A 57,671-nucleotide genomic window follows, 5' to 3' on the forward strand; every position below is an offset into this window, starting at 1 on the left:
CCTCGTTCAACGAGCTGTCGAAGCGAAACCGTATGATCGACCGCTCGACATCGTCGTCGTCTCGAGTGTCTGGGGCGAGGTCGGGGCGGCTGGGGAAGTCTTTTACTCGACCGTGAAGGCGGCACAGCTCGGTTTCGTCAAGTCGTTCGCCCGTGAAGCCGGTCCGTTCCGGGTGCGCATCAATGCCGTCACCCCGGGCTGGATAGATACGCCGATGAATGATACGGTAGAAGAGACGAAAGAAGAGGCCGTTCAAGAGATCCCGCTCGGTCGGCTCGGCCACGTCGATGAAGTGGCGAGGACGATCCGGTTTCTTTGTTCATCGGAGGCCTCTTATATGACCGGTGCCATCCTTCGCATCGACGGCGGTTGGCAGTGACGACTTCGTGAAACAGAAAACGAGTTCTTTTCAATTCTTCTAAAATAATTTAGAATGGACAAGGTAGCGAACGTGCATCGGAAAGGGTGGATGGGATGGATCATAAGTTCGAAGAATGGTATCTCGAGTATGAACTTTGCCAAAATCGGCCCGGTATCCTCGGTGATATCGCTTCGCTGATGGGGATGCTCCAAATTTCGATCGTGACGATCAACGGTGTCGACTTGCAACGCCGCGGGATGCTCTTGAAAGCTCCAGCCGCCGACCACGTCCATCGGCTCGAACACATTCTTCGTAAAATGGAGGCGATCGCCGTCATCAAGCTACGGCGACCGAAACTTCGAGACCGCATCGCGATTCGGCACGGGCGTTATATCGAACACGATAACGACGATAAAAAGACGTTTCGGTTCGTACGTGAGGATTTAGGTGTGCTCGTCGACTTCGTCGCTGAACTGATGAAAGAAGAACGGCACTTGTTGATCGGCGTCCGTGGCAATCCCCGTGTCGGCAAGACCGAATCGATCGTGGCCGCGAGCGTATGTGCGAATAAACGATGGTTGTTCTTATCGTCGACGCTCATGAAGCAGACGGTACGCACGTCTTTATTCGAAGAAGAACGAGAAGGCGATCACGTCTACATAATCGACGGGGCCGTCTCGACACGGACGATGGATGAGCGGCACCGCCAACTGATTCGAGAAGTTATGCGTCTGCCGGCCGTCAAAGTGATTGAACATCCTGACCTTTACGTCCGGAACACCGATTGCGTGTTTGAGGACTTTGACTATATTATCGAGCTGCGCAACAATCAAGATGAAGTGATCATCATCCCGCAAGAGACGCATCGTGAAGCAGAATGGTTTGAATAATTATTTGAATGGAAGGTGTGGACCCCTGTGACAGAACTAGGGACTTTTTTGAAACAAAGGCGTGAGGCGAGCGGTCTGACGCTCGACCAAATCCAGCAAACGACGAAGATTCAAAAGCGCTATATCATCGCGATCGAGGAAGGTGATTATAAAAATCTCCCTGGTTCGTTCTACGCACGGGCGTTCATCAAGACGTACGCCGAGTCGCTCGGTCTAGACGTCGACGAGTTGTATGAGACGTATGCGAAAGATTTGCCGAAGATTGAGCCGCAACCGACCGTGCAACTGTCACGGAAACAGACGTACTCGAAAGCATCTGAGACGTCGAGCCGTGTGTCGCGGTGGGTACCGAAAGTCATGCTCGTCCTCGTCGCCTTCTTGCTCATGACGGCCGTCTGGTATGTCGTGAAGAACTTGAACTTCGGGGAACAAGACGCATCGCCTGCCGAACCGCCAAGTTCTGGTGTGACGATCAATCAAAACGAGGATGTACCGGAGGAAGAGCCGGTCGAAGAAGAACCGGTTGAAGAAGAACCGGTCGAGGAAGAGCCGCAAGAAGAGACCGGACCGATCGCGGTCACGGAAACAAACGGTGCCGATCTCACGTATGAGATCGCGACGGCCGACAAGCTCACGACCGAGATTCATGTGAAGGATTCCCCGGCGACGTACGTCGGTGTCCGGGATACATCGCTCGAAGGACCGTTCCTCGCGCCGGAGTATCCGAACCAGTCGAAACAAAACCCGATCGTCATCGAAGATGCAGAGACTGATACGCTCCGCATTCGCATCGGTTTGATCGGCGGCGTCGAGAAAATCGTCGTCAACGGGCGTGAGCTCGAACTTGCCGATTCACCGGTCACACAAAATATTTTTGTAAAGAGAGTCGACGCTGAATAAGGCGACTCTCCTCAAGAGGAGGAGTTCTCGATGAACCTACCTAACCGCTTGACGATGCTCCGGGTCATTCTCATTCCCGTGTTCGTCGTCTTGCTCGCTGTAGACTTTGAGTGGGGAGACATCGCTTTCCTCGGAGCGGAAGTCCCGCTCCATCAATTTTTAGCCGCGGTCGTCTTCACGATTGCCGCGATCACAGATTGGCTCGACGGTCATTTGGCCAGAAAGCACAACTTGGTGACGAACTTTGGGAAGTTCATGGATCCGCTCGCGGATAAGCTGCTCGTCACGGCAGCGCTCGTCTTGCTCGTTGAGATGAACCTTGTCGCGGCTTGGGTCGTCGTCGTCATCTTGTCACGTGAGTTCGCCGTAACCGGGCTCCGACTCGTCGCTGCCGATGAAGGAATCGTCGTCGCGGCCGGGAAATCCGGCAAGGCGAAGACGTGGGTGCAATTGTTTGCCATCATCTTCTTGCTGTTCGGCAATCCGATTTTCAGTTACGTCGGGATTCCGTTCGGAGAGTGGGCGATGTGGCTCGCACTCGTCTTGACCATCTATTCGGGCGCCGAATATTTCGCGCAAAACTATAAGATCATTGTAAAATCGATGTGAGTCGATGAGACGAGTTGTGACGCAACTCGTCTTTTTTTGAATCGTGAGGAGGAAATCAAGTGCAACGGACCGAAATCATTGCGGTAGGTTCTGAACTTCTGCTAGGGGAAATCACGAACACGAACGCCCGTTACTTGTCACTTCAACTGTCGAAATACGGGCTGCCGGTCATGTATCATATAGTCGTCGGAGATAATCCGTCGCGGCTCGAGGAGACGTTCGCTACGGCGAGGCGTCGGAGCGACCTCGTCATCGTCACCGGAGGACTCGGTCCGACGAACGATGACATCACGAAGACGGTGCTCGCCGAACTTCTCGGCCGTCCGCTCGTCCGTGACCGCGACTCGTTACATACGATCGAACGGTTCGTCGCTTCAAGAGGGAGAGCGATGAATGAAGGCGACGAGCGTCAAGCGGACGTCGTCGAAGGGGCGGAAGTGCTCTTGAACCCGGTCGGCCTCGCCCCGGGCATGTGGCTCGAGGAGGAAGGGACGACGTGGCTCCTTCTTCCGGGTGTGCCGCGCGAGATGGAGGCGATCGTCGCCGCGACTTTCCCAATCAAATTCTCAGGGGCAACGCTCGTCTCCGAGTCGCTACGCTTTTATGAGATTGGGGAGTCAGCGCTCGATGCGGCCGTTTCAGATTTGACGAACGGTTCCAATCCGACCGTCGCACCGTACGCTGAGGCCGGGGAGGCAAGGCTTAGGGTCAGTGCGCGCGCCGAGACGGAAACCGAGGCGAGACGTATGATCGACGAGGTCAAACGAGAGCTGTTAAACCGTGTCGGGACTTACTATTTCGGGTCAGACGAGGATACGGTGGCGACCGCGTTGCTTCGTGAACTTGACCGCCGTCAGGCCACACTATCCGTCGCCGAGTCGCTGACGGGCGGACGCGTCCAAGCGATGCTCACGGCCGTCCCGGGCGCCTCGAACGTGTTTCGTGGTGGCGTCGTCACGTACTCCGACGAGCTAAAAAATAGGTGTTTAGGGGTGTCTCTTGCTACAATTGAGTCACACACGGTTGTCTCAAAAGAAGTGGCTTCTGAAATGATCCAAGGCCTCATCCGTCTGACGGACACCGACTACGGACTGGCCTTCACCGGTGAGGCAGGCCCTGTCTCGAGTTCAGGACAAGCGGTCGGGACGGTATTCATCGGTGTGAAATCGAAGAACGGGATCGAAGTGATCGAACGTGTTTACCCGCATCAAGACCGGCACGTCATTCAGGACCGGGCCGCAAAAGACGGAATGTGGGCACTTCTGCAACGAGTGAAAAAAGGCGAATAAACGTTCGCAAAAAACTTGTGTATCGTCTCCCGTTCGCTTATAATGATAGTATCAATCAAAGGAGGCTCATTTATCTATGAGTGATCGTAAACAAGCGTTAGACATGGCATTGCGCCAGATCGAGAAACAATTCGGTAAAGGCTCAATCATGCGCCTTGGTGAAAATACAGATCAGCAAGTATCCGTTACTCCGTCAGGGTCGATCGCCCTTGACATCGCCCTCGGCGCCGGTGGCTACCCGCGCGGACGTGTCATCGAAGTATACGGACCAGAATCTTCAGGTAAGACGACGGTGGCACTTCATGCCATCGCCGAAGTGCAAAAACGCGGTGGTCAGGCAGCGTTCGTCGACGCCGAGCACGCGCTCGACCCGAAATACGCGAAGAACCTTGGCGTCAACATCGACGAGCTCCTCTTGTCTCAACCGGACACGGGTGAGCAGGCGCTCGAAATCGCGGAAGCGCTCGTTCGTTCTGGCGCGGTTGACATCCTCGTCGTCGACTCGGTTGCGGCACTCGTTCCGAAAGCCGAGATTGAAGGGGAAATGGGCGACTCACACGTCGGTCTTCAAGCCCGCCTCATGAGCCAAGCGCTCCGTAAATTGTCAGGAGCGACGAACAAGTCGAAGACGATCGTCATCTTCATCAACCAGATCCGTGAGAAGATCGGGATCATGTTCGGAAACCCGGAAACGACTCCAGGTGGACGTGCCCTCAAGTTCTATTCGTCGGTCCGTCTTGAAGTCCGTCGTGCCGAAACACTCAAGCAAGGACAAGATATGGTCGGGAACCGGACGAAGATCAAAGTCGTCAAAAACAAGATCGCGCCACCGTTCAAGACGGCGGAAGTCGATATCATGTACGGTGAAGGGATCTCTCGCGAAGGGGAACTCATCGACATCGGGGCTGACCTTGACATCGTTCAAAAGAGCGGTGCCTGGTACTCGTATAACGAGGAGCGCCTCGGGCAAGGTCGCGAGAACGCGAAACAGTTCATGAAAGAGAATCCGCAAGTCGCCGCGGCTGTCGAAGAACAGATTCGCGACCACTACGGTTTGAACGGCGAGAAGACAGTCACCGTCGCTGCAGAAGACGACGATGTGTTGTCATTGCTCGATGACGAATAAGTACGTTTGCTCACTCGGTTTTTCCGAGTGAGATTTTTTTAGTATAATTTTTTTATGAATTGGTAGTTCTATCCTGTCCGTGCATTGCATTCTCCTATGTAAATAAGTACAATAAAGCTATACGCGGGCTCGCTCGCGTATTCATTCATGAAAAAATAAAATAACCTTGCGAAAGGGAGGTGAACATGATGGAATGGCTATTAGAGCTTATTCTGATCCTCCTTTTGCCGATAGCTTTTGTTGCAGGTTTTTTTGTGCGTAAATCGATCGCCGAAGCGAAGATTCAAGGTGCTGAGACGGAAGCGACCAAGATTGTGGAGCAAGCGAGACAACAATCGGAAGCGATGCAAAAAGAAGCACGGCTTGAAGTAAAAGAAGAGATGATTCAACTTCGCAATGAGACGGAACAAGAACTGCGCGAACGTCGCGAAGAGCAAAAGGTGAAAGAGAATCGCCTCGTTCAAAAAGAAGAACTGCTCGACCGGAAAGCAGACATGCTCGAACGGAAAGAGGACTCACTCGACGAACGAGAAGCGACACTAGCGAAACGGAAGCGTGAAGCTGAGACGCTCGAGAGCAAAGTGGAGGAACTGTACGAGGAAGCGCGCCAAGAACTAGTACGCGTCGCGGCCTTGTCAAAAGAAGAAGCACGGACCATCATCATGGACGAAGCGAAGCAGGAAGCGCTTCACGATGCTGCTCTCCTTCAAAAAGAAATCGAGCAAAAAGCAAAATTAGAAGCTGATAAAAAAGCGAAACACTTATTGTCGCTCACGATGCAACGTTACGCCGCCGAACACGTCGCTGAGACGACGGTATCGGTCGTCAACTTACCGAGCGACGAGATGAAAGGACGCATCATCGGGCGTGAAGGACGTAACATCCGGACGCTCGAGACGCTCACGGGCATCGACCTCATTATCGATGACACGCCGGAAGCGGTCATCCTGTCAGGGTTTGACCCGGTCCGTCGTGAAATCGCCAAGATGACGCTTGAAAAACTCGTTCAAGACGGACGGATTCATCCGGCCCGCATCGAAGAGATGGTCGAGAAGTCACGCCGTGAAGTCGACGAACGCATCCGTGAATACGGGGAAGAAGCGACGTTTGAAGCCGGCATCCACGGGGTTCATCCAGACCTCGTCAAGACGCTCGGTCGCATGCGTTACCGGACGAGTTACGGGCAGAACGTGCTCGCCCATTCGGTCGAAGTCGCTCACCTCGCCGGCATGATGGCCGCCGAGCTCGGGGAAGACGTGACGCTCGCGAAACGGGCCGGTCTTCTACACGATATCGGGAAAGCGATCGACCACGAAGTGGAAGGCAGTCACGTCGAAATCGGCGTCGAACTTGCCACGAAATACAAAGAACATCCGGTCGTCATCAACTCGATCGCTTCCCACCACGGGGACGTCGAAGCGACATCGACGATCGCGGTGCTCGTCGCAGCGGCTGACGCCTTGTCAGCGGCGCGCCCTGGCGCCCGTCAAGAGACGCTCGAAAGCTACATTCGTCGCCTAGAGCGCCTCGAATCGATTTGCGAATCGTTCGACGGTGTCGAGAAATCGTATGCAATCCAAGCAGGACGCGAAGTCCGCATCATCGTTCGCCCGGACGTCGTCGACGACGTCGTAGCGAGCAAGATGGCGCGTGACATCTGTAAACGGATTGAAGATGAGCTCGATTACCCAGGTCAAATTAAAGTGACGGTCATTCGTGAAACGCGTGCCGTCGATTATGCGAAGTAAAAAGCGGAGACATTCTCCGCTTTTTCTATTTACAAGGAGGAAACTCAAATGAAAGTTTTATTCATCGGTGACGTCGTCGGACAGCCGGGTCGTGAAATTTTGGCCGCCCAAATCGGTCGCTTGAAAGACAAATATAATCCGACGTTCCTACTCGTCAATGGCGAGAACGCGGCGAACGGGCGAGGGATCACGAAAAAGATTTACCAACAGTTCCTCGAGCTCGGTTTTCACGGTGTGACGATGGGCAACCATACGTGGGACAACCGCGACATCTTCGACTGGATCGATGACGCCGACCGCATCGTCCGTCCGGCCAACTATCCGGACGGGACACCTGGCGTCGGGATGATGGTATTGAAGCAACGCGGTAAAAAACTCGCCGTCATTAACGTGATGGGCACGGTTTTCCTTCCGTCGCTCAGCTGTCCGTTCCGGAAAGCCGACGAACTGATAGACGAGATTAAAGATGACGTCGATGCTATTTTCGTCGACATGCATGCTGAGGCGACGAGCGAGAAAATCGCGATGGGTTACCACTTAGATGGCCGCGCGCAAGCAGTCGTCGGTACACATACCCACGTCCAGACGGCTGATGAGCGTGTGCTCGCGAACGGGACAGCGTATATTACCGATGTCGGGATGACGGGGCCGCTTGACGGCGTGCTCGGCATGGACGCGGACGTCGTCTTGAAAAAATTCCTGACTCAGCTGCCGGTCCGGTTTGAAGTTGCCGAGGGACGGGAACAACTTAATGGAGTTTTAATCACAATCGATGACCAATCGAAACGAGCCACAAAAATTGAACGCATACACCTAGATGATCAGACCGTTTGGTTTGATTGAACAACCTACCCGAGGGGGAAACAAGAATGGACGTACTCAAAGTTTCGGCAAAATCGAATCCCAACTCCGTTGCGGGTGCTCTCGCTGGCGTACTTCGTGAAAAAGGCACGTGTGAGATTCAGGCAATCGGCGCCGGTGCGCTCAACCAGTCGATTAAGGCGGTCGCCATCGCGCGCGGTTTCGTTGCACCGAGCGGACTCGACTTGATCTGCATCCCGGCGTTCACAGATATTTTAATCGACGGAGAAGAACGAACTGCGATCAAGCTCATCATCGAACCGAGATGAGCTTGCAGTCGGGACATAGGTCCTATTCTTGTAAAGAGAAGCCATCGGCGCGGATGGCTTCTCTTTTTTTGTTTGAAATCCGACGTTCTGTCTTCTCAGTTTCGTCATTTTATGACAAGATGAAAGAGAACGTGAAGTTCGATTAAGAGACAAGAGGGGGACGTTTTCGATGGAACAGCTCGTGTCAACGACAGAGAAGGAAGCAACGACACCTGTTATGAAAGCGATTCAAAAGCATACGGCCGGGTTCGGGGCACAATTGGTCGAGGTACCAATCCCGACACCAGGACCGGGTGAAGTATTGATCAAAGTGACGGCGACATCGATTTGTGGGACTGATGTCCACATTTACGAATGGGACGACTGGGCGAAGAGCCGGGTCAAGCCGCCTTACGTGTTCGGTCACGAATTCTCGGGGGAGGTCGTGGCGCTAGGGGAAGGAATAAAGCGCATCAAGGTCGGTCAAGCCGTTTCGGCCGAGACGCATATCGTCTGTCACCAGTGCAAGCAATGTTTGAGAGGGCAGTATCACATCTGTAAAAACACGAAAATCATCGGCGTCGACACGCAAGGCTGTTTCGCCGAGTACGTCGTCATGCCGGAAGAAAACTTGTGGGTCAACCCTGAGTCGATGCCGACGAAGCTCGCCTCGATTCAAGAACCACTCGGTAACGCCGTCCATACCGTGCTCGCGAGTGACGTCTCGGCCAAATCGGTCGCCATCGTCGGCTGCGGTCCGATCGGTCTCATGGCCGTCGGTGTCGCCAAGGCGGCCGGTGCTAGCCGCGTCTATGCGATTGACGTCAATCCGTATCGGTTGAAGCTCGCCGAAGATATGGGGGCGGACGTCGTCATCAACAGCATGGAGCAGAATCCGCTCGAGTTGATCATGAACGAGACGGACATGGACGGAGTTGACGTCGTCTGCGAGATGAGCGGGCATCCGGTCGCAATCGACCAAGCGTTCAAGATGGTGACGGCAGGGGGCGATGTGAACGTGTTGTCGCTTCCAGCAAAACCGGTCGCGCTCGATTTGACGCGTGACGTCGTCTTCAAAGGCGTCCGGGTTCAAGGGATCACGGGCCGTAAAATGTACGAGACGTGGAGCCAAGTGTCGACGATGCTCGCGACCGGCCAACTGAACGTCGAACCGATCATCACCCACGTCTTCAAGCTCGAGGAGTTCGAGCAAGGTTTCGAGCTCATGCGGGCCGGGAAATGTGGAAAGGTCGTCTTACTACCATAAACAGGGGGAATCGATATGGCATTTGAACATATTACAGAAGCAGTCAATGAAATGAAGCAAGCGGGCACGTTCCGCTCGCTCGTGCCGCTCGAGTCGGCACAAGGGAACGAAGTGACGATCAACGGCAAGTCGCTCGTACAATTGTCGTCGAACAACTACCTCGGTCTCGCCAACCATCCGCGCTTGAAACGAGCGGCGATTGAAGCGGTCGAAGCGTTCGGTGCCGGCACCGGCTCAGTCCGGACGATCGCCGGCACGTTCGAGATGCACGAGGCGTTCGAACGCGAACTCGCCGAGTTTAAACATACGGAAGCGGCGCTCGTGTTCCAGTCGGGATTCGCGACGAACCTTGGCGTGTTGTCGGCCCTTCTCGGTCCAGAAGACGTCGTCATCAGTGACGCGCTCAACCACGCCTCAATTATCGATGGGATTCGTTTGACGAAAGCGGCCCGTCGCATCTACAAACACGTCGACCTCGAAGATTTAGAGGCGGCGTTGAAAGAGACGCAAGACTACCGGACGCGCCTCATCGTCACGGACGGCGTCTTCTCGATGGACGGGAACATCGCCCCGCTACCAGAAATCGTCGAGCTCGCCGAGAAGTATGACGCGGCGGTCATGGTCGACGACGCGCACGCGTCAGGTGTGCTCGGTCAGAACGGCCGCGGAACGGTCAACCACTTCGGGCTCGACGGACGGGTGGCGCTCCAAGTCGGGACGCTCTCGAAAGCGATCGGTGTCCTCGGCGGCTATGTCGCCTGCTCGAACGACGTCCGTGACTTCTTGATCCAAAAAGGACGTCCGTTCTTGTTCTCGACGTCGCATCCGCCAGCGGTCGTCGCGGCGAACCGTGAAGCGATCCGTGTCATGAAAGAAGAAGAAGAGCTGTTCGACAAGCTGTGGGCGAACACGGAGTTCTTCAAGACGGGTCTCCGTGACCTCGGCTTCGACATCGGGCACGCGACGACACCGATCACGCCCGTCATGCTCGGCGAAGAGACGCTCGCGCACACGTTCTCGGACAAGCTGAAAGACCACGGCGTGTTCGCGCAAAGCATCGCCTTCCCGACGGTCGAGAAAGGCAAGGCACGGATCCGGACGATCGTGACGGCAGAACATACGCGTGATGACCTCGAACGCGCGCTCGCGGCCTTCAAGGCGGTCGCCGAAGAATTGAACGTCACGCTCCACGCATAAGCTTGAAACTGCAGACGAATCGTCTGCAGTTTTTTCATGCAACGAAAGAGGCGGCTGTTGACTCTAATCTATGACAAACAAAAGGAGGTCGACCGGATGGAACAACGAAGACGTCTCGTCAAGCGGGCGCAAAACGGGGATGAGGAAGCGTTCATCGCCCTGATGCGTCAATATGAATCGGTGCTTTATGCCGGTGCGAGTCGAATGTTACGACATGAAGCCGACGTTGCGGATGTGATGCAAGAGACGGTGCTGATTGCTTATACGAAACTTCATACGCTACGCGATGCGACGTTCATCCATACATGGTTATATAAAATCATGTTGAATGAATGTCACCGACTCATCAGAAGGCGGGAACGAGAAGGAACTGGGAACGCACCAAAGCAGGACGTCGGGACGAACGATACATACACTGTCGAACTTGAAGAAGCCATCCTCGCACTCTCGACAACATATCGTGAGGTCGTCACGTTACGTTATGTGATGGAGTTGACAACACGAGAGATTGCAGACGTGCTCGAGATACCGGAAGGAACCATTAAAGCAAGACTTTCACGGGCGAGACAACAGTTGAAAGAATCTTATTACCGAGAGGAGCGTGAATCAGGATGAAAGAAGAGCTAGATAAACGATTGAGCCAATTGAACAACGAACCGGATGTGTCGAATCTTGCACGCCAAGCGTTTGATTCCAGTTATGCGCACGTAAGAAATGAAGCAAGGGCAAGTCGTAAAAAACGAAAGAAGCCAATTTATATGCTACTCACAATGGCCGCGGCGTTGACGCTCTTCACCATGCTCTCTCTCGATGGGACAGTACTCGCCACTTTCAACCGTCTGTTTTCGTTCCAAGACCGTGGCATTAATCAAGTCGCTATGACGTCAGAAAAGAACGGACGGACAGAGTCTGCGACCGATCAGCATGTCACCATCACACTAGAACAGATAATCGCAGGACAGCATAAACTGGCGCTTCGTTTCGCGATTGCTGGTGACGACATTCAACTTGGGGACGTTACAGAGTTCAATCTCGAATACCGGATTCAAGCAAAAGATGGAACGTACCTGGATGAGTTTATCTCTGATACGAAACCTTTGAATGGAGATGGTGGATTGATTGGTCATCGCTTTGACACATACATCGATCAAAAAAAAGGCGTAACAATCCACGAAATATTGGCTGAATCAAAAGATCGTGACATCCCATCTCTTGACGGGGCGAAGATTCACATCGAGACGTTACAGTGGATGCAAGGCGATCGGAGTCAAACCGTGAACGGGAATTGGATGCTGCCGCTCCATACAACTTTACCAAATGAAATCATGCGTTATGAGGTGTCTGGTAAAGTAGGAAAAATCGAGGTCGTCCATGCGGTCACGGATATGACGTCCACGCATGTCGTTATGCGTGTGGACGGGGAGAGATATGATGAAAATTTCTTTTTCGATAACGTCTATTTGAAGGATGGGAATGGGATGATTTATCGAATCGAGACAAATTATCAGATGGAAGTGATGAATGGGAAAACGACACTGACGTTCCATCTGCCATATACAATCAAGGATGCGACTCAAAAAATTGATTTAGGAATCAAAGGGATAGACATGGTGACCATGACGGATTCAGATAAATAAATGGCGTGACGCGTACCGTATAGAGGTACGTGTTTTAATTTTGAAAAAAATGGTAGACTTATTTTAGTTTATCCACTAAAATTTTAAAAGATGTATAGAAATATGCTGTTTTCTATAAGTGGACAGTAAATGAAAAGGTAGACAACGATGAATCGAAAATGGAAGTTATTACTTTGTATTTTAGGATTATGTGCCCTCTGTTGGATTGCTTTCGATTATTTTGATCAAAACGCAGACGCCGAGTCGCTCCCGATCCGATCGACGGACGTGACGAATATGACCTTCTCGCCTCATAAAGGCAGTCTGTTCTTACTTTATCCAGACCGTTACGTCAAAGCGGGAACAGAGGCAAACAATACGTATTTTGTAGAAATAGGGCGGGACGGTAAGGTTTTGGATGAACAGGTCATCCGAGACCCGGACTTCGGATCGATCGCCTTAGACCAAAAAATGGAGAAACCCAACCTCCTCTATGCGACATTGGATCAGGCTCAATACGCAAATCATTTTTACACGTTCGACATGCATGCCAAACGATTCACGAAAGAAGTGGTCACTTACTTCGACTATGATGTGATGATCGAGTCGGTGAGCCATCAAGGAACCGACACTTGGTTCAAGACGCTCACGTCGCATAAGACGGGGAAACAAACCTACATCGAAGGCAAAGGTTTTCCGGCCACGATTTCAAATTACGAGCGGCAGGCGAAGTATGAGACAGCCCCCGAACTCGATCCGAACTCGCAAAAGATTTTAGAAACGGACCGTCACATCGCCTATGTGACCTCGCTCGCGGTGTCTGACGAGCGGGACCCGGGTGGGATGGTCTTTCTGGACAAGGTGACCGGTAAAGCGACCGTCTTTCAAGGGGAGGAGGAGCCGTATGAATACACCACGCTCTACTCGGATGGCACGAACGCCTATTTTGCCGACAGTCTCGGGCACATGTATCGGATCGATGACGACGGGGAGATGACGACGAAAGCGATCCCGCTCCTGGTGAACGCCTACTACAATGCGGATCCGATTCGGATGACGAGTGAAGACTCAGGGTATCAAATCGTCTCAAAATATGATCCGTTCACAGAAAACGAGGAACTGATCGTCGTGAAGTGGACGTTCGGTAATGCGTTCACGGTCGAGGAGGTAGAGCGTCCTTACTGGAACAACAATAACCTTTATCGCTACCTGTATTACAACCCGCTGTTGAAGCGGTCGTATATCGTGGAACGTGATTTTGAGTCGGGACAGGACGACGAGGTCGAGACAGGGAGACTTTTGATTGTGGACGAGCAGATGAACCTGATTGAAGCGATTCCAGTAAATCATCCATGGGGACTCGATTTCGTGATTGAGTGATTTATAGCTGGTTTTTTATTTCAAATACCGGATTAAATTATTAAAATTGGAGAAATATCATAATGACTGATTTTATTTTACTTGCATGCATGAGTATACTTTTTTCGACATTGGGCATTTATCTACTGATTAAACCGGGGAAAGCAATCGCGGATCATTCGGGGAACGTGGATAGCATCATCGCTACGATTGTGATTCATGTTGTACTTGTATTCATGACGACGAAACATCTAGGCGCAATCTTGCTACTCGTCGGCATCGGGCTAGGCATTATCCTGTACGTGGGATTATATGACGCATTGCTCCCACACGTACGAGCGATGAGGGTGCGATGATGGGCCAACTTTCAAATGTAGTAGTCGGATCATTCATGACAGCGGAAGAATTCTCGATTCTGACGATTTCCCCGCTGTTTATTATTAACGTTGTGATTGGGATTGGCATTTTAATCGTCATCTGTATCATCGACGTGGAGTCGTGGAAAGAATTTTTCTTATTTTTAGGAATGACGATTTGGGCCTCACTGTTCGTATCAGTGTATGGGATGGCATGGTACGTACGCATCAAATATGATACATCGCCGGATTTCACGGCATCGTTTGGGATCGATTCATTCCCTGGATGGGGAGCTTACTTCAGTCAAATGATGCATGGTTCAAACGTCGCACAGAATGCGCTGCTTCATGCTATCTTTCTGTTTTGGATGCGTAAAGACAATGCCTGGTATATGTGGTTGCTAAAAGGACCCTCGCTCTTTTTCATAAGCCTCTTCTTTATCAAATACATTCCGGTCGTCTTCCAGTGGCTCTTCACGTAAAAAAGCAAGGCGCTAAGCCTTGCTCAAATCTTGAACATCCCGCGGAATCCACGGGCCGCGTAATACGAATCGGCCCCGTTGTGATAGACGAAGATATGGTCATAGCGGCGGTCGCAGAACAAGGCGCCGCCTTTTTGACGAATCGTCTCTGGCGTTACAATCCAACTCGACGTTTTCAAATCGAACGTACCGAGCGTCTGCAAATGGCGATACGTCGCTTCGTCGAGTAGCTCGAGTCCCATCTGTTCAGCCAACACGACGGCACTCCCATCCGGCTTGTTCTTCTTCCGCGCGGCTAACGCCTGCTCATCGTAGCAAAGGCTCCGGCGCCCGCTCGGACTTTCCGGTGAGCAGTCGCAAAAGGCGAGGTCACCGTTCGGAAGTCGAATCACATCAGGTTCACCGCCGGTCCGTTCCATTTCAGAGAGTATAAGGATCTGGTCCGGATTCGTCTCAAGCTTCGTCAACACGTCTGACCAGACGACGTCGGGATGCCGCTCCATGTGGGTTTGAAAGCGCGATTTGAGCGTGTTTAACAAGTCGATTGTTTCTTCGTTTGAGAGGTTGGCCATGATTCTTCACTCCGTTTCAGCAGTTTTTATCAGTATAAGATATTTTTCGTCATCTATTTATAATTCATTTAGCGAAAGGGGGATGTACGGTGAACTTTGATGAGGTGAATGTTCAGGAGCTACACGCGCAGACGTTCCAGACGATTGATTTTTTTCAACTCAAAATGATTTGGTCTGATTGTCTGCCGCATGCGTCTTACCGCGTGACAGACTTTTCAGAGCTGAACTTACATGTGACGAAGCAAGAATTACTTCAGCTTCGATGGATCGATTTGACGTTACCGATTGGCATTTATTCGAATGAAAAACTAGTCTTTTTGTATAATTCGTATCATCGTAAATTATATACAGAACAAGTTGTGTCCATCGAGCTAGCCGGACACGATGTTTCCTTCCTCGATTTTTTATTAGCACACAGTCAAACGTTTCATGATCCAGATTCATTCTCTGCAAAAATGGGGTCACTCTATGATTTTTCGTGGGACCATTTGCGGGACAGCCAATGGAGAGAGTTTTATTTACCGAAGTTGAAAGAACCTACATCATTCATTGTTTATTTATTGGTTACGCTTGGCGCTCAATCATTTCACATCGTTTCATCAAAGAATGAATTTTTGTCCGGTTTTGAAATCTGGGCGAAAGGGGCGGGATGCGACCATTCGATAGAATGCATCGGGAAATGGGTGTGGTCGAAGACGTATAAGGTGAGCTGTGACGTCTCACAACTTTCAGAACACGCCTTGCATCAGCTTGTGTCAATAATAAACCAATATGAGGAGTGGGAAGGCGTTCGATTCCTCATCCCGACCGAGACAGAAACCGTCTCACTGTTCATCGGAGACGATTTCACGCAAGGTGAGGGGTACGGTGTGTTTCAGTATAAACATCCTGGAGAAGTGATTTCCAATGAGATTTGAAGATTTGTCCTGTATGACGGGATGATGCACGTGTTTGCTTTCAACTAGGACATCGGTCCGAAACGTCTGACGTTCCAGCTTCAGCTTCTCGACCACCGCAAGATGTTCGAAAAGGTGACGCATCAGTTGAGGTATCTCCTAAAATTTCCTCAGTGCGGTAACTTCATTCTACACGAGGCCTCGCAAAGGCTTTTTATTCTTCTTGAAATATTTCACTTGTTTTTATAATTGATCTGACTAAAGGAAATTTAAATAACCTAACATGTTAAAATATCCTTTATATTTACATTATGTATTTCATTTGGAATAATGATGATAACGCATTCATCTTTGATAATTTGTCTAATCAACTTTTACATAGTAGTTATCTTATCTAGTTTTATTTAATAAATCTTATACAGTCCAAATTATTCGTTGTTAATCACTTCTTGTTCAAATCATTCTTTAGAATGAGAAGCGTAGTGAGTCTGCTAAATTCAGCATCGGAGATTCTTTTAACCCGATGTCATTTCACATTTAAGTGAGGCGACCATGAAACATAACATTTTGAAAGAACTAATCCTGTTTTATTTCAAACAGATGCTTCGAAACGCGATGTATTGGATTGCGCTTCTTTTCATCCCAATCGTCCTCATCTCTCAAATCCTCACCAGTGTGCGCGCTCCTTTTGAGTACATGGTGTATCCTAGCGTGATGAGGGGCGTTGTGATTCCGATTCAGGCCGTCATGTTGATTGTGAGCGTCTTCATGTATCGTCTCACCTCGGATGAGGCACAATATCGGAGTCAGGTGACACTTCCGAACATCATGTGGATTCAATTCCAACGGGTCGGCGCCATCCTGTTCACCCATCTGTTTTTTTCGGTTTGTGCACTCATTCTCGGCCTACTTCCGGTCGTCGCTTACTTTTTGGCCAACCAGATCGAGACGTGGTCCATTTACCGTCAATTGTTCACACATTCGCTGATTTTCTATTTGCTTCCGCTATTGATCGCGGCCGTCTGGGGGATCAATACCGGCCTCTTGTTCGGGAAAAAACGAGTGGGTATCCTCGTTCTCTTTTTGATATGGGTGCTTTTCGGGCCATTGAATACCGAGCTATTTTCCACGTTCTTCCGACAAGGGTATAACGGTCCGAACGCCTTCTTCTTTATCGGTCCCTTGCAACCGGAGGTCGTCTATTATGAGCTGACTGGTTATTTGAGCAGTCCCGCATTGCTCATCAAAAACGTTCTGATTTTGGGCTTCCATCTCGCGATCACCCTGTTCATCATCAGCCGCTGGGCCATCAGGCGGAATCACCGGGCCCAGATGACAGCCCTGACAATCCTTTTGCTCTCATTGGTCGCGTTCAATGCTTCTGACGCGATGGAGCATGACCAATTGGTATTCGACCGCTCGCTCGACATGGAGACGAAACAACACTACGAGCCGTCATATCCCTATGATTTCTCCCAGATCGATCCATTGCTTGACTATGAAATCGACGACGTTCAGTTGACGCTAGAGAAACAACGACAGGATGAGATCGAGGTCAAGGCGGACTACACTTTAACCTCGGGCACAGAGACCATCGCCTTTTCGCTCTATCATCCGTTTCAGGTGAAGCGGATCGACGTGAACGAAGAGAACGTCTCGTTCCGTCAAGTCGGTGACTTCATCGAGGTCGAGGACGTCATGGTCGATGTACCCGCCACCTTGACGATCCACTATACGATCCATAACACCAATCGATTCCCAATCACGAGAGACGTCACCTATTTGCCTGCTTGGTTGAACTGGTACCCGACAAAACAAGCGCACCCGAACAGTCGATTCGGGTCTGAGAACTTCAGACCGGTGATCAATCGGACCGAACGCGTCCCTGTCACGCTGTCTTATCCGTCTGAGCAACAGCTCATGACGAACCTGACGGAGCACGCCCAAGGACGTTTTACAGGGGAGCAAGCGGGCGTGACCTTGTTGGAGGGGTTCTTTACCAACTATAAGATAGATGACACGGAACTCGTCATCGACCAGTCGTGGACCCCACCCTCATCGTATTGGCCCGTCGTTGAAGAGACCCTTCACTCCATCAATGCGATCACTGAGAGCGAGTTCGGCCTGTCACGCTCGCTCCCGGACACGGTCGTGCTCTTATCCCCTAGCCTCGAGAAGTTCAGCTATCTCGACGAGGAGCATCTCCTCCTCCATGTCGGAAGCAACTTACGATTGGACCATGACCTGTCAGAGGTCGTCCGAGCGTATATGGCGGCCGTGTTCTGGTCGCACTCACGGACGGACAGCCAAGTCCAGCCGTCCCGGATAACGTTTGACGACTCGATGGCCTATTGGCTAGCCGTCGAGTTGAACCTTCCGTCACCGCTACCCCCGGACCCATTCTTTTTAAAAGGGGTTCTGACAAGTAAAGAACTCCTGGTCTCCGAAAAAATGATCACAGAGTTTATGGGGTTATCGCATGAGGCGCAGCTGATCTTTTTGAAGGAGTGGTATCACGAGCTGAACGGCCCGCCCGAAATATAAGCAATCTGGAGGTACACCATGATCCAAGTGGAACACATCGTGAAAATATACAAGAAACATACGGTCCTTGACCACGTCTCGCTCGACATCGAGGGCATCTACGGGTTGCTCGGGTCCAACGGCGCGGGCAAGACGACGCTTATGAAAATCGTCTGTGGGTTAACGAGCGCCTCCGGCGGGGACATCCGAGTGGACGGTCGCTCGATGATGAGACGGAGATATGCGGATACGGCCGGGATAATCGGTTTTTTACCTCAAGATTTCAATCTCTATCCGTCCTTGCCCGTCGAGGAGGTCTTGAGTCATCTTGCCCTTTTACAAGGGATTGTCGATCGAAACCGACAGCGAGAGGTCGTCCAACAAGCACTGGAACGCGTGAATTTGAGTGACAAATCACATCTGAAGATGGAGGAGCTATCCGGTGGGATGCGTCGGCGGGTCGGAATCGCGCAACTGTTGCTTCGCGAGCCGAAAATCCTCGTCTTCGATGAACCGACGGCGGGGTTGGATATCGAAGAGCGGATCCGCTTCCGGAACCTCTTGCGAGAGCTGAGCCATGACCACACGATCATCATCTCGTCGCATATCGTGGAAGATATCGAGTTCTTATGTACGAAGATCGGTCTCTTGTCGAACGGTCGTCTCTTGTTTGAGGGGACACCGGACGAATTGAAAGCAAAGGCGGCGGGGGCGTTGGCAGAGTCACTGATCCACCTCGAGGAATTGAATGGATGGGTGAAGGAGCGTGACGTCGTGAATATCGAAGAGACGCCGGAAGGATTGCGCATCCGGTATTTCGATGAGGTAGGGAGTGACGACAGCATCGTCCCACGCCTCGCAGACGGTTATCTGGCCGTGATGAGGGCGCGATGATGGGCATGTATCAAGGATTGAAAATTCAACTGTTCGACTGGAGATATCAGCGGCTACTCGGATACATCCCGCTCGTCTTCTTTTGTCTGACGCTATTTATGGTGACGCAGCGTGAGTTTGGCCTGAACACAGCCATTCAAATCGTTCACGCGCTCTATCTGCCGTGGATCGCTTGGTCCGCAATTCTTTACTTTCAGCCACTTCATGACACGGGGGCCTACTATGCGCTCATCCACCATTATCGAAAGTGGTTCGGATTCAATTTCATCTTCCTGCTCACGTTGTATGTGTCGGGCTACTCTATTTTGATACTGAGTATCGACGGTGCGTTCCGGTTGATTCAGACGTATCCCATCATAGTCGTGCATCATCTACTGTTACTTACGCTCTACTGGATGATCGGGGCCGGTCTGATTCTCCTTTTAAAAAGCTTCGAATATGCAGCTGCACTTGTGCTGGCCTACACGCTCATCGAGGTCGTCACGCGAGGCGAATTCATGCCATGGCCACATATCTTCTACTTTAATGAATTTTATGGGGATCCGATGTACGTGCAAAAGATCGGTATGCTTGTGACCATTTCGTTCCTCTTCTTAGTGTTGACCCTTATACGGTTGTTTAAAAGAGTATGAATACTAACGAACTTAAACTCTGATAAGGACATAAAACAGGCGCCCTCTCACCGAGAAGGCGCCTGCTTATTATGCAGATTGGACCAGTTCGTCCATCAAATCAATTCGTCGACCAAGCCAGACGAGCGGAACGGTCAAACCTGCCCCAATCAAATAAACAGCCGAGATTGGCAGTCCGTCCGCCAGCATTCCAAACGTCAGGCTTTCGATGCTGAAGGTGAAGAAAAGGCCGCTCACGGTCATACGATTGTGACGACAATCCGGAAACTGGCCGCAGCCAGGGCGGAACCGGTCTGTTGATACAATAAGGCGATCAAGGCGACGATATAGAGCACGTCACCGATGTTGGCCGGCCATTTACTGGCCAGCAACAAGTAAAATGACTTCATCTCATACTCCTCCACAGCTATTCAATTTTGGATGGGATGGATAAAGCCAGCTTACATATTTTCACCGCTTTCAAATTATTTACAAATAGTTTACGATATAGCAACGAAGGACACAACAATTGGAAGTGGATGGAGGGAACCCCATGTTACGATACGACATCAGTGAGGATTTATCGCTACGCATGTTCACTGTGAACGACGCAGAGGCGTTATTCGAACTGACGATGGCGTCGAAGCCATACTTGCGGGAGTGGCTCGGTTGGCTCGATTACGTCGAGACGGTCGAAGACTCTAAGCGAAACATCGAAGGACGAATCAAAGGATTGATCGAGACCGGTGGCTATCCGAAGTCGTTCGCGCTCATCTATCAAGGCGAGCTCGCCGGGACAGTCGGCTATAATGAAATCGACCGTGGGATCAAATGTGGGACGATCGGCTATTGGCTAGGTCGAGATTTTCAAGGGAAAGGGATCATGAGTCAAGCGCTTGAGACGCTCATCGACTATGGATTCCGCGACCTCGGACTTAATAAAATCGAGATTCGGGTCGCGACCGGGAACATGAAGAGCCGGGCACTGCCGGAACGGCTCGGTTTTAAGGAAGAAGGTGTGCTACGTGACGCCGAGTGGTTATACGACCGCTACGTCGATCACGTCGTCTACGGCCTGTTGCGAGATGAATGGGCCCATTGATTATGACGTTTTGAAATAATGGCCGAGCAGTTGATCGGTGATGAAAAATAAGGTCGCGCTCATTAATCCGATTAAAGACGCGAAGTTGAACAGTCCGCTCTCGAAGATGGACGGGTCGAACAACAGTCCATATGGAATCACAAACAACCAGCCGCCAATTAGATGGTAGAACAAAGACGTCATCCGCTTTGAGCGGAATGGCGTCTTTTCACTGAGATACTCAGACAATAGCGAAATCGTCGTCCCGTACAGAAACACGACGGGGACGGCGAATAAGGCATAGACGAGGACGCTCTGCCAATACGACAATTCGAATGCATCTGGGAGCACGAGCGGTAGGACGAACGGAATGATAAACAAGCTAAACAATGCGGATTGAATCTTTTGGAATAACACGACCTCTCCTCCTTACATCATTTCTGAAACGAACAAGCCGTCATCGTCATCTGTTTCAAGATGACGACTGGTCGAGGATGGCTTGCTTTGGTGATCCGTAAAGCGTCTCACCGAACTCGGCATACGCCTGCTCGTATCGGCGAAGCGATGACTCTTTATGCATGCACGTGACGTTCATGCGTTCAATCGGGGTCATGTCTACCGCGTATGTCTTCAGGACGTGGGCGTTCCGGAGCATCGACGGGGTGACTGAGCGGGGGAGACCGCTCCGTTCATTCAACTGACGCATCATCTTCGTGATCATGACGATCGTCAGTTGCTTCGGCTGATTCTTGGCGTACACCCAACGGAACGTCATCCGGGCGAAGTCGAATGAGACGAAGACCGGGTCTTCCGAATACCACCGCGGGCGGACCGGCGTCGGGATGTCGGCGAGATAGTTCATGAGGAGCGACTGGTCTTCAGGCGTCAACTTCAGCGTGAAGCGGTTGCCGAGACGGTCGTACACATCGAACTCGTGGCTTGCGAGATGCAGGTCGTTCATCCGGAGTCGGATGATGTGGTGGACGCGCAGTCCGTATTTATAGAACAGCGTCACGATCAGTTCATTCCGGTTGACGAGGTACGGATGGGCTTGGAGCTGGTTCTCACTCAGACCGCGTGTCGAGCGAATCGTCCGGACAAGTTTGTCGAACTCGGTTTCGAGCGCGATTTGGTCGACCGTGAGCGTATGGGCCGGTTGCGCATAGTGGAGCATCTTTTTCCGGAGCGGGTTCAAAAACGTCGTCAAGCTGTTGATGACCGTCACAATTCGGGCGACCGTCGCTTGTTGGTATAGTTTCTCTTCGATAAGGAAGTCGTTGACGAACGTCTTCCACGATTCGAGCGGGATGGCGAGCCAGTCCTGTGGTGTATCAAGTTCCACGTTATGGTCATGGAAGTATTTATGGACATCGATCAAGTCGTAGCGATAGCGCTTCAGCGTCGACGGTTGCCGTCCGCTCGCCCCGAGGTGATACAAGTACGTCTCGATATACTCCGGGAGTGGATAGTCTTTCGTTCGTTTCGTCATCTTCGTTCCTCCTTCTCATTCTATCGTACCACAAACGGACGTTCTCCATTCCTCGATTCGTGGTAAGATGAAGGATGAGACTGAATAAGGAATGAGGAATGTATATGGAAAGAGAGAAAGTGATCATCGTTGGCTGTCAGCTACCGACTGTCGACGATTGGACATATGAACAATCGATGGGAGAGCTCGTGGAACTCGTCGATACCGCCCGAGGCGAAGTCGTCGCCCGGCTCGACCAGAAGCGGCAGCAAGTCGACCGCCGCACGTTTATCGGGAAAGGGAAAGTCGAGGAACTCGCGGCACTGATTGAACAGTTCGAACCGGACATCGTCATCTTCAACGCGGAGCTGTCACCGGCCCAGTCGAAGAACATCCGCATCTCACTGAACGATCCCGAAGAGATGAAACTGATTGACCGGACGCAACTCATCCTCGATATTTTTGCGGGACGGGCTCAATCGAAAGAAGGGAAGCTCCAAGTCGAGCTTGCCCAAATGAATTATTTGTTACCGCGTCTGATCGGACAAGGCACGCAGTTGTCACGTCTCGGAGGCGGTATCGGAACACGAGGTCCTGGTGAGACGAAACTCGAGTCGGACCGTCGTCACATCAAACGTCGCATCGACGAGATCAAGAAACAGCTCGAAGGCACTGTCGCGCACCGTGACCGTTACCGCGAGCGCCGGAAAGAGAACCGCGTGTTCCAAGTCGCGCTCGTCGGCTACACGAACGCCGGCAAGTCGACAATCTTCAATCGTTTGACGGATGCCGACACGTACGAGCAGGACGAACTGTTCGCGACGCTCGATCCGCTCACGCGCGAGCTTGAGTTGCCGCGCGGAGGGAAAGTGTTAATTACGGATACGGTCGGGTTCATCCGCGACTTACCGACGAAACTCGTCGCCGCGTTCCGTTCGACGCTTGAGGAAGTGTTAGGGGCCGATCTCGTCTTGCACGTCATCGATGCCTCGAACCCGCACTATATGAACCAGATTGATACGACGAACTCGGTATTAACAGAGCTCGGTGCGAGCGAGTTGCCGCAGCTCGAGGTGTACAACAAGAAAGATCGGTTGACGGAAGATTTCGTCGGGGGTCCAGTCGTCATTTCCGCTCTTGACCCGAACGATATCGAGACGCTCATCGGGGCGATCGAAGACAAGATTTGTGACGTCTTGACGCGTGTGGACATCGTCCTCCCAGTCAACGCGTTCGAGCATTATCATCCGGCCAAAGAGGCGATGTATCGTCTCGAAGAGAAGTTTTTAGACGACGGCTCGGTCGAACTTGTCGGATACATGAGAGAAGATACGCGTCTATATGCGACGCTGAAACAATTTGAGGTGTGACGTATGTGGCAAGAAAAGATTGAACATTACGAAGAACTCGCGCCGTTCGTGAAAGCGGCGGAACGTCGAATCAAACCATTCGTGGAAATGATTGAGGAAACGGCGGAATATAACCAATTCCGCGTCCTCGAATCGTTTAAAAAGCATAAAGTGTCAGACTTCCATTTCAACCCGACGACCGGGTACGGGTATGACGACATCGGTCGCGATACGCTCGAGTCGATTTACGCGGACGTGTTCGGGGCGGAACTTGCTTTATGTCGTCCGCAGATCATCTCGGGAACGCACGCCATCGGGATCGCCTTGTTCGGCGTCTTGTTGCCGGGCGACGAGCTACTGTATATCACGGGCAAACCGTACGACACGTTAGAAGAAATTGTAGGGATTCGTGGTGATGGGCGCGGATCGCTCAAAGAGCTCGGCGTCTCGTATGACAAAATCGAACTGAAGGACGACCGCATCGACGTTGATGCCGTCGTCGCGCGAATCCGTCCCGAGACGAAACTCGTCGGGATTCAACGGTCGAAAGGGTATGCTAACCGGCGGAGCATTCCGGTCGAGGAAATCGGGGAAGCGATCAAACGGATCAAGGCGGCGCACCCGCACGTGTACGTGTTCGTCGACAACTGCTACGGCGAGTTCGTCGAGACGAGCGAGCCGACACATGTCGGCGCCGACCTCATGGCCGGATCGCTCATTAAAAACCCGGGCGGAGGGCTTGCCAAGACGGGCGGCTATATCGCCGGGACACGCGAACTCGTTGAACGTTGTTCGTTCCGGATGACGACGCCGGGAATCGGCAGTGAGGCCGGTCCGTCACTTTACTCGCTCCAAGAGATGTACCAAGGTTTCTATATGGCCCCGCATACGGTCGCCCAAGCGTTGAAAGGGGCCCATTTGACAGCGAGCCTCTTGTCGCTTCTCGGCTTCGAGACCGACCCGCATTACACGGAGCGGCGCACCGATCTGATTCAGTCGGTGACGTTCCGCGACCGTGACAAAATGATCGCGTTCTGTCAGAGCATCCAAATGGCGTCACCGGTCAATGCGCACGCGCTGCCGGTACCGGCCTATATGCCGGGTTATGAGGACGACGTCATCATGGCGGCTGGAACGTTCATTCAAGGGTCGTCTATCGAGCTGTCAGCCGATGGACCGCTCCGTGCGCCTTATACGGCATACGTGCAAGGCGGATTGACGTACGCGCATGTGAAAGTCGCGTTAATGCTCGCCTTGAGCCAATTACGCACGAAAGGACTCGTTAAGTTTGACCAAGAAAACATCACGACAACGTTGTAACCGAAATGTCATGTTAACTTTCTTAACATCTATTGACAGGAAAAGTGTCATGTATTATTCTCACAGTGTAAGACAGCAAAGGAGGGATAAGGGATGGCCGATCAATTTCGTCGCTCCAACCCGTTGTTTCCGATTGGAATCGTCCAAGACTTGACGCAACTGACTGGTAGGCAGATTCGGTATTACGAAGAACAGGGTCTGATTTCGCCTAGTCGGACGGAATCGAAACGACGACTTTATTCCTTTAATGATGTCGAACGTCTACTCGCGATCAAAGATTTCATCGACCAAGGCTTCAACTTGGCGGCGATTCGCCACATGTTGGACAATGAGGCGTCGACAGAAACGGGCTCAACCGCTTCTTCGGACCCGGTCAGTGAGACTCCGAAAATCTCGGAAAAAGAATTGCACAAACTGTTGAAAACACAGCTTCAAGAAGCCGGACGGTTCAATAAGACGTCACTCATCCAAGGTGAGTTATCGCGTTTTTACCGCTGACGGCAACACATCAACCATTACACAATGTGAGAGGGGACATTTCACCATGGCCAGAAAAACGTTCACGAAAGAAGACATTAAACGGATCGCACAAGAAGAGGACGTACGCTTTATTCGTCTTCAATTTACAGACATCCTCGGCACAATCAAAAACGTCGAGGTGCCGATCAGCCAGTTGGACAAGGCGCTCGATAACAAGATGATGTTCGATGGCTCTTCAATCGAAGGGTTCGTTCGCATCGAGGAGTCGGACATGTACCTTTATCCAGACCTTAACACGTGGGTTGTCTTCCCGTGGACAAACGGCAGCGGAAAAGTCGCTCGCTTAATTTGTGATATTTATAACCCGGACGGGACACCGTTCAGCGGTGACCCGCGCGGTACGCTCAAACGCAACCTTGAGCATATGCAAAAACTCGGTTTCACAGCGTTCAACGTCGGACCAGAGCCAGAGTTCTTCCTCTTCAAGAAAGACTTGAACGGTCAGCCGACGCTCGAATTGAACGACCAAGGCGGCTACTTCGACTTGGCACCGGTCGACCTCGGCGAGAACTGCCGCAAAGAAATCGTTATCGAACTCGAGAACATGGGCTTTGAAATCGAAGCGTCACACCACGAAGTCGCACCAGGTCAACACGAAATCGACTTCAAATATGCGGACGCGGTGACGACGGCCGACAACATCCAAACGTTCAAACTCGTCGTCAAGACGATCGCGGCGAAGTACGGCCTCCACGCGACGTTCATGCCGAAACCACTCTTCGGCGTCAACGGTTCAGGGATGCATGCGAACATGTCGCTCTTCAAAGGCGACACGAACGTCTTCTACGACCCGAACGGTGAAATGGAACTCTCGGATACGGCTCGTGCTTTCACGGCAGGGATCCTCGAGCACGCCCGTGCCTTCACGGCCGTCTGTAACCCGACGGTCAACTCGTACAAGCGTCTCGTGCCAGGTTACGAGGCACCTTGCTACGTCGCATGGAGCGCGCGCAACCGTTCGCCGCTCGTTCGTGTTCCAGCCGCCCGCGGCCTCTCGACACGTATCGAAGTTCGTTCGGTTGACCCGGCGGCAAACCCATATCTCGCCCTCGCTGCATTGTTGGCCTCAGGACTTGACGGCATCGAGAAAGATATGAACGCACCAAAACCGATCGACAGCAACATCTACGTCATGGACAAGCCAGAGCGCGTCGCGAACGGCATCGACGATCTCCCGGCAACATTGTTCGACGCTCTTGAAGTGCTCCGTGCCGATAAAGTCGTCATGGATTCACTCGGCGAGCATATCGGCGAACACTTCCTCGAGTTGAAAGAAATCGAGTGGGACATGTTCCGTATGCAAGTGACGGAGTGGGAGCGCGATCAGTACATGACGCTCTACTAAGTCGACATCGATAAGAAAAAGCGTCCGGACCTGTGAATAGGTCCGGACGCTTTTTTGCATATCCGACAACAAAGGGCGTCTCCCTCCGGAGACGCCCTTTGTTTAAAAGGCACGTTTGAAAAACGTCGACGTGTAATCGAGCGCCGTATGGAGCGTCGTCGCGAACACGAGGCCGAGGAAGAACGGCAACCCGTTCGCATCGAGCCAAGCGATGGCGGCGGCTTCATATGATGTGAACGTGAGCAGGATGGCGACCGGGAAGCCGAGATAGATGATTCGAATCAAATCACTCAACACCGGCAAGTGCGAGAAGAGCGACCGGTGCGGCATCAGCTTCACGTAAGGCAGCCAAAATCCGCGGAGCGGTCCCCAGCGGAAGTAGGCGTCTGATTTCAAGTCGAGGTCCGGGGAGAGCCAGAGCGTCCCGACGATGGCGCCGAAGAGCAGCACGAGCGGGATGTCGAGTTCAATAAAAGGCGTGGCAACCGCAAGAGCACCGATTGCCACGAAATTCGTACGCGTATGGGTCTTACCGCTCGCCATTAGTGAATCGTCCGGTATACACCGATGACCTTCCCTAAAATCGACACGTTATCGAAATACATCGCCTCAAGCTCGTCATTCTCCGGCTGAAGTCTAACTTTTGAGGCCTCTTTGTAAATCCGTTTGACAGTCGCTTCGCCTTCGTCTGTCATCGCGACGACAATCTCTCCATTATCGGCCGTGTTTTGCTGTCTGACGAGGACGCGATCCCCGTCAAGAATACCGGCGTTCACCATCGAGTCTCCAGAAACGGAGAGCATGTAGACGTTGTCGGCACCGACGATGTGGGATGGGAGCGGGAAGTGTTCTTCCACGTTCTCGATCGCCGTGATCGGTGTCCCGGCCGTGACTTTCCCGATGACGGGAACGTACGTGACCGCGTCGTGATCTGTCGTGACGACAGTATCCTCACTTAAGATCTCAATCGCCCGCGGCTTCGTCTTGTCGCGGCGGATCAATCCACGCTTCTCCAAACGGTCCAAGTGACCGTGCACGGTCGAGCTCGAAGCCAAACCGACCGCTTCGCCGATTTCTCGGACAGAAGGTGGATATCCTTTAGAGCGCACTTCGTCTTTTATAAAATCAAGAATCTGTTGTTGTCTTGCTGACATTTTTTTCATAGATCTCACCTCGATTATGTCGAATAACCTGCGAACGCATCCTATTCTGTATGGTCTAAGTTTAACATAGAACACATGAGCGCACAAACATTCGTTCGTTTTTTTCTTGACCGAACAGAAGTTCCTGTTTTATGATGAGAACAGATAAACGAACAAACGTTCTCAAGAACGTGCATTCTTATAAACTGGAGGCGAAGTGAAATGAAAGATACGGTAAATGGAATCATCTTAGTCGGGTTATTGGTGCTCGGTATGTTCGCATTTTTTATGGTCGGAGAAATGAGGCACGTTGAAGTGGCGGCACCTGTCGTCGAAGACACGCGGAGCATCGAGGCGGAAGTGGCACGGGCAGAAGCGGAAACGCTCGAAGCACGCATTATCGCCGAACGGGCTGAAAAAGATGAACGCAAGACGACGTGGTTCGCCTCCGAATAATCGTTTCTGATTGCGAAACGCCCTCGTTCCTGTGTATCGTAGAAAAGGAATGGAAAGAAAGGGAGTGACGGGATGCGAGTCGTCATTTATTGTCGCGTGTCGACGAACAAAGCGGCGCAAGAGACTTCGCTCGGTCGTCAAGTCGAAGAGTTGACGCGGATGGCGAAGCGCCTCGGGGCCGACGTCATCGACACCATCACCGAACAAGAGAGCGGTTACGAGGTCAATCGGACGGGTCTTCTCGACTTGCTCGAGCACGTCTCGGCCTCAAACCTTGACGCCGTTCTCGTGACCGATGACAGCCGTCTCGGACGAGGAAATGCGAAAATCGCCATTTTGCACACGCTCATGAAGCACGACGTCCGGCTGCTGACGATGCAGTCTCCGGATGAGTATGTCGTCTCAGACGCGGAAAAGATGGTGCTCGAGATTGTCAGTGTCGTCGAAGAGTACCAACGTAAAATTCATAACGCGAAAATATCCCGCGGGATGCGGCGCGCTGTGGCGAACGGATTCAATCCGCAACGCAACATTCAACATCACGACCAGGGCGGACGGAGTCGGATCGAGGTCCCGATCGAAGAGATCGTCCAACTTCGTGAACGGGGGTTGACGTTTGCGGAAATCGCGGCGACGTTACGCGGCTTCGGGTATGAAGTCTCGAAAGCGACGGTCAACCGGCGTTATCTCGAACACGTGGCGGTATCGAAAACTTGATTCCTCAGCGCTGATTTTGTACAGTAGAAGAACAAATTCAGTAGAGAGGGGGCGAGCCTGATGTTAGTACCTGAACAATTGGAGCGAATCAATTTCCTCGCCAACAAAGCGAAGACGGACGGTCTATCGCAACAAGAGATGGATGAACAACAAGCTTTACGTCAACAATATTTGAAAGCGTTCCGTCAGTCATTCAAATCCCAAATGATGGGTATGAAAGTCGTCGATCCGGACGGCAACGACGTGACACCGCAAAAACTTAAAGAAGAGCAAGATCGCCAACGCTCGGAATGACCTCGAATGCACATCCTATTTCGTTTAGGATGTGCATGTTTGTTATACGCGAACGTCGATGAGGTTCGACGATTGGGTCGAAATGAAGACAAAGGAAGTAAACGATTTCAATTAATGTGTTATACTAATTAATTAGTTGTGACACACGATTGAGTGTGCTAAAATATGACGGGTAGAAACTTTGTAACAACAGAGAGGATGAAATTAGTGGAAACAACTACTAAAGAATTATTAGCGATTAACTCGATTCGGACGCTCTCAATCGATGCGGTCCAAAAAGCGAACTCTGGTCACCCGGGGATGCCGATGGGTGCGGCACCGATGGCGTTCACGCTTTGGACAGATAAGATGCGTCATAACCCGAAAAACCCGAACTGGTTCAACCGTGACCGTTTCGTGTTATCGGCGGGTCATGGTTCGATGCTCTTGTACTCGCTCCTTCACTTATCTGGTTACGACCTTTCACTCGACGATCTCAAATCGTTCCGTCAAATGGATTCGAAGACGCCTGGACATCCAGAGTACCGTCACACGGCTGGTGTTGACGCGACGACTGGACCGCTCGGCCAAGGGATTGCCATGGCTGTCGGTATGGCGATGGCAGAGAAACATTTGGAAGCGACGTACAACCGTGATGAGTTTAACGTGGTTGATCACTTCACATACGGGATTTGCGGCGACGGCGACTTGATGGAAGGTGTGTCGGCTGAAGCTGCCTCACTCGCTGGTCACTTGAAGCTTGGCAAACTCGTCGTCCTTTATGATTCAAACGACATCTCGCTCGACGGCGACCTTCACAAGTCGTTCTCTGAGAGCGTCGAAGACCGTTTCAACGCGTACGGCTGGCAAGTCATCCGTGTCGAGGACGGGACAGACATCGATACGATTGCGAAAGCGATTGACGAAGCAAAAGCAGAAACGTCGAAACCGACGCTCATCGAAGTGAAGACGGTCATCGGTTTCGGTTCACCGAACAAATCGGGTAAATCGGCTTCGCACGGTGCTCCGCTCGGAGAAGCAGAAATCGAACTCACAAAACAGTTCTACAAGTGGGAAGGCGAGAACTTCTACGTCCCGACTGAAGTGTATGACTTGTTCAACGAGAAAGTCGTCGAGCCAGGCGCGAAATATGAGTCTGACTGGAACGAACTCGTCGAAGCATACAAAGCGGCTCACCCAGAGCTCGGGCAACAGTTCGAGCAGGCAATGGCCAACGAACTCCCAGAAGGTTGGGACAGCGAATTGCCAACGTTTGAGATCGGTTCGAAGAAAGCGACGCGTCAGACGAGCGGTGAAGTGTTGAACGCTCTCGCGAAAACGATGCCGACGCTCTTCGGTGGGTCAGCTGACCTTGCCGGTTCGAACAACTCGATGATCAAAGGGGCGGCTGACTTCGACGAAGATCCGGCTGGCCGTAACATCTGGTTCGGTGTCCGCGAGTTCGCGATGGCAGCTGCCGTCAACGGTATGGCGCTCCACGGCGGAGTTGTCCCGTACGGTGCGACATTCTTCGTCTTCTCGGATTATCTCCGCCCAGCAGTACGTTTGGCTGCGCTCATGGGTCTTCCATCGACGTTCATCTTGACGCACGACTCGATTGCGGTCGGTGAAGATGGCCCGACGCACGAACCGGTCGAGCACTTGATGAGCTTCCGTTCAATGCCGAACGTATCAGTCCTCCGCCCGGCGGATGGCAAAGAGACGATCGCGGCCTGGAAACAAGCCGTGACGACGAAGACGACGCCATCACTTCTCGTGTTGACACGTCAAGCGTTGCCAGAACTCGAAGGAACATCTGTCGAGTCTGCGGCGAAAGGCGCGTACGTCGTGGCTGGAGAGTCGAATGATGCGGACGTTCTTCTTCTTGGTACAGGATCTGAAGTTCATGTCCTCGTCGAAGCACGTGAGCAACTCGCCTCAGAAGGCGTCAAGGCGGCTGTTGTGTCGATGCCTTCGTGGGAATTGTTCGAAGCGCAATCGGCAGAATACAAAGAATCAGTCCTTCCGTCATCTGTGACGAAGCGTGTGTCGCTTGAAGCTGGATCGACGCTCGGTTGGTACAAGTACGTCGGATTCGGCGGTAAAGTACTAGGAATCGACAAGTTCGGTGCCTCGGCTCCTGGGGACCTCCTCATGAAAGAATACGGCATGTCGGTCGAGAACGTAATCGCCGCTGTCAAATCACTTTAAGCCACACATCATAGTGATGACCTCCGCCTGACGGAGGCATCACTATTTTTTTCTGACGACTAGCGAATTAGCGTAATATAGTGTATAGTAAAAAACGATGTTTCATATGGTAGAGGAGGTAAAAACCTTGAGTACATTGTTCTGGATTCTTATCGTCGTAGCAGCACTCATCGGAGGTATCGCGATCGGTTTCTTCATCGCTCGTAAATACATGATGAACTACCTCGAACAAAACCCGCCAATCAATGAAGATATGATTCGTACGTTGATGATGCAGATGGGTCAAAAGCCGTCACAGAAGAAAGTCAACCAAGTGATGCGTGCCATGAACGTTCAAATGAAGAACGAAAAGAAATCATAATGAGTTACCGGAACACTTCGCTGCGGCGGAGTGTTTTTTTGTACCCATATTTTGTTAGACAATCGAACAAACTTTCGCTACCATAAATGAATAGTCTTATTTCAAGATATAGGGGGCGTTTCACATTCGTGTATTCAAACAATTATCGTGGTTCTTCAAACTCGAGTGGCGCACATACGCACTCGGCATCGTCTTGCTCATGTTCGTCGCCGCGCTCGAGCTCGTGCCGCCGCGCATCATCGGCCGCATCGTCGATGAGATGAACGAAGGTTCGCTCGAGCGGAATTTGTTATGGCTCCTCCTTGGCGGTCTCGCCGCCGTCGGCATCGGGAACTATGTGGCCCGTTTCTTTTGGCGCTACTTCATTTTCGGAGCGTCGATTCGGCTCGGACGATTGCTTCGGAGCCAGCTGTATCGACACTTTACCAACTTGGATCAACGATTTTACAAGAAGTCACGCGTCGGAGATTTGATGGCGCATGCGACGAATGATGTGCAAGCCGTGTCGATGACGGCAGGGGCAGGCATTTTGACGCTCGTCGATAGCGTGACGATGGGGACGTTCGTCATCATCACGATGGTAACGACGATCAGTTGGAAGCTGACGCTCGTCGCGCTCTTGCCGCTACCTATCATGGTCGCGTTGACGACGCGCTACGGAAAATTGTTACATAGCCGGTTCGGTGTCGCGCAGGCAGCGTTCTCGGAACTAAACGACAAAGTGCAAGAGAGCGTCAGCGGCGTTCGTGTCTTGAAATCGACTGGTGAAATCGGACGAGACGTCGAATCGTTTGAGACGCTGTCTGATGAAGTCATGGCGAAAAACGTGCGCGTCGCCAAAATCGATGCCTTGTACGACCCGACCATCTTCGGGATCGTCGGACTGTCTTACATATTATCAATCGGATACGGGGCGTACTTGATTGAGCAAGGCGAGCTCACAATCGGTCAAATCGTCAGTTTCACGGCATACCTCGGCTTGCTCACGTGGCCGATGCTCGCGTTCGGCTGGCTGTTCAACATCGTCGAGCGGGGCCGGGCCTCATACGACCGGATCGAGCGCATGCTCACCGTCAAACCTGAGATCCAGGACGACCCGGTAGCGGCGACGAAGCTGGCCCATTCTGAAATCGAGGCCGACGTTCGCTCGTTCGCCTATGACGAGACACCTGTGTTACGAGACGTGTCGTTCCGGCTCGAACGCGGCAAGACGATGGGAGTCGTCGGACGCACCGGTTCTGGGAAGACGACGGTCGTCCGCCTGTTGACACGCGAATACGATGTGAATGAAGGAAAAGTCAAAATCGGGGGCATCAACATCCGTCAAGTGAAAAAATCGGTCTTGCTCGAGCGGGTCGCGCTCGTCCCGCAGGATCATTTCCTCTTCTCGGACTCGATTGCGAACAACATCGCGTTCGGCCGGCCCGAGGCGAGCATGGAAGAGATCATGAACGCCGCGAAAGTGGCCGAAGTGCATGACGACATCATGCGTCTCCCGGAAGGATACGCGACACTCGTCGGAGAGCGCGGCGTGACGCTCTCGGGAGGACAAAAACAGCGCATCTCGATCGCGCGGGCGCTCATGATCGATGCGGACGTCCTCATTCTTGACGATGCGTTATCCGCCGTCGATGCGAAGACGGAAGAAGCGATCATCGAACATTTCAGAACAGGAAATCCGGACCAATCCCGCTTGATCGTCGCCCATCGTCTCTCGGCCGTCGAACATGCCGATGAGATTCTCGTCCTCGAGGAAGGGAAAGTCATTCAGCGAGGCAGTCATGACGAACTGATTCAGCAAGAAGGCTGGTATAAAGATACGTACGATCGCCAACAGCTCGAGGCGATCGTGGAAGGAGGCGGGCACCATGAAGCATGACATTCAAGAATGGGCGGTCATCAAGCGGCTGCTCGGCTATACGAAGCGATACGGACGTCCGCTCAGCCTCGCGTTCGTGTTCTTATTGCTCGCGACAGGGGCGAAGCTCGCCGGACCGTTTTTGATCAAAGTGTTCATCGACGAGTTCGTCACCCCGGGCGTCTATCCGACGAATTGGGTCGTCACTTTATTCGTCGTCTATATGGTGCTCCATCTCTCGGCCATCATCTTTGACTACTTGCAATCGATCTCGTTCCAAAAGATCGCACTTAAAATCGTCCAAAACATCCGGATGGACATCTTCCGGCACGTGATGGGCATGCGCCTCGCCTACTTCGACCGAACTCCGGCCGGCGTTCTCGTCTCGCGAATCACAAACGACACGGAAGCCGTCAAGGAGTTGTACGTCGGCGTCATGAGCACGTTCGTGCAGTCGGGTGTGCAACTGCTCGGGACGTATATTTTCCTCTACATCCTCGAGCCGACGCTCGCGACGATGGGTCTCGTTCTCGTGCCGCTCTTTTGGCTCATCATTTGGGCGTATCGTCGCTATTCGACGAAATATTTCGCCCAAGTCCGCGACTTGTTGTCCCAGCTGAACGCACAATTGAACGAGTCGGTCAACGGGATGGGCATCGTTCAGCAGTTCCGGCAAGAAGAGCGTCTCATCCGACAATTTGAAGAGACGAACGAAGCACATCAACAAGCCCGCTATCGTAACTTGAAGCTCGACAGCATGTTGCTTCGCCCGATCATCGAGCTGTTGCTCGCTTTCTCCATCATCGGGCTGCTCGGTTATTACGGGGTATTGTCGACGACAGAACAAGTCCAAATCGGTGTCGTCTATGCGTTCATCAGCTATATCGAGCGGATCTTCCGCCCGGTGCTTGATATCATGCAGCGCTTGAGTGAGTTTCAACAAGCGGTCGTCTCGGCCGATCGTGTATTCAAAATTCTGGATACGGATGAACCGGCACCTGGCAAACGTCTGCCGGGTGAGGCGCGAATCGGGAATGGCGAAGTTCGGTTCGATGACGTCACGTTCAGTTATGACGAAGAAGTCGATGTATTGAAAAACATCTCGTTCGTCGCGAAACCAGGGGAGACCGTCGCACTCGTCGGTCATACGGGGAGTGGGAAAAGTTCCATCATCAACCTGCTCACCCGTTTCTATCCGTATCAATCTGGTCAAATCACGATCGACGGCCAACCGATCGAACAGTTCGAGGAGGCGGAACTCCGGGACAAGGTAGGACTCGTCTTGCAAGACCCGTTCCTCTTCACGGGCACGATCGAGGATAACTTGAAGCTGTTCAATCCCGCTATCGATTCCGACCGTGTCCGCGAGGCAGCCGAATTCGTGCAAGCCCACACGTTCATCGAGAAGCTTGATGCCGGATACGGACACCAAGTCGGGGAGCGTGGGGCCACGTTCTCGAGCGGGGAGCGGCAGTTGCTCGCATTCGCCCGCACGGTCGCACGAGATCCGAAAATTCTTATTCTTGATGAAGCGACGAGTTCGATCGATACGGAGACAGAAGAGCGTGTCCAGTTCGCGCTTGACCGGATGCGGCGCGGGCGGACGACCATCGCCATCGCCCACCGGCTCTCAACGATCCAAGACGCGGATCTCATCCTCGTCCTTCATCGCGGGGAAATCGTTGAACGAGGCAACCACCAAGAGCTGCTTCGGCAAGACGGGTTGTATAAAAAGATGTATGAATTACAATCCGGTCAACGTCTGATGTCATAAAATTGAAAGTGTACCGATGGAGGTATCCAGTTTCCATAAAAAAAGCTCGCCACAATGTTGTGGCGAGCTGTCGTGTTTAACGAGTCAAAAGTTCTTCTGGATGTTTTAACAGGACGTGACGTGTGATCAACGTGTCTAGTTCCTGACTGACATGAATCACTTCAGGAGACGTCCAACTATGTCGTGAAGCGACTTCGTACAACTCATCGCGCTTTCGTTCAATGGCATGGTGTAAGTTTTCAGCTGTGATGACCGCCACATTGTTTCCCCCATCATTATAAAATAGAAACTGGTGTACTTGAATATCCAAATGTTAGCATCTAACACTACTTATGACAAGTTTCATTTCCATGTCAATCATTACAATAAAGAGTGACGCTTCCAAGGAGCAAAAGATACGAGCATTTTGAAAAGGTTTTCGCTATAATGGGGCTGAAAGGTGGAAGATCGCATGGAAGTCACTCTTTGGCTCGCCTTCGGGGCGGGCGTCTTATCGTTTTTATCTCCGTGTACGCTACCGCTTTATCCCGTCTTTTTGTCATATATTACAGGGGTATCGGTTTCTGACTTGAAGCACGAAGGGTTGCGTCAACGGAAAGCTTGGTTTCATACGTTTGCCTTCTTGTTCGGTTTCTCAATCGTCTTTCTCGTCCTCGGACTATCGACCTCGCTCATCGCTGACGTCTTCATCCAGTATAAAGACAGCCTGCGCATGTTCGGTGCCATCCTCATCTTCGTGTTCGGCGTCTTTTTAGCCGGACTTTGGCAGCCTCGTTTCATGATGCAAGAAAAGAAGCTTGCGCTCGGTGAACGCAAAAGTGGTTATTTCGGTACCGTGTTGATCGGTATCGGATTCGCTGCCGGTTGGACACCTTGTACCGGACCGATTCTCGCTGGTGTCATCGCCCTAGCGGCCTCGAACCCGAGTCAAGGGATGGGGTATATGCTCGCCTACGTGATCGGGTTCTCCATCCCGTTTCTCGTCATGGCCGGATTTGTCGGGAAGATCAAGTACTTGGCGAAAAATAGCGGCAAAGTCGCGAAATTCGGCGGCTACTTGATGATGGCGTTCGGCGTATTGTTGTATTTTGATGGGATGAACCGCTTCGCTGCTTGGATGAGCGAACTCGTCGGATTCACCGGATTTTAAAGGGGTTGACCGTATGTCGATATTTTGGGGATCGACCATCGTCGCGCTGTTGATGGGGCTTGTCGCGAGCTTCGTTCGCGTCAAAGCCTCAGCACGTCCGACGAACGCCAAGAAAATTTTAATACCCCCGGTCGCGATGTCGACGGGGATGCTCCAATTCCTCGTCCCGGCGTTTCGGCTCACATGGCTTGAAGTCGGGGAGGCACTGCTCGTCGGCTTAATCTTCAGTATCTTTTTGATCAAGACGTCCAATTTCGAAAAGCGGGGCGGGGAAGTGTATCTCTCGCGTTCGAAGGCGTTCTTTATCGTCGTCTTCGCCCTGCTCGCCATCCGGACCGTCATGAAGGCGTTCCTTGGCGGCGAAGTGAACGTGTTTGCGACCGGCGGACTGTTTTACTTGATCGCCTGGGGCATGATTGTGCCGTGGCGGATTGCGATGTATCAAAAATATAAACGAATCATGGCCACATGAAAGGCGTACCTGACAGCATCAGGTACGCCTTTTTTCAATCGACTTGACGTGAGATGGCGGCCTCGGTCTCCGCATCGATTCCCGTGTTCGCTTTGACGAGGATCCGTTCGTAGTTACCGAGCGCTTCGTCTGACTTCGTCATATACGTCCCGACGATGGCAGCGAGGAAACCGAGCGGGATCGAGACGATTCCTGGGTTCGTGAGCGGGAAGAGCGCTTCCCCGATGAAGATGGCCGACCCGTCCGGTGCCCATAAGTTCGGACTGATCGCGACGAGGAAGAGGGAAGAGAACAGTCCGACGACCATCCCGAAGATGGCGCCTCCCGAGTTGAACCGACGCCAGAAAATCGTGAAAAGGATGACCGGCAAGTTCGCGCTCGCGGCGACGGCGAACGCGAGCGAGACGAGGAAAGCGACGTTCATCGACTGGGCGAAGAAGGCGAGCCCCATCGAGACGACAGCGACGGCCACAGAAGCGATTCGAGCCGCAAGCACTTGCTCTTTCTCCGTCGCTTCGCCTTTACGGACGATGTGTCCGTAGAAGTCGTGGGCGAACGCCGAGGCGGCCGATAAGACGAGACCGGCGACGACGGCGAGAATCGTCGCGAAGGCGATGGCGGCGACGAAGGCGAACAACAAGTCACCCCCGAGCACTTGAGCCAATAGCGGGGCGGCCATGTTACCGGCAGGGTTGGCGGCGATGATCGCATCCGAACCGACGAACGCCGCAGCCCCGAAGCCGAGAAAGATCGTCAAAATGTAGAAGGCGCCGATGACCCACGTCGCGTAGACGACCGATTGCCGAGCCGTCGGTGCGTCTTTCACCGTGAAGAACCGGATGAGGATATGAGGCAGACCAGCCGTCCCGAGAACGAGCGCTAAATTAAGTGAGATCGTATCGAGCGGAAGCTTGAACTTGTTGCCCGGGTTCAAGAAACTATCGCCGAGCGGTGTTGCTTTGCTCACTTCGGAAAACATTTTGAACACCGAAAAATCGAACTTGGCGAACACAAGGAACGAGATAATGGCTGTTCCGATCATCAACAGGACTGCTTTTGTGATCTGCACCCAAGACGTTGCCGTCATCCCGCCAAAGACGACATACACCGTCATGAGAATCCCGACAACGACGACGCTCGTCGTGTAAGGAATGCCGAGCAACAGTTCGATGAGCGCGCCGGCACCGACGAGCTGGGCGATCATATAAAAGATCGAGATGACGATGGCGTTCATCGCGGCGACGCCGCGGACACGCGGTTTGTTGAAGCGAGCGGCGATCATATCTGCCATCGTGTACTTACCGAGGTTGCGGAGCGGCTCGGCGACGAGATATAAGACGACGAGATATGCGACGAGGAACCCGATCGAGTAAAAGAACCCGTCGAACCCCGCGAGGGCGATCATCCCGGCGATCCCGAGGAAGGAAGCGGCCGACATATAATCGCCGGCGATGGCGAGACCGTTCTGAAAGCCGGTCAATCCGCCATCGGCCGTATAGAAATCACTGGCCGTCTTCGTCTTGCGGGCAGCGAAAAACGTGATGACGAGCGTCAATCCGACAATGGCGAGAAAGAGGAGTACGGCCGTCACGTTCATGGTGTCTCCTCCTGTTTGATTTTCGCGACGAGTTCATCGAAGCGGCGGGCCCGGCGGCTATAGAGGACACAAAACGTCCACGTCATGAAAAACTGGGAAAATGCGAGTACCCAGGCCCAGGTGATATCACCGGCGACTTTCGTGTTCAAGAACGTGAAATAACTCGTCGAGATTGGCAATGTGAAATAAAAGATGAGTGAAAAAATGATGGATGGTACGATGAAGCGGTTCTTTTCCTGCATCAGCTTCACGAACGTCGGGCTTTCGACGATCGCCTCCGCTGACCGAGTGCTCTCGGTTTGAGTGACTTCTGTTACGTCATGCATCGATAAACCTCCTTGGCAATCAAGATACGTACATTATAGAAATGAAAATGAAGGAAAATCCATCCATTTTTAATCACCTTAGAAGTCATTATTATACTAATATTGGTCATACCAATTATTTGTAAGCGTTTTCAATATTGTCTAAATATTGAACGTTATTCTAAGGTAATGATTCGAAAGAAAAATGGTTCTTTAGTCCTGTTAGTCGTATGGCACAATCCTCGTTCGAGGACACAAAAAAGCCCCCATGTGGATGGGGGACTACTGCTGGAAATAATGTTTGTAGACGGTCCAGTCGATTTGTTCTTGCTCGAGTGCTTTCTTCAAAAACTTATGGTCACGTTTTGGCGTGGCGGCGATATATCCTTTGACGACGAGCTCCGTCGTCATTTCCTTCGCTCTCGACTCAAGGGCGAACTGTCCAATTTTGCCGGCAATTTTACGGATGGCGACGTCACGGAACAATTCGGGAACCGGCGTGACGAGCCGGTCGAGGAGCGTCCGTGTCTCAGGCGTCCACATGTGCCGGGTCCGATCGATATAGTCGTCCTCGATATCGAGCATAGATCGCCCGTCTTCTTTCGGCATTCGCTTTAAAAACTTCCGGAACATGAAAAATCCACCGATGGACATCAAGCCGATCATCACGAAACCCCAAAAGACAATGAAATACATCACCAGACTTTCTGGCATCGTCTTTCCCCCGTTCTATCAATTCACAGTCATTCAAAATTAGTATACAAAAAAAAGTAGGAATACAAAAGTAAGAGCATCGCCTTAGGATGGACGAACGGGTCTCATTTCGTTAGAATAGATAGCGTTGCAAACAGAACGAATTACGGACGTCTTGAAAGGAAAGGACCATATATATGAGCCAATTGAAACATGAAGTAGAGAAACGCCGGATTTTCGGCATCATCTCGCACCCGGATGCTGGTAAAACGACACTGACGGAGAAGTTGCTCTTGCACGGGGGCGCAATTCGCGAGGCAGGGACGGTCAAAGCCCGCAAAAACTCGAAGCACGCCAAGTCCGACTGGATGGAGATCGAGAAGCAGCGTGGCATCTCGGTCACATCGTCGGTCATGCAATTCGTCTACAAAGACAAAGTCGTCTCCATCATGGATACACCGGGACACAACGATTTCGGGGAAGACACATACCGTGTCTTGACGTCGGTCGACAGTGCCGTCATGGTCATCGATGCCGCCAAAGGGATCGAGACGCAGACGAAGAAGCTGTTCCAAGTTTGTCGCATGCGGGGTATCCCGATCTTCACGTTCATGAACAAACTTGACCGCCAGGCGAAAGACCCGCTCGAGCTCATGGAAGAGCTCGAAGAAGTGCTCGGCATGCCATCGGTCGCCGTCACATGGCCGATCGGTAGCGGGATGCAGTTCGAAGGCGTGTACGACCGCATTAAAAATGAAGTCCATTTATTCCGAGGTGATAAGTCGACGCTCACGTTGAACGAAGACGGCGTGAACGATCCAGTCCTCGCCGACTATTTGACTGAAGAGAACTTGACGAACTTACGGGATGAGATCGACCTGCTTGACGGCGCCGGCAACGAAATCGACGTCGAGTCGATTCAACACGGGAAGCTGACACCTGTTTTCTTCGGGACGGCACTCGTCGACTTCGGCGTGACTTCGTTCTTGAATCATTACCTCGAGATGTCACCTGCTCCGGAAGCCCGTAAATCGAACGTCGGTCCGATCGATCCGACTGCAGAGGACTTCAGCGGCTTCGTGTTCAAGATTCAGGCGAACATGAACCCGGCCCACCGTGACCGGATCGCGTTCGTCCGCATCTGCTCAGGAGTGTTCGAACGCGGCATGGACGTCACGCTGACGCGGACCGGGAAGAAGATCAAGTTGAGCCAATCGACGCAGCTCATGGCGAACGACCGAGAGACGGTCGATAAAGCGTTCGCTGGTGACGTCATCGGGATTTACGACTCGGGAACGTATCAAATCGGGGACACGATCACGACGTCGAAACAAAAAATCGCCTTTGAGGCGCTGCCGACATTCCCACCGGAACTGTTCATGCGTGTCTCGCCGATCAACTCGCTCAAGTCGAAACACTTCCATAAGGGTGTAGAACAGCTCGCCCAGGAAGGTGCGATCCAAGTATATCGCAACGAATACAACGAGATTTATCTCGGTGCGGTCGGCCAACTCCAGTTCGAGGTGTTCGAGTATCGCTTGAACAATGAGTACGGAGTCGACATCCGCATGGAGCCTGTCTCGTATAGCGTCGCACGTTGGGTGAAGGACAAGGAACTGAAGGCGCTCAAACCGTTCCAGGACTCGCGCAACATGCTCGTGACGGACCGCTGGGAGCGGCCGGTGTTCTTGTTCGCGAACGAGTTCACGTTCGATCGGTTCAAAGAACGCTACGAAGACGAGTTGACGCTCGTCGACGCACTCGATGTCAACGCCGAGATCGGTGTCGAGTAATAAGTTTGGATTGTCTAAGCGATTCCTTTATGGAGTCGCTTTTTTTACGTTCAGCCGGCACGACAGTTTTGATAAGTTTTACTTATGACTAATTTGTGACGGAATGTATTTTACGTCACGCTATAGTTGTATTATGATAAACATGTGATAAGTAAGCGATTACGGCTACTGCCCGCGTCGCCGCTTTCAAAAAGGGGGAAATTGTATGGAACAGACGAACGTGTTAGACGCTTTCTCATCTCGGACGCAGTTCGAAGTGAACGGTCAGGCGTATGACTATTACCGACTTAAGAAATTGGAAGAGGATGGAGTGACTGAACTCAGCCGACTCCCGTATTCGATTCGCGTCTTGCTCGAATCGGTGCTCCGCCAACAAGACGGCCGAGGCATCACGAAAGAGCACGTCGAGAACTTGGCTAAATGGGGTACAGCCGAGGTGTCGAAAGATATCGACGTCCCGTTCAAACCGGCCCGCGTCGTATTGCAAGACTTTACCGGGGTACCGACGGTCGTTGACCTCGCCTCGCTCCGCAAAGCGATGGCCGACCTCGGTGGCGACCCGAACAAGATCAACCCGGAAATCCCGGTCGATCTCGTCGTCGACCACTCGGTCCAAGTCGATGCGTACGGCTTTGCCGGCGCGCTCATGAAAAACATGGACATCGAGTTCGAGCGCAACGAAGAGCGTTACAAGTTCTTGCGTTGGGCCCAAACGGCGTTCGACAACTATCGTGCCGTACCACCGGCAACAGGGATCGTTCACCAAGTCAACTTGGAGTACTTGGCATCTGTCGTCCTTGAGAAAAACGATGGCACAGGCAACGTCGCCTACCCGGATTCGCTCGTCGGAACGGATTCACATACGACGATGATCAACGGTCTCGGCGTTCTCGGATGGGGCGTCGGGGGAATTGAAGCCGAGGCGAGTATGCTCGGTCAACCGTCTTACTTCCCGGTACCTGACGTCGTCGGCGTCAAGATCATCGGAGAAGTGAACCCGGGCGTCACCGCGACAGACGTCGCGCTCGTCGTCACGGAGATGCTCCGCAACGAGAAAGTCGTCGGCAAGTTCGTCGAGTTCTTCGGACCGTCGCTCCACACGATGCCTCTTTCTGACCGTGCGACGATTGCCAACATGGCGCCTGAGTACGGTGCGACATGCGGTTTCTTCCCGGTTGATACGGAGACGCTCAACTACATGCGCACGACAGGCCGCTCTGAAGAGTTGATCGACCTCGTCGAAGCATACTCGAAAGCGAACGATATGTTCTACACGCCAGACCAGGCCGACCCGGCGTTCACGAAGACGCTCACGCTCGACTTGTCGAAAGTAGAACCGTCACTCGCAGGACCGAAACGTCCACAAGACCGCATCAACTTGTCTGACTTGCAGACGGCGTTCGTCGACAGCTTAACGGCACCGGCCGGACATAGCGGCTTCGGTCTCGATCGGACGGAACTCGATAAGACAGTCTCGGTCAAGTACGAAGATGGTTCTGTTGACATGAAGACGGGTGACGTTGCCATCGCGGCCATCACGAGCTGCACGAACACGTCTAACCCGTACGTCATGGTAGGAGCGGGTCTCGTCGCGAAAAAAGCGGTCGAACGTGGTCTCACGGTTCCGAAATACGTGAAGACGTCGCTCGCCCCAGGTTCAAAAGTCGTTACGGACTATTTGGACAAGGCTGGACTCACACCATACCTCGATCAGCTCGGATTCAACACGGTCGGCTACGGCTGTACGACGTGTATCGGAAACTCTGGTCCGCTCGACCGTGAAGTCGAAGAGGCGATCACGTCGAACGATCTTCTCGTGTCGTCGGTGCTCTCGGGTAACCGAAACTTCGAAGGACGCGTCCATCCGCTCGTCAAAGCGAACTTCTTGGCTTCGCCGCCGCTTGTCGTCGCATACGCACTCGCCGGTTCGGTCAACTTTGACATCATGAATGAATCGTTGGGTACGGATAAAGACGGCAACGAAGTCTTCTTCAAAGACATCTGGCCGTCAAACGATGAGATCAAGATGGTCGTTCAAGACGTCGTCTCTCCGGAAGCGTTCCGTAAAGAGTACGACACGGTATTCACAGGCAACGAACGTTGGAACGCGCTCGACGTACCAGAAGGCAACTTGTACGACTTCTCGGACGACTCGACGTACATCCAAAACCCGCCGTTCTTCGAAAACCTCGAGCCAGAGGCAGGCGAAGTTCACCCGCTTAACGGCCTTCGCGTCATCGGGAAGTTTGCTGATTCGGTCACGACCGACCACATCTCACCGGCAGGGGCGTTCTCGAAAACGACACCGGCTGGACAGTACTTGCAATCGAAAGGTGTTGCACCGCTCGACTTCAACTCGTACGGATCGCGCCGTGGTAACCACGAAGTGATGATGCGCGGTACGTTCGCGAACATCCGCATTCGCAACCAAGTCGCACCAGGCACTGAAGGCGGCTTCACGACGTACTGGCCGACTGGCGAAATCATGCCGATGTACGATGCGGCCATGAAGTATAAAGAAGAAGGCACGGGCCTCATCGTCCTCGCCGGCAATGACTACGGCATGGGTTCATCTCGTGACTGGGCCGCTAAAGGAACGAACTTGCTTGGAATCCGCGCCGTTATCGCTCAAAGCTTCGAGCGGATCCATCGCTCGAACCTCGTCATGATGGGCGTGCTCCCGCTCCAGTACATGGAAGGAGAGTCTGCTGAATCACTCGGTCTCACTGGCGAAGAAGCACTTGATATCCAAGTCGACGAGTCGGTTCGTCCGCGTGACATCTTGAACGTCAAGGCGACGCATGAGAACGGCACGGTGACGGAGTTCAAAGTCATCGCCCGTTTCGACTCTGAAATCGAGATTGATTACTACCGTCATGGTGGGATCCTCCAGATGGTCCTTCGTGACAAGCTGAAATAAACAGGTTGACCTTCCTTTGGAAAAAGGAAGGTTTTTTTTGTGAATGTGCGAATATAAGGTGAGAGGGAAGGCTTTATCGGGAACAGGATGGGGAGAGGGGGGAGTGTATGGAAAAACAGACGAAGTCAGGGAAGAACTGGTGGCAGCGACTGACGCAAAAGGAAGAAGTCGTCGAGGAAATAGTCGACATCACATTGCCTGAGCTCAGACAGGCGATCCATGAATACGAACAGACGTTACCGAAAGGGGTCAATCGGACGGTGTTGCTCGATGACGCGCAAGAAATCGACCTTTCCCGGTTGAAACGCCATTTGCCCGGGAAACCGAGGCAACGCTTCTTCATGTCGAAGGAGACGTTTTATATCGTCCCGGAAGAAGACCGGGACGTCATCTACGAGATGGACCAAGTCCAGCGGGCGCTTGATCTTTTTATGGAACAAGAGCAGAAATTACCGCTTCGGAAATTTCAACAGACGATGCAACTCGACTTGACCCGGTTACGGGAAGGAGGCTATTTAAAAACGCTTCCGAAACGGCCGTATTACGTGGTCGACGAGACGTTCATCGTCTCGTTAGAACCGAAACCGCCTGAGTGACGCACATGTGACGTCACTCTTTTTGGTTCACCTACAGGACATACCGTCGGGTTGAGAAGTGTTTACGATGTATGTTACGGTGGGAAACGTATATGAAAATAAGAAAATTGAATAGGAGTGACAACACATGAAAAGGAAAAGCCAAGTGACGACCGTTTTTACCGTTTCTGCCATCATCACGGTCTTGTTCACCATTTGGGGGATTTTCCCTGAACGCCTTCTTGGCAATGCTAGCCTGTTGAACGTGACGACGAAACTTCAAGGTTGGCTCTCAAACGGGTTGGGCTGGTTTTATTTATTGAGTGCGACCGCCATTTTGCTCGTCGCCATCTTTTTGATCTTCTCGCGATTCGGATCGATTCGTCTCGGGAAAGATACGGACCGACCAGACTTCAGTTATATGACGTGGTTCGCGATGCTGTTCAGCGCAGGGATGGGGATCGGTCTCATCTTCTGGGGAGCAGCCGAACCGCTCCTTCACTTCCATAGCCCGCCATTCGAATCACCGACGCCTGAAGGGGATGCCCGGACGGCGATGCGATATGCCTTCTTCCATTGGGGCTTCCACCCATGGGCAATCTATGCGATGATCGCACTCGCGATCGCCTACTCGACGTTCCGGAAAGGACGACCGGCAACGATCGGCGAGACGATCGGTTCGCTCGTCAACGATCGCTATGAGCGACCGGTCAAACAGACGGTCGACATCCTCGCCGTCATCGCGACAGCGTTCGGGGTGGCGACATCGCTCGGATTCGGGGCGCAACAGATTGCCGGAGGGATTCATTATTTGATTCCGAGTGTGCCGAACGCGTTCTCGACCCAGCTCATCATCATCGCCGTCGTGACGGTGCTCTACATGATCAGCGCCTCGACCGGGCTCGAGAAAGGGATTCGCATCTTGAGCAACACGAACATCTTCCTTGCCATCGTCTTACTCGTGGCGACACTCATCGCCGGGCCGAGCGCGTTCATTCTCGACTTGTTCACCCAGACGATCGGGACGTACTTGCAACAGTTGCCGTCGATGAGTTTCCGCACGGCTGCTCTCGAACCGGTCGAACGGGAGTGGATCAACGGCTGGACGATTTTCTATTGGGCGTGGTGGATCTCGTGGTCGCCGTTCGTCGGGACGTTCATCGCCCGTGTCTCAAAAGGGCGGACGATTCGCGAGTTCATCATCGGGATCTTACTCGTCCCGACATCATTCGGATTACTTTGGTTCTCGGTGTTCGGCGGCTCAGCCATCTGGGCGGACTTGTTCGGTGGGGCTAGCTTGATCGATGCCGTCAATGACATCGGGACAGAAGTCGGGCTCTTCGTCTTGTTCGAGACGTTCGGTGGATTCGGGACGGTGCTCAGCATCATCGCGATTTTCTTGATTACCACGTTCTTCATCACGTCGGCCGATTCGGCGACGTACGTCCTCGGGATGCTCACGACGAACGGAAAGCTGATTCCTCCTATGCGCATCAAGATGACATGGGGCTTCATCCAATCGTCGATCGCCGCTGTACTTTTGTATGCCGGTGGGCTGAGCGCCTTGCAGGCGGTTGCGATCCTCGTGGCGTTCCCGTTCATATTCGTTCTGCTGTTCATGATCATCGCCTTGTTCAAAGACTTGTCCGATGAGCCGGATGAACGAGACAAATGGATTGAAACGTATAAACGCGAAGAAGATAAACTCGGATAACTACAAGGGTCTCGTTTGAGACCCTTTTTTGGTCGTAAATATTTTGCATGACCCTCTCGCTAGTGTAGGATAGTAAGTGAAGCATAGTGGGAGGGCATGACATGAAACAACAAATGAAAAAGCGTCTGAGTTGGGTGATCGCTGCCGGGATTTTGATCGTCGGCGCCTTACTCGTCTATAATTTCTATACGCTCATGAACTTATCGGACGAAGATGGCCGCGAGAATCGGTCAGAACCGTTCTATACGTCCGTCGTCATCGGTTACGAAGAGAAGAAGTTGCCGCCAGAAGGTGACACGCTCGAAGTGCGCAACTACCTCGTCACGTACGACGAGAACGGTCATTTCGTCTCCGAGGTCGTCTCGGGACCGAACGCCGGGGCGAAAGCCGAATGGGACGGCACGGTGTACCGGGAGTTGAACCCGGACGGCGAAGAGTCGATTCGTCAGGAAACGACGTCGGGTGCGGTCGCTCCTCATCCGTTCTTGTCACGAGCGACGAACGAACAGATTCGCAAATGGCTCGATGACGGGACGCTCGGCACGAGCGAAGGAGATGTCGACATCATTGGCCGGACGGCCCAGGCGTTCGTCAAGTCGGAGACGGCCGAGACGGTCCCAGCCGACTGGGTGGAAAAACATCCATCCATTTTCAGTGAGGACGGGAACGAAGAAGCCGTCACCTATTATGTGGACGCGAACGAGCGAATCTTACTCGCCGCGGAGTCACGGAATAATGGGAAGTTATTTCATTCGATTCGCATGACATCTTTTGAATCACGATAAATCGGCGAGGAGCAGACTGAAACGTCGGCTCCTTTGTCGTCTGAAAGGGAGAACGAGATGAAACAAATCAACTTGGATCAGGTACAGGCCGACCTCACACGGTGGGAAACCGGCGAGACGGTCGACGAGGCCGCTCTGTTATCATATGCACATTGGTCGAGAGCGACCGGACAACGAGATGAATTGATTCGCACGTTGACGTTGCTTGCGACACGACGATTCCGACAAACGGAGACGGTCGATCCGCTTCTCAGCCGTTGGGTGAAAGAACTAGAGACGATGAACGCTCTTCCGCCCGAACTCCGTGTCAGCCAACTGAACGAAAGGCTGCGCCGATTCCGACAGTCTCTGCGCGTCGAGTGGCCGACACTGCGCGAAGCGGACTATGCGTCGATGAAAGTGCAGATATTGACCGAGTACGAAGCGAAGACGTCAGCATTGTTGGATCAACTCGATCAGCTGCACGACGAGATTGAGCGAGCGAAATCGGACTTACGCGACTCAGAGTTCAAAGACCAACTCGAGCGTTTGTTCGACGTCGTCATCGAGGCGATGCAAGAAGTCGCCGCGCTCGAGGACGACACGGCTTCCTTGCTTGGCTCGATGCAAGGCAACTATTTCAGCCGTGAAGCGTTCGGTCGCTTCGGCGAACGCGTCATTCTCGTCAAAGCCAAGCTTGATGCGATCAGTGAGCTTTTACCTGAGCCGAAGCGGGAGACACGCTCGAGCGGCATCGAAAAGCTTGAGACGATGATTGGCTTGACCGACGTAAAAGCTCGCGTCAAAGCATGGTATCGTTTTTTATTGTTCCAGCGCGAACGAGAAAAAGCGGGCTTTTCTTCGAAGCACCAGCCGTCGCTTCATCTTGTCTTTACCGGTAATCCAGGGACCGGGAAGACGACACTCGCCAGACTGATGGCCGAGATTTACTTTGAGCTCGGGCTGCTCAGCCGGCCGGACGTCATCGAAGCGGACCGTTCGAGTCTTGTCGGGGCGTTCGTCGGGCAAACCGAGGAGCAAGTGATGAATAAAGTGAAAGAGGCTGAAGGGGGTGTCTTGTTTATTGACGAGGCCTACGCCCTCAAGCGCCAAGACGCCAGTGGCAGTGATTACGGACAGGCGGCGATCGATACGCTCGTCGCCGCGATGACGAGCGGGGAGTATGCAGGGAAGTTCGTCGTCATCCTAGCCGGTTATCCGGAAGAGATGCGCCACTTCTTGTTGGCCAATCCGGGGCTTCGCTCGCGCTTCCCAGAGTCGAACCATTACGAACTCCCGAACTATTCCGATGACGAGCTCGTCGCCATCGGAGAGAAAGTTGCCGAGGAGAACAACTATGTCCTCACGCTCGAAGCGAAACGCGCACTTCTCGCCCGGATTGACCGGGAACGAGTCGATGCGACGTTCGGGAACGCCAGGACCGTGCATAATATCTTGCTTGATGCCATGTTCCATAAAGGCTCACGGTTCGGGGCCGAGGCGCCGCTTGATGAGATGGCACTGTTGACGGAACTTGATTTCGAAGACACGTCGAAAGTCGAGGAGGCGGTCCTGTCGCTTGACGACCTCGTCGGGATGGACGAAGCGAAACGTCAGCTCGCAGAAATCGAGGCGCTCATCACGATTCAGAAACGACGGCGTGAACTCGGGCTCAAGACGGCCCCGGTGCAACTGCATGCGTCGCTCGTCGGCAACAGCGGGACCGGAAAGACGACTTTCGCGCATCTGTATGCTCAGCTCTTGAAACGGGCCGGTTACTTAAAGCGCGGTCATTTGAAAGTCGTCAGCCGGGCCGACTTGGTGAGCGGCTACGTCGGTCAGACGGCGCAAAAGACGAAAGCGGCGATCCGGGACGCTCTCGGCGGTGTGCTCCTGATCGATGAGGCATACAGTTTGAGCGGAGGACCGAACGATTATGGAAAAGAAGCGATCGATACGCTCGTCGATGAGATGCCGAAACATGGGGAGAACCTCGTCGTCATTTTAGCGGGGTACGATGCACCGATGCGCCGGCTTATCGATTCGAACCCGGGTTTGAGCAGTCGCATCAAGCGTAAGATTCATTTCGAGGACTATTCCATCGAGCAACTCGTGCAGATCGCGAAAAACTATGCACAAAAGTTCGGTTACACGTTTGAGCAGGACGTCGAGGACGCCTTGTATGAACGATTGACGGACATGGAGCGTCCGAACGCCCGGACGGCGTTGTCGTTGATCGATGAGGCGATCGCGAGACAGTCGTACCGGCTCGTCGCCGAGAGCGGGGCTGAAAGCGAACTAAATGAGTTATTAGCAGTAGATATTAATACCAAGTTATAATACAATGAAGTGGAAAGTGAGGACGATGTGATGCACACGATACAAATTCCGGTCCGCTATCAAGAGACTGACATGATGGGGATCGTCTACCATGCGAACTATTTGGTCTATTTAGAAATCGCGAGAACCGAGTTGCTGCGGCAACTTGGCGTCGAATATAAAGACATGGAAGAGGCCGGGTTCGTGTCACCAGTCACGAACGTGTCCGTCGATTACAAAAAAAGCGTGACTTACGGCGACACGGTTCACGTCCGTGTCTGGGTAGACAGTTACTCGAAAATCCGGACCGTTTATGGGTACGAGTTGACAGACCAGTCCGGCAACCTCGTCGGTACGGCGAAGACGACGCACGTCGTCGTGAAACAAGGCGATTTCAAACCGATTCGTCTCGATCGTGAGTTTCCCGAGTGGCACGCGATGTATATGCGGGTCATGAGTCCCGTCTCATAACAGTGGTTCTTTTGTACCGTCAGTATGGTATCATATCTTGACGGTATTTTTTGTATATAGAAAGGGGAAGATCGCATGCGAAAACCATCGTTCCTGATGGTGTGCTGCGCCTTGACGCTCACGCTAGTGGGCTGTAACACAAGCGAACAACCCGAGACGGAACAACCGGTCGACGAACCGACCGTCTCTGAACAAGAGCCAACTACCCCTCCGGAAGAGTCACCGACGGAGTCAACTGAAGAAGAGCAAGTGAACGAAGAACCAGCAGAAGAACCACCCGTAGAAACACCTGAAGAAGAAGCACCTCCAATCGAACTTGTGCCGACCGAGCCGATCGAACGTGACGGGCAAGCCAACTTGGCGCTCGATACGCTCGTCCTCGTCAATAAACAGATCGCGTTGCCGAGTACTTATAAACCGGGAGATCTCGTGACGCCGAACATCGATTTTGTCGACTCGGCCACGGGGGATAGACGGATGTTACGTCAAGAAGCGGCGACAGCCGTCGAGGCGCTCATGAAAGATGCGAAAGCAGCTGGCATCGACTTGAAAGGGACGAGCGCGTTCCGCTCGTATGAGTATCAAGTGCAACTGTTCAACTCTTATGTTGCCCGTGACGGCAAAGAGCAGGCGATGAAGTATTCGGCGCCTCCTGGCCATTCGGAGCACCAGACCGGGCTCGCGATCGACATCTCGAGCGCTTCGGTCGGTTATCAGCTGACGCAAGGGCTCGAGCAGACGAAAGAAGGAAAGTGGCTTGCAGACAATGCCCACACGTACGGATTCATCGTCCGATACCAACGGGCGTATGAAGCGGAGACCGGCTACATGTATGAGCCGTGGCATTTACGTTATATCGGGGTCGAACATGCGACGAACGTGCGTGAGATGAACGTGCCGTTCGAGCAGTACCTCGAGCAATTAATGGATTAAGGGGAATTGCGATGCCTTATTTGACAGAGATTTTGATTGTATTGATCAGTTACCTACTCGGTTCGATCCCGTTCGCCCTCCTCATCGGGAAAGTCGGCTATCGTGTCGACGTGCGAGAACATGGGAGCGGGAATTTAGGGACGACGAACACGTTCCGCGTGCTCGGCAAGAAAGCCGGGACACTCGTCTTGCTTGGTGATATGGGCAAGGGGCTTGTGGCTGCCTTGTTACCGCTCATGTTCGGGAGCGAGATGAGCCTGTTACTAGCCGGTATCCCGGCCATCATCGGTCACTCGTATCCGATTTTTGCGAAGTTCAAAGGCGGAAAGTCCGTAGCGACGAGTGCCGGCGTCTTGTTGGCGGCATTCCCATGGTTTTTCGTCGTCGTTGTCGGGACGTTCGTCGTCACCCTCTTCATCTCGAAGATGGTCTCGCTCTCATCGATGGCCGCAGCTGCCGTCGGTCTCGTGACCGTCGTCGTTTACGGTGTTTTGGCGCGAGACTGGTTGCCGCTTATCGTGATCGTCCCGCTCGCTTTGTTCATCATCATCAAACACCGGACAAACTGGCAGCGCATCCGTTCAGGAACGGAGCCGAAAGTGCCGCTGTTCCAAAAACGAAAATAATGGTTCGATGGACTGGTCGGCGACCGCTTGAGCGGTTGGCGGCCGGTTTCTTTTTTAAGGGAGTTTGACTAAGTGGAACGGTAAGGTTCTCCCTTTGTCTCAGTTGGCTTGATGTGGATTTCTGTTGATTTTGACGATTATTCACGAAAAACATGTTGGATTTGCCCGTTCTTTACTTTCACTTTACGTTAAATTTACATCCGTTCGCTACACTAAGAAAGGAAGCGATTTTTGCGGAGGAGGCAGACGAGTGTCTTTAATTGGAGAAGAACGTAAACAAAAGATTGTCGAATGGATTGAACGGGAAGGGAAAGTGAAGACGAGCGAGTTGATCGAACGGTTGAACGTCTCGGGGGAGTCGGTTCGACGTTATTTAGAAGAACTTGAGAAAGAACATCGGATCAAGCGAGTGTACGGCGGTGCCGTTTTACATCAGAGCGTATCGTTTCAACCAATGATGATCTCAAACATGGATGGCATCCGCCGCATCGCTTATACGGCGTTCCAACTTGTTGACGATGATGCCTTGATTTATATCGGTCATGGCGTGGCCCCTGAGCAAGTGGCGGCACGTCTGCGCGGCCGCAATCTGACCGTCGTCACCCCGTCGCTCATGGTCGCCAAAGCGCTGTTCGAACAGCGGGCCAAAGGTGTCTTCACCGGCGATGTTCAGTTGCTCGGCGGGACGATTGATGCTAAACATCTCGTCACGGTCGGCGAACAAGTGCTGCAGCAATTGAAGACGTATGTGTTCGATGCTGCTTTCATCTCGGTCGAAGGAGTCGACCCGACGCTCGGTTTGACGTGTGACGCCCACGGACTGGCGACGGTCTCACAAGCCGTCATGCAACAAAGCCGGACGTGTTACTTACTTGCCGACCATACACAATTCAATCAACAGAAACGCTATCGGGTCGCAGATTTTTCGGTCGTGACGACGGTCATTTCCGACTTTCCGGAACCGGTAGAATGGAAGCGAGAGCTGGCCGAGCACGAAGTCGAGTGGCGGTTCGCTCCATAATAAAGGAGGAAACGACATGATTGAAGTTATTGTCACGACGTTAAAAGAAGCGAAACAGGCAGAGCGCTACGGAGCGGACCGGCTTGAACTCATTGCTGACATGAAGGCTGGAGGGACGACACCTAGCTTTGGGACGATTCGAAACGTCATCGAACAGGCGAGCATCCCGGTCCATGTCATGATTCGTCCTCATGCCGATTCGTTCGTCTACAATGAAGAAGACGAAGAGACACTTCTCGCAGATATCGGTCTTTGTCGTGAACTCGGCGTCGACGGCATCGTTTTCGGCGCTTTGACGCCTGACCGGCGAATTGACGAGCGTCTGCTCGGAGAAGTCATCAAACATAAAGGGGACATGGCGCTCACGTTCCATCGAGCCATCGATGAAACGGAAGATCTGGTCGCTTCCATCCGGTTATTGAATGAATATCCTGAAGTGACGCATGTTTTGTCGTCAGGGGGGAAAAAGACGGCACTCGAGGGTCTCGACGTGCTACGGGCGATGCGAGAAGTCGCCGAGATGATCGTGTTGCCTGGGGCAGGGATCACTCCTCTGAACGTCGAGGATCTCATCAGGCCGCTTGACGTCGCGTCCGTTCACGTCGGGAACGGAGTCCGAACCGATGGATTGCTAGACGAATCGAAAATTAAAGACATGCACACACGAATGAAACGTTAAAAACAGTCGTTTGACTGTTTTTTTGCTATAATGAAAAAAACGATACAATGTAGGTGACGTTATGCAGTCTTCAGTTTATAAACAATTCGCGCTTCGCATGCTGTCAGGAAATTGGGGCATCGCTGTTTTTGCCGCCATCGCGACGATGCTCGTGCAGACGGTCGTGACGACACAACTTGATTTGTCCCGGGACGCGCCGCCGGATGTGTTGCTCATGTCCATCGTGTTATTGTACGCGTCGATCGTCCTACTCGCCCCGCTCGAGATGGGACGGAATTGGATTTATCTCGACATCGCCAAGGAAGACAAACCAACGCTCGGTTTGTTGCTCGAATCGTTCGGATCGCTCAAACAGTACGTTCGAGCCGTCACGTTTTACGGGTTGTTTTACCTCGGCTTGAACGTGCTCATGCTCTTCTTGATCGTCCCGGGAATTTGGTTTTATTTGACGTACCGCATGGTGCCGTTTATTTTTCGCGACCGCCCGGACCTCTCCGTCTGGAGTGCGATGCGCGAAAGTCGACGACTCATGCAAGGGAAGAAGTTTGTCATGCTCAAGCTGTTCGCAAGCTTTATCGGTTGGTACGTCATCGTGCTTATCACGGGCGGACTCGCACTCATATTCGTGCAACCGTATTTGGAAACAGCGCTCGCCGGGTTTTATTTGGAAATTAAGGCAGAAAAAGAAGCACAACATGAAGAAACGGTCGGCTGAGATTCAGCCGACCGTTTCTTCATGTCCCGTGCCGATCCGTCTTTTGAGGATCGGGGGCGTCGTCGAACGCTTGCTTTTCTTCTCTCGATGCGTCAGCATGCCACTTCTTCGCCTGCTCGGTCGCAATCGGGATGGCTTTTTTAGGAGAGTAGCCTTGGGCGAGCAAGGCGTTGGCGATATCAATCGCTTTCTTCTTGACGAGCGGATCAAAATTCTTCAACGATTCCGGATAATCTTTCATATTCCACGGCATGAAACATCGCCTCCTTCACTCAACTAATTCCACCTCAAGACCGATTCAAACGTCTTGATGCAAATAGTAATCGACGAGTGCTTGCGTCCCGTTTTCGCCATAGCCGTTTTCTTCAAGGATAGAATATAGTTTCGAAGCGAGTTCGAGGCTCGGCAGTTTGATGTTCAGCTTTTCGGCGCTCTCGAGAGCGAGCGCCATATCTTTCAAAAAATGCTTGATGAAAAATCCCGGAGAGTAGTCTTCGGCAATCATGCGCGGAACGAGGTTCTCGAGCGTCCAGCTCCCGGCGGCCCCGCCCCGGATCGTCTGTCGCAACTGCTCAGCGTCAAGTCCGGCTTTTTTCGTGAACGCGAGCATCTCGGCGTTGCCCATCATGATGCCGGCTATGGCGATTTGATTCGCCAGTTTCGCATACTGTCCACTTCCGGCGTAGCCCATTCGTTCAATCGCTTGTCCCATCGCCTCGAACAGCGGAAGCGCCTTCTTAAAGGCATATTCTCCGCCGCCGACGAGGATGGACAGCGTCCCGTTCTTCGCTCCGACATCACCGCCTGTGACCGGGGCGTCGAGTGGGAGTAAACTTCGATCGATGGCTGCTTCGGCGATGCGTTCGGCGAGAATCGGCGACGATGTCGTCATGTCGATGACGAGTGTACCAGGTTCAGCTGATTGCAAAATCATCCCGTCCCCAAAGTAGATGCTTTCGACGTCAGCTGGATAGCCGACGATTGTGATGACGGCATCGGCCCCTTGACAGGCCGATGCGACCGTGTCGCACCACGTGACGCCTTCTGTGAGCAGGTCGGCCGCCTTATCTTTTGTCCGGGTGTAGGCTTGAACGTGAAACCCTGCCTTCATCAAATTTCTGACCATCGATTGACCCATGACACCGAGTCCGATAAATCCGATTGTCTTCATATTCATTGACCTCCTAGTTGCTGTTGCGTGACAAGTTTTTCGTATAGTGCGTTGTCTTGTAAAAGTTGCTGATGCGTGCCACGACCGCTGATTGTTCCGTCCTCGAGGACAATGATTTGTTCGGCGTGTTGCACCGTCGAGAGGCGATGGGCGATGACGAGCGTCGTTCGCCCGCGCATGAGCCGGTCGAGCGCTTCTTGAACGAGACGTTCCGATTCGGAATCGAGGCTCGACGTCGCCTCGTCAAGGAGCAGGATTTGCGGGTCGCGTAAGAGGGCACGGGCAATCGCGAGCCGTTGGCGTTGCCCGCCAGACAGACGGACACCGCGTTCCCCGATCTCTGTATCAAGGCCGTCTGTCATCGCCTCGATAAAGAGCCGTGCGTTCGCCATCTCACACGCCTGCAGAATCTCTTCCTCTGAGGTAACTCGTTTCAACCCGTACAGAATATTGTCACGGACCGTGCCGGACAGGACAGGCGAGTCTTGCGCCACGTAGCCGATAATTTGGCGCCAATCGTTCCGGCCATACGTTTGAATGTCTCGGCTGCCGTAAATGATCCGACCTGACGTCGGCAGATAGAACTGTTCGACGAGCGCAAAGAGCGTCGTCTTGCCGGCACCGCTCGGTCCGACGATGGCCGTCGTCGCCCCGAACGGAACGGTCATTGACAGCTGCTTGATGATCGGTGTCTCACCGTATTGGAACGTCACATCCTCGAAGGCGAGAGACGCTTGTTGGATTGATTCCGACGTGTCCGTATAGGGCTCTGCTTCTACTAAGAGTAGCTCTGAGATCCGTTCCGTCGCGCCGCGCGCTTTCTGGAGCCGCGTTAAAAATTCCGACATCGTGATGAGCGGTGTGATGATTTGGAACAAGTAGAGCATGAACGCGAGCAGCGAGCCCGTCGACAAGGCACCGGTCGAGACACGATACGCCCCGAACCCGAGGATGGCGATGAGCATCGCCGTCAGCGTCACGTTAAGTAACGGGATCAACAGCGCTTGGATACGTCCTTCTTTCACCCCGTAACCAAAAAGGAGCTCAATCCGACGTTTTCCTTCTGTCACTTCTTCCGGTTCGGTCGCTTGCGACTTCACGAGTCGGATCTCACCGAGCAGTTCGGCGAAAAATCCGGACAAGGCGCCGAGTTCGTGTTGTGTCTTCTTGGCGATGACGCGCAACTTTCGGCCGAGTGGGATGACGATGAGGAGTGTCGTCGGTACCGAGAACAAGATGACGAGCGTCATCTGCCAGTCGAGCGTGAATAAAATGCCGACCGCACCGATGATGGAGACGAACGACGTCAACAGACGGACGCTCTGCTCGGACAATAGTTGCTGGAGCGTCGTCGTATCATTATTGAGCCGTGAGACGAGCTCGCCTGACTTGATGCCGTCATAAAACGGGATCGGCAAAGCGACGAGCCGTTCCCATAACGTCGTCCTTAAGTTCGCGACGACACGCTGACCGACAATATGTAGCCAATAGATCGAGATTGCGCTCGAGATGACTTGGACCAAAAAAGCCACGATGAAAATGGTGACGAGCCGTGCATCGAGCATGGCGACGCTCCAATTGTCGACGACGCGCTGCAAGATGAGCGGGATGGCAAGCGAGGCCATCGCTTGAACGAGCGAGATGAGGATTGCCCCGATGAATAACGCTTTCGGAGGCTCGGCGATTCGAAACAGTTGGATGAATGACCGCCATGTGGTCGTAGATTCCATCACACGACCCCCTTTCCATTTAACTTTCGCTGTTTCGAAATGAAGTGTCAAGACGTCGAACTGGAATACCGAATAATGATAGAATAGATACGAGGTGAAGTGACATGAAATGGATACATACAGCCGATTGGCATCTGGGTAAAATCGTCCACGGCCGCCATATGACAGAAGACCAACGGATCGTCTTGCTCGATTCGTTTTTAACCATCGTCGATGAGGAGAAGCCAGACGCGATCGTCGTCGCGGGCGACCTGTACGACCGTGCCGTGCCGCCGGTCGAGGCCGTCGATTTGCTCGATGAGATGTGGAAAGCGCTCGTCTTA

The 57,671-nt window shown here is 52.6% G+C and carries 59 protein-coding genes (1 of these 59 running past the window's edge); 46 read left to right on the forward strand and 13 right to left on the reverse strand.

Annotation, left to right across the window (positions count from 1 at the left end):
• The 15 genes from JJU47_RS08735 to JJU47_RS08805 all read left to right on the forward strand — a co-directional run.
• The coding region (locus JJU47_RS08735; protein ID WP_228618318.1) for an SDR family oxidoreductase at positions 1 to 379 on the forward strand (379 nt) is incomplete at its 5' end.
• A 95-nt stretch (positions 380 to 474) separates the two neighbouring features.
• Entirely contained in the window at positions 475 to 1,251 is a 777-nt protein-coding gene (locus JJU47_RS08740; protein WP_024371601.1) for a YmfK family protein, read from the forward strand.
• Between the two features lie 48 nt (positions 1,252 to 1,299).
• On the forward strand, positions 1,300 to 2,151 hold the full coding sequence (locus tag JJU47_RS08745) for a helix-turn-helix domain-containing protein (RefSeq protein ID WP_300997720.1): 852 nt from the start codon (positions 1,300 to 1,302) through the stop codon (positions 2,149 to 2,151).
• Positions 2,152 to 2,181: 30 nt separating this feature from the next.
• Positions 2,182 to 2,760 (forward strand): CDP-diacylglycerol--glycerol-3-phosphate 3-phosphatidyltransferase, encoded by a 579-nt coding sequence (pgsA, locus tag JJU47_RS08750; RefSeq protein ID WP_228618323.1) that lies wholly within the window; start codon positions 2,182 to 2,184, stop codon positions 2,758 to 2,760.
• A 59-nt stretch (positions 2,761 to 2,819) separates the two neighbouring features.
• Positions 2,820 to 4,049, forward strand: coding sequence for a competence/damage-inducible protein A (locus JJU47_RS08755; protein WP_228618325.1), 1,230 nt, complete (start codon positions 2,820 to 2,822; stop codon positions 4,047 to 4,049).
• 76 nt (positions 4,050 to 4,125) lie between these two features.
• Entirely contained in the window at positions 4,126 to 5,175 is a 1,050-nt protein-coding gene (gene recA, locus JJU47_RS08760; RefSeq protein ID WP_228618328.1) for a recombinase RecA, read from the forward strand.
• 185 nt (positions 5,176 to 5,360) lie between these two features.
• Positions 5,361 to 6,923 carry a ribonuclease Y gene (gene rny / locus JJU47_RS08765; protein WP_228618330.1) on the forward strand — a complete coding sequence of 521 codons (1,563 nt, stop codon included), beginning with the start codon at positions 5,361 to 5,363 and terminating at the stop codon, positions 6,921 to 6,923.
• 48 nt (positions 6,924 to 6,971) lie between these two features.
• Positions 6,972 to 7,766, forward strand: coding sequence for a TIGR00282 family metallophosphoesterase (locus JJU47_RS08770; RefSeq protein WP_228618333.1), 795 nt, complete (start codon positions 6,972 to 6,974; stop codon positions 7,764 to 7,766).
• Between the two features lie 26 nt (positions 7,767 to 7,792).
• Positions 7,793 to 8,053: a stage V sporulation protein S gene (locus tag JJU47_RS08775; RefSeq protein WP_024371608.1), complete on the forward strand. Its 261-nt coding sequence runs from the start codon at positions 7,793 to 7,795 to the stop codon at positions 8,051 to 8,053.
• 169 nt (positions 8,054 to 8,222) lie between these two features.
• Positions 8,223 to 9,299 carry an L-threonine 3-dehydrogenase gene (tdh, locus tag JJU47_RS08780; protein WP_228618336.1) on the forward strand — a complete coding sequence of 359 codons (1,077 nt, stop codon included), beginning with the start codon at positions 8,223 to 8,225 and terminating at the stop codon, positions 9,297 to 9,299.
• A 15-nt stretch (positions 9,300 to 9,314) separates the two neighbouring features.
• Complete coding sequence (locus JJU47_RS08785) at positions 9,315 to 10,496, forward strand: glycine C-acetyltransferase (RefSeq protein WP_228618339.1); 1,182 nt, start codon at positions 9,315 to 9,317, stop codon at positions 10,494 to 10,496.
• 96 nt (positions 10,497 to 10,592) lie between these two features.
• Positions 10,593 to 11,111, forward strand: a complete 519-nt coding sequence (locus tag JJU47_RS08790; protein ID WP_228618342.1) for an RNA polymerase sigma factor — start codon at positions 10,593 to 10,595, stop codon at positions 11,109 to 11,111.
• Positions 11,108 to 12,133: a hypothetical protein gene (locus JJU47_RS08795; protein WP_228618344.1), complete on the forward strand. Its 1,026-nt coding sequence runs from the start codon at positions 11,108 to 11,110 to the stop codon at positions 12,131 to 12,133. Before JJU47_RS08790 ends, JJU47_RS08795 begins: the two co-directional genes overlap by 4 nt.
• Positions 12,134 to 12,280: 147 nt before the next feature.
• Complete coding sequence (locus JJU47_RS08800) at positions 12,281 to 13,492, forward strand: hypothetical protein (RefSeq protein WP_228618346.1); 1,212 nt, start codon at positions 12,281 to 12,283, stop codon at positions 13,490 to 13,492.
• Positions 13,493 to 13,826: 334 nt separating this feature from the next.
• Positions 13,827 to 14,309, forward strand: a complete 483-nt coding sequence (locus tag JJU47_RS08805; protein ID WP_228618348.1) for a hypothetical protein — start codon at positions 13,827 to 13,829, stop codon at positions 14,307 to 14,309.
• A gap of 23 nt (positions 14,310 to 14,332) precedes the next feature.
• Here the strand turns inward: JJU47_RS08805 and JJU47_RS08810 are convergent, their stop codons facing one another.
• On the reverse strand, positions 14,333 to 14,881 hold the full coding sequence (locus JJU47_RS08810) for a DUF4256 domain-containing protein (protein WP_228618350.1): 549 nt from the start codon (positions 14,879 to 14,881) through the stop codon (positions 14,333 to 14,335).
• 89 nt (positions 14,882 to 14,970) lie between these two features.
• Here JJU47_RS08810 and JJU47_RS08815 point away from each other — a divergent pair, with 89 nt between their 5' ends.
• From JJU47_RS08815 to JJU47_RS08830, 4 genes are all read left to right on the forward strand, one after another.
• The gene (locus JJU47_RS08815; RefSeq protein ID WP_228618353.1) at positions 14,971 to 15,798 is read left to right on the forward strand and encodes a hypothetical protein; all 828 of its coding nucleotides are present in this window, start codon (positions 14,971 to 14,973) and stop codon (positions 15,796 to 15,798) included.
• 705 nt (positions 15,799 to 16,503) lie between these two features.
• A complete protein-coding gene (locus tag JJU47_RS08820; protein WP_228618355.1) occupies positions 16,504 to 18,321 on the forward strand; it encodes a hypothetical protein in 1,818 nt (605 codons plus the stop codon).
• Between the two features lie 18 nt (positions 18,322 to 18,339).
• Positions 18,340 to 19,194, forward strand: a complete 855-nt coding sequence (locus JJU47_RS08825) for an ATP-binding cassette domain-containing protein (protein ID WP_228618357.1) — start codon at positions 18,340 to 18,342, stop codon at positions 19,192 to 19,194.
• Positions 19,194 to 19,826 (forward strand): hypothetical protein, encoded by a 633-nt coding sequence (locus JJU47_RS08830; RefSeq protein WP_228618360.1) that lies wholly within the window; start codon positions 19,194 to 19,196, stop codon positions 19,824 to 19,826. Before JJU47_RS08825 ends, JJU47_RS08830 begins: the two co-directional genes overlap by 1 nt.
• Before the next feature lie 239 nt (positions 19,827 to 20,065).
• Here the strand turns inward: JJU47_RS08830 and JJU47_RS08835 are convergent, their stop codons facing one another.
• The gene (locus tag JJU47_RS08835; protein ID WP_228618363.1) at positions 20,066 to 20,215 is read right to left on the reverse strand and encodes a hypothetical protein; all 150 of its coding nucleotides are present in this window, start codon (positions 20,213 to 20,215) and stop codon (positions 20,066 to 20,068) included.
• 143 nt (positions 20,216 to 20,358) lie between these two features.
• Here JJU47_RS08835 and JJU47_RS08840 point away from each other — a divergent pair, with 143 nt between their 5' ends.
• Positions 20,359 to 20,907 carry a GNAT family N-acetyltransferase gene (locus JJU47_RS08840; protein WP_228618366.1) on the forward strand — a complete coding sequence of 183 codons (549 nt, stop codon included), beginning with the start codon at positions 20,359 to 20,361 and terminating at the stop codon, positions 20,905 to 20,907.
• On the opposite strand, the gene JJU47_RS08845 is transcribed toward JJU47_RS08840, so the two are convergent.
• A complete protein-coding gene (locus JJU47_RS08845) occupies positions 20,908 to 21,303 on the reverse strand; it encodes a hypothetical protein (RefSeq protein WP_228618369.1) in 396 nt (131 codons plus the stop codon).
• A gap of 55 nt (positions 21,304 to 21,358) precedes the next feature.
• A complete protein-coding gene (locus JJU47_RS08850; RefSeq protein ID WP_228618371.1) occupies positions 21,359 to 22,375 on the reverse strand; it encodes a site-specific integrase in 1,017 nt (338 codons plus the stop codon).
• Positions 22,376 to 22,479: 104 nt separating this feature from the next.
• On the opposite strand from JJU47_RS08850, the gene hflX reads away from it, so the two are divergent.
• The 4 genes from hflX (at position 22,480) to glnA (ending at position 26,908) form a co-directional block, all read left to right on the forward strand.
• Positions 22,480 to 23,724 carry a GTPase HflX gene (gene hflX, locus JJU47_RS08855; RefSeq protein ID WP_228618374.1) on the forward strand — a complete coding sequence of 415 codons (1,245 nt, stop codon included), beginning with the start codon at positions 22,480 to 22,482 and terminating at the stop codon, positions 23,722 to 23,724.
• Between the two features lie 3 nt (positions 23,725 to 23,727).
• Positions 23,728 to 25,023: a methionine gamma-lyase family protein gene (locus JJU47_RS08860; protein ID WP_228618376.1), complete on the forward strand. Its 1,296-nt coding sequence runs from the start codon at positions 23,728 to 23,730 to the stop codon at positions 25,021 to 25,023.
• Positions 25,024 to 25,116: 93 nt separating this feature from the next.
• On the forward strand, positions 25,117 to 25,521 hold the full coding sequence (locus tag JJU47_RS08865) for a MerR family transcriptional regulator (RefSeq protein WP_228618378.1): 405 nt from the start codon (positions 25,117 to 25,119) through the stop codon (positions 25,519 to 25,521).
• A gap of 46 nt (positions 25,522 to 25,567) precedes the next feature.
• A complete protein-coding gene (glnA, locus tag JJU47_RS08870; RefSeq protein ID WP_228618381.1) occupies positions 25,568 to 26,908 on the forward strand; it encodes a type I glutamate--ammonia ligase in 1,341 nt (446 codons plus the stop codon).
• Positions 26,909 to 27,010: 102 nt separating this feature from the next.
• On the opposite strand, the gene JJU47_RS08875 is transcribed toward glnA, so the two are convergent.
• Positions 27,011 to 27,451, reverse strand: coding sequence for a metal-binding protein (locus tag JJU47_RS08875; protein ID WP_228618383.1), 441 nt, complete (start codon positions 27,449 to 27,451; stop codon positions 27,011 to 27,013).
• Positions 27,451 to 28,071 carry a transcriptional repressor LexA gene (gene lexA, locus JJU47_RS08880; protein WP_228618385.1) on the reverse strand — a complete coding sequence of 207 codons (621 nt, stop codon included), beginning with the start codon at positions 28,069 to 28,071 and terminating at the stop codon, positions 27,451 to 27,453. The genes JJU47_RS08875 and lexA overlap by 1 nt, the downstream gene beginning before the upstream one ends.
• Positions 28,072 to 28,272: 201 nt before the next feature.
• Here lexA and JJU47_RS08885 point away from each other — a divergent pair, with 201 nt between their 5' ends.
• The 7 genes from JJU47_RS08885 to JJU47_RS08915 all read left to right on the forward strand — a co-directional run bounded on the left by JJU47_RS08885 (position 28,273) and on the right by JJU47_RS08915 (position 35,700).
• On the forward strand, positions 28,273 to 28,506 hold the full coding sequence (locus tag JJU47_RS08885) for a hypothetical protein (protein WP_228618387.1): 234 nt from the start codon (positions 28,273 to 28,275) through the stop codon (positions 28,504 to 28,506).
• A gap of 72 nt (positions 28,507 to 28,578) precedes the next feature.
• On the forward strand, positions 28,579 to 29,223 hold the full coding sequence (locus JJU47_RS08890; RefSeq protein WP_228618388.1) for a YneB family resolvase-like protein: 645 nt from the start codon (positions 28,579 to 28,581) through the stop codon (positions 29,221 to 29,223).
• 60 nt (positions 29,224 to 29,283) lie between these two features.
• On the forward strand, positions 29,284 to 29,517 hold the full coding sequence (locus JJU47_RS08895; protein ID WP_228618391.1) for a DUF896 domain-containing protein: 234 nt from the start codon (positions 29,284 to 29,286) through the stop codon (positions 29,515 to 29,517).
• A gap of 198 nt (positions 29,518 to 29,715) precedes the next feature.
• The gene (tkt, locus tag JJU47_RS08900; protein ID WP_228618393.1) at positions 29,716 to 31,707 is read left to right on the forward strand and encodes a transketolase; all 1,992 of its coding nucleotides are present in this window, start codon (positions 29,716 to 29,718) and stop codon (positions 31,705 to 31,707) included.
• A 127-nt stretch (positions 31,708 to 31,834) separates the two neighbouring features.
• Positions 31,835 to 32,068 (forward strand): YneF family protein, encoded by a 234-nt coding sequence (locus tag JJU47_RS08905; protein ID WP_024372458.1) that lies wholly within the window; start codon positions 31,835 to 31,837, stop codon positions 32,066 to 32,068.
• A gap of 124 nt (positions 32,069 to 32,192) precedes the next feature.
• Positions 32,193 to 33,947: an ABC transporter transmembrane domain-containing protein gene (locus JJU47_RS08910; RefSeq protein ID WP_228618460.1), complete on the forward strand. Its 1,755-nt coding sequence runs from the start codon at positions 32,193 to 32,195 to the stop codon at positions 33,945 to 33,947.
• A complete protein-coding gene (locus JJU47_RS08915) occupies positions 33,937 to 35,700 on the forward strand; it encodes an ABC transporter ATP-binding protein (RefSeq protein WP_228618395.1) in 1,764 nt (587 codons plus the stop codon). Before JJU47_RS08910 ends, JJU47_RS08915 begins: the two co-directional genes overlap by 11 nt.
• 76 nt (positions 35,701 to 35,776) lie before the next feature.
• On the opposite strand, the gene JJU47_RS08920 is transcribed toward JJU47_RS08915, so the two are convergent.
• Positions 35,777 to 35,959, reverse strand: coding sequence for an aspartyl-phosphate phosphatase Spo0E family protein (locus tag JJU47_RS08920; protein WP_228618397.1), 183 nt, complete (start codon positions 35,957 to 35,959; stop codon positions 35,777 to 35,779).
• Between the two features lie 192 nt (positions 35,960 to 36,151).
• Between JJU47_RS08920 and JJU47_RS08925 the strand changes: the two genes are divergently transcribed.
• Complete coding sequence (locus JJU47_RS08925; protein ID WP_228618462.1) at positions 36,152 to 36,850, forward strand: cytochrome c biogenesis CcdA family protein; 699 nt, start codon at positions 36,152 to 36,154, stop codon at positions 36,848 to 36,850.
• Positions 36,851 to 36,863: 13 nt separating this feature from the next.
• Positions 36,864 to 37,322 carry a CcdC family protein gene (locus JJU47_RS08930; protein WP_228618400.1) on the forward strand — a complete coding sequence of 153 codons (459 nt, stop codon included), beginning with the start codon at positions 36,864 to 36,866 and terminating at the stop codon, positions 37,320 to 37,322.
• 34 nt (positions 37,323 to 37,356) lie between these two features.
• Here the strand turns inward: JJU47_RS08930 and JJU47_RS08935 are convergent, their stop codons facing one another.
• The 3 genes from JJU47_RS08935 to JJU47_RS08945 all read right to left on the reverse strand — a co-directional run bounded on the left by JJU47_RS08935 (position 37,357) and on the right by JJU47_RS08945 (position 39,938).
• Positions 37,357 to 38,919 carry a solute symporter family protein gene (locus JJU47_RS08935; RefSeq protein WP_228618402.1) on the reverse strand — a complete coding sequence of 521 codons (1,563 nt, stop codon included), beginning with the start codon at positions 38,917 to 38,919 and terminating at the stop codon, positions 37,357 to 37,359.
• Complete coding sequence (locus JJU47_RS08940) at positions 38,916 to 39,245, reverse strand: DUF485 domain-containing protein (protein ID WP_228618404.1); 330 nt, start codon at positions 39,243 to 39,245, stop codon at positions 38,916 to 38,918. The genes JJU47_RS08935 and JJU47_RS08940 overlap by 4 nt, the downstream gene beginning before the upstream one ends.
• Positions 39,246 to 39,506: 261 nt before the next feature.
• On the reverse strand, positions 39,507 to 39,938 hold the full coding sequence (locus JJU47_RS08945; protein WP_047375828.1) for a DUF2621 family protein: 432 nt from the start codon (positions 39,936 to 39,938) through the stop codon (positions 39,507 to 39,509).
• A gap of 176 nt (positions 39,939 to 40,114) precedes the next feature.
• Between JJU47_RS08945 and JJU47_RS08950 the strand changes: the two genes are divergently transcribed.
• The 12 genes from JJU47_RS08950 (at position 40,115) to JJU47_RS09005 (ending at position 54,447) form a co-directional block, all read left to right on the forward strand.
• Positions 40,115 to 41,710 carry a peptide chain release factor 3 gene (locus JJU47_RS08950; RefSeq protein ID WP_228618406.1) on the forward strand — a complete coding sequence of 532 codons (1,596 nt, stop codon included), beginning with the start codon at positions 40,115 to 40,117 and terminating at the stop codon, positions 41,708 to 41,710.
• A gap of 205 nt (positions 41,711 to 41,915) precedes the next feature.
• Positions 41,916 to 44,630 (forward strand): aconitate hydratase AcnA, encoded by a 2,715-nt coding sequence (acnA, locus tag JJU47_RS08955; RefSeq protein ID WP_228618409.1) that lies wholly within the window; start codon positions 41,916 to 41,918, stop codon positions 44,628 to 44,630.
• Positions 44,631 to 44,737: 107 nt separating this feature from the next.
• Positions 44,738 to 45,226, forward strand: coding sequence for a DUF3939 domain-containing protein (locus tag JJU47_RS08960; RefSeq protein WP_228618411.1), 489 nt, complete (start codon positions 44,738 to 44,740; stop codon positions 45,224 to 45,226).
• 127 nt (positions 45,227 to 45,353) lie between these two features.
• Positions 45,354 to 46,919 (forward strand): BCCT family transporter, encoded by a 1,566-nt coding sequence (locus tag JJU47_RS08965; RefSeq protein WP_228618413.1) that lies wholly within the window; start codon positions 45,354 to 45,356, stop codon positions 46,917 to 46,919.
• Positions 46,920 to 47,020: 101 nt separating this feature from the next.
• Positions 47,021 to 47,704 carry a hypothetical protein gene (locus JJU47_RS08970; protein ID WP_228618415.1) on the forward strand — a complete coding sequence of 228 codons (684 nt, stop codon included), beginning with the start codon at positions 47,021 to 47,023 and terminating at the stop codon, positions 47,702 to 47,704.
• A 57-nt stretch (positions 47,705 to 47,761) separates the two neighbouring features.
• Positions 47,762 to 50,023: an AAA family ATPase gene (locus JJU47_RS08975; protein WP_228618417.1), complete on the forward strand. Its 2,262-nt coding sequence runs from the start codon at positions 47,762 to 47,764 to the stop codon at positions 50,021 to 50,023.
• Between the two features lie 30 nt (positions 50,024 to 50,053).
• On the forward strand, positions 50,054 to 50,473 hold the full coding sequence (locus JJU47_RS08980) for an acyl-CoA thioesterase (protein ID WP_228618419.1): 420 nt from the start codon (positions 50,054 to 50,056) through the stop codon (positions 50,471 to 50,473).
• Between the two features lie 75 nt (positions 50,474 to 50,548).
• Complete coding sequence (locus JJU47_RS08985; protein ID WP_228618421.1) at positions 50,549 to 51,406, forward strand: M15 family metallopeptidase; 858 nt, start codon at positions 50,549 to 50,551, stop codon at positions 51,404 to 51,406.
• A gap of 11 nt (positions 51,407 to 51,417) precedes the next feature.
• On the forward strand, positions 51,418 to 52,032 hold the full coding sequence (plsY, locus tag JJU47_RS08990) for a glycerol-3-phosphate 1-O-acyltransferase PlsY (protein WP_228618423.1): 615 nt from the start codon (positions 51,418 to 51,420) through the stop codon (positions 52,030 to 52,032).
• Between the two features lie 250 nt (positions 52,033 to 52,282).
• Positions 52,283 to 53,053 (forward strand): DeoR/GlpR family DNA-binding transcription regulator, encoded by a 771-nt coding sequence (locus JJU47_RS08995; RefSeq protein WP_228618425.1) that lies wholly within the window; start codon positions 52,283 to 52,285, stop codon positions 53,051 to 53,053.
• A gap of 16 nt (positions 53,054 to 53,069) precedes the next feature.
• On the forward strand, positions 53,070 to 53,732 hold the full coding sequence (locus JJU47_RS09000) for a copper homeostasis protein CutC (RefSeq protein ID WP_228618428.1): 663 nt from the start codon (positions 53,070 to 53,072) through the stop codon (positions 53,730 to 53,732).
• Positions 53,733 to 53,793: 61 nt separating this feature from the next.
• On the forward strand, positions 53,794 to 54,447 hold the full coding sequence (locus tag JJU47_RS09005; protein WP_228618430.1) for a DUF975 family protein: 654 nt from the start codon (positions 53,794 to 53,796) through the stop codon (positions 54,445 to 54,447).
• Positions 54,448 to 54,466: 19 nt separating this feature from the next.
• Here JJU47_RS09005 and JJU47_RS09010 read toward each other — a convergent pair whose 3' ends face one another.
• Genes JJU47_RS09010 through JJU47_RS09020 form a run of 3 tightly spaced genes read right to left on the reverse strand, consistent with a single transcriptional unit; the run spans position 54,467 to position 57,348 of the window.
• A complete protein-coding gene (locus tag JJU47_RS09010; RefSeq protein ID WP_228618431.1) occupies positions 54,467 to 54,700 on the reverse strand; it encodes a DUF2188 domain-containing protein in 234 nt (77 codons plus the stop codon).
• A gap of 45 nt (positions 54,701 to 54,745) precedes the next feature.
• Positions 54,746 to 55,618, reverse strand: coding sequence for an NAD(P)-dependent oxidoreductase (locus JJU47_RS09015; RefSeq protein WP_300997731.1), 873 nt, complete (start codon positions 55,616 to 55,618; stop codon positions 54,746 to 54,748).
• A gap of 2 nt (positions 55,619 to 55,620) precedes the next feature.
• A complete protein-coding gene (locus JJU47_RS09020) occupies positions 55,621 to 57,348 on the reverse strand; it encodes an ABC transporter ATP-binding protein (protein WP_228618433.1) in 1,728 nt (575 codons plus the stop codon).
• A 104-nt stretch (positions 57,349 to 57,452) separates the two neighbouring features.
• Here JJU47_RS09020 and JJU47_RS09025 point away from each other — a divergent pair, with 104 nt between their 5' ends.
• Positions 57,453 to 57,671, forward strand: partial view of an exonuclease SbcCD subunit D gene (locus JJU47_RS09025; RefSeq protein ID WP_228618436.1) — the start only. The gene runs 888 nt beyond the window's last position; the window shows 219 of its 1,107 coding nt (coding positions 1-219); it begins with the start codon at positions 57,453 to 57,455; the stop codon falls past the right edge of the window.

It is taken from the genome of Exiguobacterium sp. (assembly GCF_020832205.1).
GTDB lineage: Bacteria > Bacillota > Bacilli > Exiguobacteriales > Exiguobacteriaceae > Exiguobacterium.

Excerpts from the sequence above, each read along its gene's own strand:
- JJU47_RS08740 (WP_024371601.1), top strand. The coding sequence starts at position 475 with ATGGATCATAAGTTCGAAGAATGGTATCTCGAGTATGAACTTTGCCAA.
- pgsA (WP_228618323.1), top strand. The coding sequence starts at position 2,182 with ATGAACCTACCTAACCGCTTGACGATGCTCCGGGTCATTCTCATTCCC.
- recA (WP_228618328.1), top strand. The coding sequence starts at position 4,126 with ATGAGTGATCGTAAACAAGCGTTAGACATGGCATTGCGCCAGATCGAG.
- rny (WP_228618330.1), top strand. The coding sequence starts at position 5,361 with ATGATGGAATGGCTATTAGAGCTTATTCTGATCCTCCTTTTGCCGATA.
- JJU47_RS08770 (WP_228618333.1), top strand. The coding sequence starts at position 6,972 with ATGAAAGTTTTATTCATCGGTGACGTCGTCGGACAGCCGGGTCGTGAA.
- JJU47_RS08775 (WP_024371608.1), top strand. The coding sequence starts at position 7,793 with ATGGACGTACTCAAAGTTTCGGCAAAATCGAATCCCAACTCCGTTGCG.
- tdh (WP_228618336.1), top strand. The coding sequence starts at position 8,223 with ATGGAACAGCTCGTGTCAACGACAGAGAAGGAAGCAACGACACCTGTT.
- JJU47_RS08785 (WP_228618339.1), top strand. The coding sequence starts at position 9,315 with ATGGCATTTGAACATATTACAGAAGCAGTCAATGAAATGAAGCAAGCG.
- JJU47_RS08790 (WP_228618342.1), top strand. The coding sequence starts at position 10,593 with ATGGAACAACGAAGACGTCTCGTCAAGCGGGCGCAAAACGGGGATGAG.
- JJU47_RS08795 (WP_228618344.1), top strand. The coding sequence starts at position 11,108 with ATGAAAGAAGAGCTAGATAAACGATTGAGCCAATTGAACAACGAACCG.
- JJU47_RS08800 (WP_228618346.1), top strand. The coding sequence starts at position 12,281 with ATGAATCGAAAATGGAAGTTATTACTTTGTATTTTAGGATTATGTGCC.
- JJU47_RS08805 (WP_228618348.1), top strand. The coding sequence starts at position 13,827 with ATGGGCCAACTTTCAAATGTAGTAGTCGGATCATTCATGACAGCGGAA.
- JJU47_RS08810 (WP_228618350.1), bottom strand. The coding sequence starts at position 14,881 with ATGGCCAACCTCTCAAACGAAGAAACAATCGACTTGTTAAACACGCTC.
- JJU47_RS08825 (WP_228618357.1), top strand. The coding sequence starts at position 18,340 with ATGATCCAAGTGGAACACATCGTGAAAATATACAAGAAACATACGGTC.
- JJU47_RS08830 (WP_228618360.1), top strand. The coding sequence starts at position 19,194 with ATGGGCATGTATCAAGGATTGAAAATTCAACTGTTCGACTGGAGATAT.
- JJU47_RS08835 (WP_228618363.1), bottom strand. The coding sequence starts at position 20,215 with ATGAAGTCATTTTACTTGTTGCTGGCCAGTAAATGGCCGGCCAACATC.
- JJU47_RS08840 (WP_228618366.1), top strand. The coding sequence starts at position 20,359 with ATGTTACGATACGACATCAGTGAGGATTTATCGCTACGCATGTTCACT.
- JJU47_RS08850 (WP_228618371.1), bottom strand. The coding sequence starts at position 22,375 with ATGACGAAACGAACGAAAGACTATCCACTCCCGGAGTATATCGAGACG.
- hflX (WP_228618374.1), top strand. The coding sequence starts at position 22,480 with ATGGAAAGAGAGAAAGTGATCATCGTTGGCTGTCAGCTACCGACTGTC.
- JJU47_RS08860 (WP_228618376.1), top strand. The coding sequence starts at position 23,728 with ATGTGGCAAGAAAAGATTGAACATTACGAAGAACTCGCGCCGTTCGTG.
- JJU47_RS08865 (WP_228618378.1), top strand. The coding sequence starts at position 25,117 with ATGGCCGATCAATTTCGTCGCTCCAACCCGTTGTTTCCGATTGGAATC.
- glnA (WP_228618381.1), top strand. The coding sequence starts at position 25,568 with ATGGCCAGAAAAACGTTCACGAAAGAAGACATTAAACGGATCGCACAA.
- JJU47_RS08875 (WP_228618383.1), bottom strand. The coding sequence starts at position 27,451 with ATGGCGAGCGGTAAGACCCATACGCGTACGAATTTCGTGGCAATCGGT.
- lexA (WP_228618385.1), bottom strand. The coding sequence starts at position 28,071 with ATGAAAAAAATGTCAGCAAGACAACAACAGATTCTTGATTTTATAAAA.
- JJU47_RS08885 (WP_228618387.1), top strand. The coding sequence starts at position 28,273 with ATGAAAGATACGGTAAATGGAATCATCTTAGTCGGGTTATTGGTGCTC.
- JJU47_RS08890 (WP_228618388.1), top strand. The coding sequence starts at position 28,579 with ATGCGAGTCGTCATTTATTGTCGCGTGTCGACGAACAAAGCGGCGCAA.
- JJU47_RS08895 (WP_228618391.1), top strand. The coding sequence starts at position 29,284 with ATGTTAGTACCTGAACAATTGGAGCGAATCAATTTCCTCGCCAACAAA.
- tkt (WP_228618393.1), top strand. The coding sequence starts at position 29,716 with ATGAAATTAGTGGAAACAACTACTAAAGAATTATTAGCGATTAACTCG.
- JJU47_RS08915 (WP_228618395.1), top strand. The coding sequence starts at position 33,937 with ATGAAGCATGACATTCAAGAATGGGCGGTCATCAAGCGGCTGCTCGGC.
- JJU47_RS08925 (WP_228618462.1), top strand. The coding sequence starts at position 36,152 with ATGGAAGTCACTCTTTGGCTCGCCTTCGGGGCGGGCGTCTTATCGTTT.
- JJU47_RS08930 (WP_228618400.1), top strand. The coding sequence starts at position 36,864 with ATGTCGATATTTTGGGGATCGACCATCGTCGCGCTGTTGATGGGGCTT.
- JJU47_RS08935 (WP_228618402.1), bottom strand. The coding sequence starts at position 38,919 with ATGAACGTGACGGCCGTACTCCTCTTTCTCGCCATTGTCGGATTGACG.
- JJU47_RS08940 (WP_228618404.1), bottom strand. The coding sequence starts at position 39,245 with ATGCATGACGTAACAGAAGTCACTCAAACCGAGAGCACTCGGTCAGCG.
- JJU47_RS08945 (WP_047375828.1), bottom strand. The coding sequence starts at position 39,938 with ATGCCAGAAAGTCTGGTGATGTATTTCATTGTCTTTTGGGGTTTCGTG.
- JJU47_RS08950 (WP_228618406.1), top strand. The coding sequence starts at position 40,115 with ATGAGCCAATTGAAACATGAAGTAGAGAAACGCCGGATTTTCGGCATC.
- acnA (WP_228618409.1), top strand. The coding sequence starts at position 41,916 with ATGGAACAGACGAACGTGTTAGACGCTTTCTCATCTCGGACGCAGTTC.
- JJU47_RS08960 (WP_228618411.1), top strand. The coding sequence starts at position 44,738 with ATGGAAAAACAGACGAAGTCAGGGAAGAACTGGTGGCAGCGACTGACG.
- JJU47_RS08965 (WP_228618413.1), top strand. The coding sequence starts at position 45,354 with ATGAAAAGGAAAAGCCAAGTGACGACCGTTTTTACCGTTTCTGCCATC.
- JJU47_RS08970 (WP_228618415.1), top strand. The coding sequence starts at position 47,021 with ATGAAACAACAAATGAAAAAGCGTCTGAGTTGGGTGATCGCTGCCGGG.
- JJU47_RS08975 (WP_228618417.1), top strand. The coding sequence starts at position 47,762 with ATGAAACAAATCAACTTGGATCAGGTACAGGCCGACCTCACACGGTGG.
- JJU47_RS08980 (WP_228618419.1), top strand. The coding sequence starts at position 50,054 with ATGCACACGATACAAATTCCGGTCCGCTATCAAGAGACTGACATGATG.
- JJU47_RS08985 (WP_228618421.1), top strand. The coding sequence starts at position 50,549 with ATGCGAAAACCATCGTTCCTGATGGTGTGCTGCGCCTTGACGCTCACG.
- plsY (WP_228618423.1), top strand. The coding sequence starts at position 51,418 with ATGCCTTATTTGACAGAGATTTTGATTGTATTGATCAGTTACCTACTC.
- JJU47_RS09000 (WP_228618428.1), top strand. The coding sequence starts at position 53,070 with ATGATTGAAGTTATTGTCACGACGTTAAAAGAAGCGAAACAGGCAGAG.
- JJU47_RS09005 (WP_228618430.1), top strand. The coding sequence starts at position 53,794 with ATGCAGTCTTCAGTTTATAAACAATTCGCGCTTCGCATGCTGTCAGGA.
- JJU47_RS09010 (WP_228618431.1), bottom strand. The coding sequence starts at position 54,700 with ATGCCGTGGAATATGAAAGATTATCCGGAATCGTTGAAGAATTTTGAT.
- JJU47_RS09015 (WP_300997731.1), bottom strand. The coding sequence starts at position 55,618 with ATGAAGACAATCGGATTTATCGGACTCGGTGTCATGGGTCAATCGATG.
- JJU47_RS09020 (WP_228618433.1), bottom strand. The coding sequence starts at position 57,348 with ATGGAATCTACGACCACATGGCGGTCATTCATCCAACTGTTTCGAATC.